The organism is uncultured Alistipes sp. (assembly GCF_963931675.1).
GTDB lineage: Bacteria > Bacteroidota > Bacteroidia > Bacteroidales > Rikenellaceae > Alistipes.
On record NZ_OZ007039.1, the window covers coordinates 2,620,730 to 2,674,528 of the forward strand.

Annotated in this window: 67 protein-coding genes and 1 tRNA gene (2 of these 68 only partly in view); 54 read left to right on the forward strand and 14 right to left on the reverse strand. The window is 56.6% G+C overall.

Annotated elements, in window-relative coordinates; all coding sequences use genetic code 11:
• From ABGT65_RS11020 to ABGT65_RS11185, 34 genes are all read left to right on the forward strand, one after another.
• Nucleotides 1–178, forward strand: the end of a protein-coding gene (locus tag ABGT65_RS11020) for a hypothetical protein (protein ID WP_346702152.1). It extends 713 nt beyond the left edge of the window; 178 of the gene's 891 nt are visible here — the last part of the coding sequence; its start codon lies beyond the left edge, outside the window; its stop codon occupies nt 176–178.
• Between the two features lie 101 nt (nt 179–279).
• The gene (locus tag ABGT65_RS11025; RefSeq protein WP_346702154.1) at nt 280–1,146 is read left to right on the forward strand and encodes a DNA adenine methylase; all 867 of its coding nucleotides are present in this window, start codon (nt 280–282) and stop codon (nt 1,144–1,146) included.
• Nucleotide 1,147: 1 nt separating this feature from the next.
• Nucleotides 1,148–1,669 (forward strand): hypothetical protein, encoded by a 522-nt coding sequence (locus ABGT65_RS11030; protein ID WP_346702156.1) that lies wholly within the window; start codon nt 1,148–1,150, stop codon nt 1,667–1,669.
• 81 nt (nt 1,670–1,750) lie between these two features.
• A complete protein-coding gene (locus tag ABGT65_RS11035) occupies nt 1,751–2,182 on the forward strand; it encodes a YopX family protein (RefSeq protein ID WP_346702158.1) in 432 nt (143 codons plus the stop codon).
• A gap of 3 nt (nt 2,183–2,185) precedes the next feature.
• Nucleotides 2,186–2,503, forward strand: coding sequence for an HNH endonuclease signature motif containing protein (locus ABGT65_RS11040; RefSeq protein ID WP_346702160.1), 318 nt, complete (start codon nt 2,186–2,188; stop codon nt 2,501–2,503).
• Nucleotides 2,500–3,435, forward strand: a complete 936-nt coding sequence (locus tag ABGT65_RS11045) for a tyrosine-type recombinase/integrase (RefSeq protein ID WP_346702161.1) — start codon at nt 2,500–2,502, stop codon at nt 3,433–3,435. The genes ABGT65_RS11040 and ABGT65_RS11045 overlap by 4 nt, the downstream gene beginning before the upstream one ends.
• A gap of 303 nt (nt 3,436–3,738) precedes the next feature.
• On the forward strand, nt 3,739–4,248 hold the full coding sequence (locus ABGT65_RS11050; RefSeq protein ID WP_346702163.1) for a phage terminase small subunit P27 family: 510 nt from the start codon (nt 3,739–3,741) through the stop codon (nt 4,246–4,248).
• Nucleotides 4,245–5,930, forward strand: coding sequence for a terminase TerL endonuclease subunit (locus ABGT65_RS11055; protein WP_346702165.1), 1,686 nt, complete (start codon nt 4,245–4,247; stop codon nt 5,928–5,930). The genes ABGT65_RS11050 and ABGT65_RS11055 overlap by 4 nt, the downstream gene beginning before the upstream one ends.
• 11 nt (nt 5,931–5,941) lie before the next feature.
• Nucleotides 5,942–6,184, forward strand: coding sequence for a hypothetical protein (locus ABGT65_RS11060; RefSeq protein ID WP_346702167.1), 243 nt, complete (start codon nt 5,942–5,944; stop codon nt 6,182–6,184).
• A gap of 111 nt (nt 6,185–6,295) precedes the next feature.
• Nucleotides 6,296–7,501: a phage portal protein gene (locus ABGT65_RS11065; RefSeq protein WP_346702169.1), complete on the forward strand. Its 1,206-nt coding sequence runs from the start codon at nt 6,296–6,298 to the stop codon at nt 7,499–7,501.
• Nucleotides 7,488–8,162 carry an HK97 family phage prohead protease gene (locus tag ABGT65_RS11070; protein ID WP_346702171.1) on the forward strand — a complete coding sequence of 225 codons (675 nt, stop codon included), beginning with the start codon at nt 7,488–7,490 and terminating at the stop codon, nt 8,160–8,162. Before ABGT65_RS11065 ends, ABGT65_RS11070 begins: the two co-directional genes overlap by 14 nt.
• Before the next feature lie 14 nt (nt 8,163–8,176).
• Nucleotides 8,177–9,397 (forward strand): phage major capsid protein, encoded by a 1,221-nt coding sequence (locus ABGT65_RS11075; protein WP_346702173.1) that lies wholly within the window; start codon nt 8,177–8,179, stop codon nt 9,395–9,397.
• A 12-nt stretch (nt 9,398–9,409) separates the two neighbouring features.
• A complete protein-coding gene (locus tag ABGT65_RS11080) occupies nt 9,410–10,027 on the forward strand; it encodes a hypothetical protein (protein WP_346702175.1) in 618 nt (205 codons plus the stop codon).
• Nucleotides 10,017–10,364 carry a head-tail adaptor protein gene (locus ABGT65_RS11085; RefSeq protein WP_346702177.1) on the forward strand — a complete coding sequence of 116 codons (348 nt, stop codon included), beginning with the start codon at nt 10,017–10,019 and terminating at the stop codon, nt 10,362–10,364. The genes ABGT65_RS11080 and ABGT65_RS11085 overlap by 11 nt, the downstream gene beginning before the upstream one ends.
• Entirely contained in the window at nt 10,348–10,866 is a 519-nt protein-coding gene (locus ABGT65_RS11090) for an HK97-gp10 family putative phage morphogenesis protein (protein WP_346702179.1), read from the forward strand. The genes ABGT65_RS11085 and ABGT65_RS11090 overlap by 17 nt, the downstream gene beginning before the upstream one ends.
• Nucleotides 10,863–11,207, forward strand: a complete 345-nt coding sequence (locus tag ABGT65_RS11095; protein ID WP_346702181.1) for a DUF3168 domain-containing protein — start codon at nt 10,863–10,865, stop codon at nt 11,205–11,207. Before ABGT65_RS11090 ends, ABGT65_RS11095 begins: the two co-directional genes overlap by 4 nt.
• Before the next feature lie 2 nt (nt 11,208–11,209).
• Complete coding sequence (locus ABGT65_RS11100) at nt 11,210–11,626, forward strand: hypothetical protein (protein WP_346702183.1); 417 nt, start codon at nt 11,210–11,212, stop codon at nt 11,624–11,626.
• 60 nt (nt 11,627–11,686) lie between these two features.
• Nucleotides 11,687–12,112, forward strand: coding sequence for a hypothetical protein (locus ABGT65_RS11105; RefSeq protein ID WP_346702185.1), 426 nt, complete (start codon nt 11,687–11,689; stop codon nt 12,110–12,112).
• Between the two features lie 8 nt (nt 12,113–12,120).
• The gene (locus ABGT65_RS11110; RefSeq protein ID WP_346702187.1) at nt 12,121–12,444 is read left to right on the forward strand and encodes a hypothetical protein; all 324 of its coding nucleotides are present in this window, start codon (nt 12,121–12,123) and stop codon (nt 12,442–12,444) included.
• Nucleotides 12,429–14,567, forward strand: coding sequence for a hypothetical protein (locus tag ABGT65_RS11115; protein WP_346702188.1), 2,139 nt, complete (start codon nt 12,429–12,431; stop codon nt 14,565–14,567). Before ABGT65_RS11110 ends, ABGT65_RS11115 begins: the two co-directional genes overlap by 16 nt.
• On the forward strand, nt 14,567–17,638 hold the full coding sequence (locus ABGT65_RS11120) for a hypothetical protein (RefSeq protein ID WP_346702190.1): 3,072 nt from the start codon (nt 14,567–14,569) through the stop codon (nt 17,636–17,638). Before ABGT65_RS11115 ends, ABGT65_RS11120 begins: the two co-directional genes overlap by 1 nt.
• On the forward strand, nt 17,622–18,644 hold the full coding sequence (locus ABGT65_RS11125) for a hypothetical protein (RefSeq protein WP_346702192.1): 1,023 nt from the start codon (nt 17,622–17,624) through the stop codon (nt 18,642–18,644). The genes ABGT65_RS11120 and ABGT65_RS11125 overlap by 17 nt, the downstream gene beginning before the upstream one ends.
• Before the next feature lie 10 nt (nt 18,645–18,654).
• A complete protein-coding gene (locus tag ABGT65_RS11130) occupies nt 18,655–19,167 on the forward strand; it encodes a hypothetical protein (protein ID WP_346702194.1) in 513 nt (170 codons plus the stop codon).
• Nucleotides 19,160–20,257 carry a hypothetical protein gene (locus ABGT65_RS11135; protein WP_346702195.1) on the forward strand — a complete coding sequence of 366 codons (1,098 nt, stop codon included), beginning with the start codon at nt 19,160–19,162 and terminating at the stop codon, nt 20,255–20,257. The genes ABGT65_RS11130 and ABGT65_RS11135 overlap by 8 nt, the downstream gene beginning before the upstream one ends.
• 15 nt (nt 20,258–20,272) lie before the next feature.
• Complete coding sequence (locus ABGT65_RS11140; RefSeq protein WP_346702196.1) at nt 20,273–20,683, forward strand: hypothetical protein; 411 nt, start codon at nt 20,273–20,275, stop codon at nt 20,681–20,683.
• The gene (locus ABGT65_RS11145) at nt 20,680–20,952 is read left to right on the forward strand and encodes a hypothetical protein (RefSeq protein ID WP_346702198.1); all 273 of its coding nucleotides are present in this window, start codon (nt 20,680–20,682) and stop codon (nt 20,950–20,952) included. The genes ABGT65_RS11140 and ABGT65_RS11145 overlap by 4 nt, the downstream gene beginning before the upstream one ends.
• Before the next feature lie 4 nt (nt 20,953–20,956).
• Complete coding sequence (locus ABGT65_RS11150) at nt 20,957–21,565, forward strand: hypothetical protein (RefSeq protein ID WP_346702200.1); 609 nt, start codon at nt 20,957–20,959, stop codon at nt 21,563–21,565.
• 13 nt (nt 21,566–21,578) lie between these two features.
• A complete protein-coding gene (locus tag ABGT65_RS11155) occupies nt 21,579–21,767 on the forward strand; it encodes a hypothetical protein (RefSeq protein WP_346702202.1) in 189 nt (62 codons plus the stop codon).
• On the forward strand, nt 21,764–22,366 hold the full coding sequence (locus ABGT65_RS11160) for an N-acetylmuramoyl-L-alanine amidase (protein ID WP_346702204.1): 603 nt from the start codon (nt 21,764–21,766) through the stop codon (nt 22,364–22,366). The genes ABGT65_RS11155 and ABGT65_RS11160 overlap by 4 nt, the downstream gene beginning before the upstream one ends.
• 1 nt (nt 22,367) lies before the next feature.
• Nucleotides 22,368–22,811, forward strand: coding sequence for a hypothetical protein (locus ABGT65_RS11165; RefSeq protein ID WP_346702205.1), 444 nt, complete (start codon nt 22,368–22,370; stop codon nt 22,809–22,811).
• A 140-nt stretch (nt 22,812–22,951) separates the two neighbouring features.
• Nucleotides 22,952–23,383, forward strand: a complete 432-nt coding sequence (locus tag ABGT65_RS11170; protein WP_346702207.1) for a DUF6808 domain-containing protein — start codon at nt 22,952–22,954, stop codon at nt 23,381–23,383.
• A gap of 178 nt (nt 23,384–23,561) precedes the next feature.
• Nucleotides 23,562–23,954, forward strand: coding sequence for a hypothetical protein (locus ABGT65_RS11175; protein WP_346702209.1), 393 nt, complete (start codon nt 23,562–23,564; stop codon nt 23,952–23,954).
• Nucleotides 23,955–23,958: 4 nt separating this feature from the next.
• Complete coding sequence (locus ABGT65_RS11180) at nt 23,959–24,333, forward strand: helix-turn-helix transcriptional regulator (protein WP_346702211.1); 375 nt, start codon at nt 23,959–23,961, stop codon at nt 24,331–24,333.
• Nucleotides 24,334–24,353: 20 nt separating this feature from the next.
• Nucleotides 24,354–24,758, forward strand: coding sequence for a hypothetical protein (locus ABGT65_RS11185; protein WP_346702213.1), 405 nt, complete (start codon nt 24,354–24,356; stop codon nt 24,756–24,758).
• Nucleotides 24,759–24,859: 101 nt separating this feature from the next.
• Here the strand turns inward: ABGT65_RS11185 and ABGT65_RS11190 are convergent, their stop codons facing one another.
• Both ABGT65_RS11190 and ABGT65_RS11195 read right to left on the reverse strand, forming a co-directional pair.
• The gene (locus ABGT65_RS11190; RefSeq protein WP_149873922.1) at nt 24,860–25,855 is read right to left on the reverse strand and encodes a transposase; all 996 of its coding nucleotides are present in this window, start codon (nt 25,853–25,855) and stop codon (nt 24,860–24,862) included.
• A 108-nt stretch (nt 25,856–25,963) separates the two neighbouring features.
• The gene (locus ABGT65_RS11195; RefSeq protein ID WP_346702215.1) at nt 25,964–27,154 is read right to left on the reverse strand and encodes a site-specific integrase; all 1,191 of its coding nucleotides are present in this window, start codon (nt 27,152–27,154) and stop codon (nt 25,964–25,966) included.
• A 428-nt stretch (nt 27,155–27,582) separates the two neighbouring features.
• On the opposite strand from ABGT65_RS11195, the gene ABGT65_RS11200 reads away from it, so the two are divergent.
• The 10 genes from ABGT65_RS11200 to ABGT65_RS11245 all read left to right on the forward strand — a co-directional run bounded on the left by ABGT65_RS11200 (nt 27,583) and on the right by ABGT65_RS11245 (nt 37,085).
• A complete protein-coding gene (locus ABGT65_RS11200) occupies nt 27,583–28,773 on the forward strand; it encodes a site-specific integrase (RefSeq protein WP_346702217.1) in 1,191 nt (396 codons plus the stop codon).
• A gap of 7 nt (nt 28,774–28,780) precedes the next feature.
• Nucleotides 28,781–29,611 carry a hypothetical protein gene (locus tag ABGT65_RS11205; RefSeq protein ID WP_346702219.1) on the forward strand — a complete coding sequence of 277 codons (831 nt, stop codon included), beginning with the start codon at nt 28,781–28,783 and terminating at the stop codon, nt 29,609–29,611.
• 171 nt (nt 29,612–29,782) lie between these two features.
• The gene (locus tag ABGT65_RS11210; RefSeq protein WP_346702221.1) at nt 29,783–30,136 is read left to right on the forward strand and encodes a DNA-binding protein; all 354 of its coding nucleotides are present in this window, start codon (nt 29,783–29,785) and stop codon (nt 30,134–30,136) included.
• 12 nt (nt 30,137–30,148) lie between these two features.
• Entirely contained in the window at nt 30,149–30,493 is a 345-nt protein-coding gene (locus ABGT65_RS11215; protein WP_346702223.1) for a hypothetical protein, read from the forward strand.
• A gap of 1 nt (nt 30,494) precedes the next feature.
• Entirely contained in the window at nt 30,495–31,193 is a 699-nt protein-coding gene (locus tag ABGT65_RS11220; protein WP_346702225.1) for a DUF4373 domain-containing protein, read from the forward strand.
• Nucleotides 31,159–32,571 (forward strand): replicative DNA helicase, encoded by a 1,413-nt coding sequence (dnaB, locus tag ABGT65_RS11225; protein ID WP_346702227.1) that lies wholly within the window; start codon nt 31,159–31,161, stop codon nt 32,569–32,571. Before ABGT65_RS11220 ends, dnaB begins: the two co-directional genes overlap by 35 nt.
• A 278-nt stretch (nt 32,572–32,849) precedes the next feature.
• Nucleotides 32,850–33,053, forward strand: coding sequence for a hypothetical protein (locus tag ABGT65_RS11230; RefSeq protein ID WP_346702229.1), 204 nt, complete (start codon nt 32,850–32,852; stop codon nt 33,051–33,053).
• Nucleotides 33,050–33,502: a hypothetical protein gene (locus ABGT65_RS11235; RefSeq protein ID WP_346702230.1), complete on the forward strand. Its 453-nt coding sequence runs from the start codon at nt 33,050–33,052 to the stop codon at nt 33,500–33,502. The genes ABGT65_RS11230 and ABGT65_RS11235 overlap by 4 nt, the downstream gene beginning before the upstream one ends.
• Before the next feature lie 23 nt (nt 33,503–33,525).
• Nucleotides 33,526–36,591, forward strand: coding sequence for a phage tail tape measure protein (locus tag ABGT65_RS11240; protein ID WP_346702232.1), 3,066 nt, complete (start codon nt 33,526–33,528; stop codon nt 36,589–36,591).
• A gap of 2 nt (nt 36,592–36,593) precedes the next feature.
• Nucleotides 36,594–37,085 carry a terminase small subunit gene (locus ABGT65_RS11245; RefSeq protein WP_346702234.1) on the forward strand — a complete coding sequence of 164 codons (492 nt, stop codon included), beginning with the start codon at nt 36,594–36,596 and terminating at the stop codon, nt 37,083–37,085.
• A 72-nt stretch (nt 37,086–37,157) separates the two neighbouring features.
• Here the strand turns inward: ABGT65_RS11245 and ABGT65_RS11250 are convergent, their stop codons facing one another.
• From ABGT65_RS11250 to ABGT65_RS11260, 3 genes are all read right to left on the reverse strand, one after another.
• Nucleotides 37,158–38,006, reverse strand: a complete 849-nt coding sequence (locus ABGT65_RS11250; protein WP_346702236.1) for a Bro-N domain-containing protein — start codon at nt 38,004–38,006, stop codon at nt 37,158–37,160.
• A gap of 66 nt (nt 38,007–38,072) precedes the next feature.
• A complete protein-coding gene (locus tag ABGT65_RS11255; protein ID WP_308501436.1) occupies nt 38,073–39,071 on the reverse strand; it encodes a virulence RhuM family protein in 999 nt (332 codons plus the stop codon).
• Nucleotides 39,072–39,073: 2 nt separating this feature from the next.
• Nucleotides 39,074–39,325, reverse strand: a complete 252-nt coding sequence (locus tag ABGT65_RS11260) for a helix-turn-helix transcriptional regulator (RefSeq protein ID WP_346702237.1) — start codon at nt 39,323–39,325, stop codon at nt 39,074–39,076.
• 156 nt (nt 39,326–39,481) lie between these two features.
• Between ABGT65_RS11260 and ABGT65_RS11265 the strand changes: the two genes are divergently transcribed.
• From ABGT65_RS11265 to ABGT65_RS11285, 5 genes are all read left to right on the forward strand, one after another.
• Complete coding sequence (locus ABGT65_RS11265; protein ID WP_346700037.1) at nt 39,482–39,775, forward strand: hypothetical protein; 294 nt, start codon at nt 39,482–39,484, stop codon at nt 39,773–39,775.
• Nucleotides 39,776–39,888: 113 nt separating this feature from the next.
• Complete coding sequence (locus ABGT65_RS11270; RefSeq protein WP_346702239.1) at nt 39,889–40,206, forward strand: SH3 beta-barrel fold-containing protein; 318 nt, start codon at nt 39,889–39,891, stop codon at nt 40,204–40,206.
• A 3-nt stretch (nt 40,207–40,209) separates the two neighbouring features.
• Complete coding sequence (locus ABGT65_RS11275) at nt 40,210–40,539, forward strand: hypothetical protein (protein WP_346702240.1); 330 nt, start codon at nt 40,210–40,212, stop codon at nt 40,537–40,539.
• 13 nt (nt 40,540–40,552) lie between these two features.
• Nucleotides 40,553–40,807, forward strand: a complete 255-nt coding sequence (locus tag ABGT65_RS11280) for a hypothetical protein (RefSeq protein ID WP_346702242.1) — start codon at nt 40,553–40,555, stop codon at nt 40,805–40,807.
• Complete coding sequence (locus tag ABGT65_RS11285; protein ID WP_346702244.1) at nt 40,804–40,983, forward strand: hypothetical protein; 180 nt, start codon at nt 40,804–40,806, stop codon at nt 40,981–40,983. Before ABGT65_RS11280 ends, ABGT65_RS11285 begins: the two co-directional genes overlap by 4 nt.
• 271 nt (nt 40,984–41,254) lie before the next feature.
• On the opposite strand, the gene ABGT65_RS11290 is transcribed toward ABGT65_RS11285, so the two are convergent.
• From ABGT65_RS11290 to ABGT65_RS11315, 6 genes are all read right to left on the reverse strand, one after another.
• A tRNA-Pro gene (locus tag ABGT65_RS11290) sits at nt 41,255–41,329 on the reverse strand.
• Nucleotides 41,330–41,551: 222 nt separating this feature from the next.
• Nucleotides 41,552–42,052 carry a hypothetical protein gene (locus tag ABGT65_RS11295; protein ID WP_346702246.1) on the reverse strand — a complete coding sequence of 167 codons (501 nt, stop codon included), beginning with the start codon at nt 42,050–42,052 and terminating at the stop codon, nt 41,552–41,554.
• Nucleotides 42,053–42,354: 302 nt separating this feature from the next.
• Complete coding sequence (locus ABGT65_RS11300; protein WP_346702247.1) at nt 42,355–42,984, reverse strand: HAD family phosphatase; 630 nt, start codon at nt 42,982–42,984, stop codon at nt 42,355–42,357.
• 37 nt (nt 42,985–43,021) lie between these two features.
• A complete protein-coding gene (locus tag ABGT65_RS11305) occupies nt 43,022–43,960 on the reverse strand; it encodes an SDR family NAD(P)-dependent oxidoreductase (protein ID WP_346702248.1) in 939 nt (312 codons plus the stop codon).
• Nucleotides 43,960–45,174: an NADH:flavin oxidoreductase gene (locus ABGT65_RS11310; protein WP_346702250.1), complete on the reverse strand. Its 1,215-nt coding sequence runs from the start codon at nt 45,172–45,174 to the stop codon at nt 43,960–43,962. Before ABGT65_RS11310 ends, ABGT65_RS11305 begins: the two co-directional genes overlap by 1 nt.
• 196 nt (nt 45,175–45,370) lie before the next feature.
• Complete coding sequence (locus ABGT65_RS11315; RefSeq protein ID WP_346702252.1) at nt 45,371–46,132, reverse strand: DUF1295 domain-containing protein; 762 nt, start codon at nt 46,130–46,132, stop codon at nt 45,371–45,373.
• A gap of 225 nt (nt 46,133–46,357) precedes the next feature.
• On the opposite strand from ABGT65_RS11315, the gene ABGT65_RS11320 reads away from it, so the two are divergent.
• From ABGT65_RS11320 to ABGT65_RS11330, 3 genes are all read left to right on the forward strand, one after another.
• Nucleotides 46,358–47,590, forward strand: a complete 1,233-nt coding sequence (locus ABGT65_RS11320) for a leucine-rich repeat domain-containing protein (protein ID WP_346702253.1) — start codon at nt 46,358–46,360, stop codon at nt 47,588–47,590.
• Nucleotides 47,591–47,789: 199 nt separating this feature from the next.
• The gene (locus ABGT65_RS11325) at nt 47,790–48,491 is read left to right on the forward strand and encodes a Sir2 family NAD-dependent protein deacetylase (RefSeq protein WP_346702255.1); all 702 of its coding nucleotides are present in this window, start codon (nt 47,790–47,792) and stop codon (nt 48,489–48,491) included.
• Nucleotides 48,492–48,509: 18 nt separating this feature from the next.
• Nucleotides 48,510–49,109 (forward strand): trimeric intracellular cation channel family protein, encoded by a 600-nt coding sequence (locus ABGT65_RS11330; protein ID WP_346702257.1) that lies wholly within the window; start codon nt 48,510–48,512, stop codon nt 49,107–49,109.
• A 227-nt stretch (nt 49,110–49,336) separates the two neighbouring features.
• Here ABGT65_RS11330 and meaB read toward each other — a convergent pair whose 3' ends face one another.
• From meaB to ABGT65_RS11345, 3 genes are all read right to left on the reverse strand, one after another.
• Entirely contained in the window at nt 49,337–50,464 is a 1,128-nt protein-coding gene (gene meaB, locus ABGT65_RS11335; protein WP_346702259.1) for a methylmalonyl Co-A mutase-associated GTPase MeaB, read from the reverse strand.
• Nucleotides 50,465–50,468: 4 nt separating this feature from the next.
• Nucleotides 50,469–50,933, reverse strand: coding sequence for a hypothetical protein (locus ABGT65_RS11340; RefSeq protein WP_346702261.1), 465 nt, complete (start codon nt 50,931–50,933; stop codon nt 50,469–50,471).
• A 91-nt stretch (nt 50,934–51,024) separates the two neighbouring features.
• Nucleotides 51,025–51,309, reverse strand: a complete 285-nt coding sequence (locus ABGT65_RS11345; protein WP_346702263.1) for a hypothetical protein — start codon at nt 51,307–51,309, stop codon at nt 51,025–51,027.
• Nucleotides 51,310–51,756: 447 nt separating this feature from the next.
• On the opposite strand from ABGT65_RS11345, the gene mce reads away from it, so the two are divergent.
• Nucleotides 51,757–52,167 (forward strand): methylmalonyl-CoA epimerase, encoded by a 411-nt coding sequence (mce, locus tag ABGT65_RS11350; protein ID WP_346702264.1) that lies wholly within the window; start codon nt 51,757–51,759, stop codon nt 52,165–52,167.
• Between the two features lie 79 nt (nt 52,168–52,246).
• Nucleotides 52,247–53,799, forward strand: partial view of an acyl-CoA carboxylase subunit beta gene (locus ABGT65_RS11355; RefSeq protein ID WP_346702266.1) — the 5' portion only. 13 nt of this gene lie beyond the right edge of the window; only the first 1,553 of its 1,566 coding nucleotides appear in the window; its start codon is at nt 52,247–52,249; its stop codon lies beyond the right edge, outside the window.

The following is a 53,799-nucleotide window of genomic DNA, read 5'->3' on the forward strand; positions in this document are numbered from 1 at the left end:
CGAACTGCAGACGCGCCGTCAGGCCGAGGCCGAATGCGGCCGGTTGTACACCTACCTGCAGATGGTGCAGATGCTCCCGACGAACGGCGGTCTCTACCGGGCGGAGGATTTCGAGGCGGTACAGACTCCGCAAGGGGTCCGCTGGCGGATCCGCACGCTGAATCAGATGGTGAATTGACAAATGGATCGGCAGGGCCTCCGCGCCGGCGGAGGATGCCAACGGCCTGTCGCAGCCGTTGTCCGGGTTCGACTCCCGGCGATCCGCAAAACAGAAACGATATGTCTGGTAACCGAAATAAAAAGATTGCTTTCAACTACTTCGGTGGAAAGTTTACATGGACCGAATACCTCTATGCGAACTTTCCCGTGGGTTTTACGCATTTGATCGATCTGTTCGCCGGGTCGATGGTAGTGTCGCTAAACTATCACGGGAATGTGATTCGCACGGCAAACGAGATCAACGGCGAAATCACCAATTTCTTCACGCAGCTTCGAGATCACGAAGAGGAACTCGTCAGGGCCTTGCGGCTGACCCCTTACTCGGAAGTAGAGTTTGACAATAGTTGGGTGGCAGAAGATGCAGAGATCTCCGATTTGGAAAAGGCTCGTCGATTCTACGTTCGCGTGCGGCAATCCTTCTTCGGACTGGGTGCGCAGCGTCAAAAGAAAGGCTGGCACATGGCGAAACAGCAGGTCCGGGCACAGGCTGGCGAGGGCGTGTCCCGCTGGAAAAATGCCGTCGAAAAATTGCATGAAGTAGCTGCAGAGATTCGCAACAATTTCCAAATTATGAACTGCGACTACATGACCGCGATTGATCGAATTGACTTCCCAGGGGCCTTCTTCTACTGCGATCCTCCGTATCCGCAAGAGTGTCGGAACTCTCGAAATGATTACCGCTATGAATTTTCGGTGGAAGATCATGAGCGCTTGGCGGATCGACTTCACCACATTGATGGGCTGGCTATGGTCAGCAGCTACGACTGCAATCTCACCAATCGATTGTATGCCGACTGGTACAAAGTCAAGTTTCCGTTCAAGAGGACCAATATCCGGAGCGGCATTGTAAACGGATCGGGTACTCTGATGCAGGAGTGCATTTGGATGAATTACGAGCCGCAAGCACAGACTCTGAAACTCTTTTGATATGAGAGATATTCACCACAAAAGTCGATGCCTGGGTCGAGATTTCACCTTCGAGGAGTGGGGCGCCTATCTGAAGGCGCATCCGGATGCCGGCGGCGAGATTGTGCACTCGAGTCCGTACGGGTTCGGGTTCAACCTCTTCGATGTCTGCCTGAATCCGAACCACCCCGTGTCCGTCGAGTCACGACACGGATGTTTCGAGGTCCACACGTCGCAGTCGGACAACGGACGATGGGAAGCCGGTTATTCCGTCCAGCTCGAGACTTCGCGATACCGTAGCCACCCGTGCGGGTTTGTCGATCGCGTGGAGACGGGATATCCTACGGAGAACGAGGCCATCCGCGGCGCTCTTCGCGAGATCCGCGAGGTGGCCGAGGAGGAGATCCGTCTGCTGGATCGCTACCGGGACCGACTGCCGGAGGGTGGCAGCTATTCGACGATGCGCACCTCGTTGACAGGAGTTGTCCGGCTGATCGACGACGAGATCCGCCGGTTCACCTTTGTCCAGCTGGCGCTGTTCTGACCGGAAGACCGTTCGGGGGAGCGCCAGATCATGCATTCATTGTCAAACTGGGGAAACAAACTTATCAAAAACAAAAGAGAGATGAAACGGGTGATATTGTTTCGAGGAAAAGAGATCAAGACGGGAAAGTGGATCGAGGGCGATCTGTTGCGTATGGGCGGCCATTCGTTCATATTCCCCGATCCTGCGCCGAAAGGATTCAATCAGTACGAAGTCGATCCGGAGACGGTCGGCCAGTTCACGGGCGTGAAGGACAAGAACGGGACGCGGATCTTCGAGGGGGACTTGATATCGGCCGATGATTATCCGTTTGTTAACGAGGATGGCCAGTGGAACTACGTTGCCGAGTTTGACTGGGACGAGGTGAACCTTGCTTTTGGAGCATTTTTCCGCCAACGCAAGGATTCCAATGTGTGGGGCATCAGTGAGGGGTGTCCGTGTGATCTGGAAGACGTCGATTTTGAGATTGTCGGCAACATTCATGACAATCTGGAAATGCTCAAAAACAAATAGCCTATGCCAACCATTCCGAAACCATCCCGGCGGGCCTATCTGCCGCCGCGTGAAACCCAGGGCCGACGCCTTCATGCGAACTCGGCCTTCTATCAGTCCTCGCGCTGGCGCCGCCTGCGTCAGGTCAAACTGAATGCCGACCCGCTCTGCGAGGAGTGCCGGAGCCGGGGTCTCGTCACGGAGGCCACGGTCGTCGACCACATCGTCCCGATCAACGAAGGTGGTGCCGCCCTCGACCTGCGCAACCTGCAGAGTCTGTGCGACGCCTGCCATAACCGGAAGTCGGGCCGCGAGGCCCACAAACGAACCGCCCGCCGATGAACACCAGCGCCACGATCCTCGAAGTGATCGACGAGTGGATGCAGAACCTCGACGTCATGGAGACTACGCGGACCAGCTACCGGACGAAGGTACAGCTCTGGTTCCGCTGGCTCGCGGCGCAGCGTGTCGATCCGCGATGCCCGGCCCGGCGCCACATCCTCGCCTGGAAGCAGGCGCTCGAGCAGCAGGGGAGGTCGGCCCTCACGGTCGACGGCTACGTCACGGCCGTGCGGATGTTCTACAAATACTGCGCGGCGCGGGGTTACTACTCCGACATCGGCGCCGGGATCCGCTCGTCGGTCCGTTACCGGGGCCACCGCAAGGGACGCCTCACCTCCGAGGAGGCGGCGCGGCTGCTCGATTCGGTAGAGACGTCCACCTTCAAGGGTAAGCGCGACCGGCTGATGCTGGCGATGATGTTGCTGCTGGCGCTGCGCACGTGCGAGGTCGAGCGGGTGAATGTCGACGACTTCGACCGCACGGAGGAGGGCGTGCCTGTCCTCTACATCCAGCGCAAGGGCCGCCACGAGAAAGTGGAGGCGCTGGCCCTGCCCGACATGATCGTCGAACTGCTCGAGGACTTCATCTCCATCCGCGACATCCGGCCGGGAGAAGCGCTCTTTGCGAGTGCCTATCCGAAGAACAGTCACCGGTTGAGGCGGACGTCGATCAGCCAGATCGTCCACCAGCGGCTGGCCGCGATCGGGATCCGTCGGCCGAACATCACGGCTCACTCGCTGCGTCACACGTGCGCCTGCCTGATGGTCGAGTCGGGAGTTGATCTCGAGACCGTGCGCGACATGCTCGGACACACGACCACCAACACCACGCGCATCTATGCCGAGGAGGTCCACGCCCGGATGCTGATCCGCAACACGCCGGCAAAGCTGGTCGAAAAGGCTATCGAATCGTCCCGTAGGCCGACCGGATGAGGTGTGTATATATAATTACTTCCGTGTCTTTTATGATACGAAATTCGGGCCCTTCTTACGGTTTTACGGGCATCCGGACAGCGCGGGGTTAACGCGCGAAGTGGCTGACCGTGAGCGGAGCAGCGGCTGACGGTTTCGGACCTGCCGACGGGGCGGAATCCCGTCCGGATTGCGATCCGGAGGCGATCGGACCACCTGCAGGGGATAGGGGGCCGAAATCACGGGAGGGTTGACGCTAACCAACCGCCACCCCAGTCACGAAGACACACATCCAAAATCTGAAAATAATTTGAGTAACACACGATGGGAAGAAATCCACTGCCTGATGAGGTCAAGGCGATGCGCGGCACGCTTCGGAAGTGCCGGACCTCGAAAACGGAGACGGAGGCCCCGGCGCGGGGCGTCTGCAAACCCGTAACCAAAGCCACGGCGCCCTCCTGGCTGGCCGACGACGCGCGGAAGATCTTCGACCGCACGGCCCGGATGCTGATCTCCTGGAAGGTGCTCACCAAACTCGACATCCCGCTGCTGGCGGCCTACGCGGCGGCCTATGCCAACCTGAAGACCGCCTATGCCGATATCGCCTCCGGGCCGGGCTACTTCATCGAGACGAAGACCCAGAACGGCGTGTCGGTCTCGATGCACCCTGCAGCGCGGCTCTTCAAGGATTCGCTCGACGTGGTGAACAAGGTCGGGGCGCAGTTCGGACTCTCGCCCGTGTCGCGCCGCCAGGTCGAGTCGGCCGATGCCAGGGAGCGCGCCGATGCGGCCAAAGTCACCGATCCGTTTGATCAGTTCATGGGCCAGTCATGAAGAAACAGTTGCATCCGGCCGAGCAGTATGCCGTGGATGTGCGCGACGGGCGCATCCAGGTGAGCCGCTATGTCCGTATGGCTGTCGAGCGTTACTTCCGCGATCGGGCCGAGGCCGTCGAGCGGGGCTGGTACTTTGACGAACGGGCCGCAGCCCGGCCGATCGACTTCATCCGCCACCTGCCGCACATCAAGGGTGAATGGGCCGGACGTCCGATCGAGCTGGAGCCCTGGCAGCAGTTCTTCCTGTGGAACCTCTTCGGGTTCCGCCGCGCGGCGACGGGCACGCGACGCTTCCGGGAGGCCTACCTCGAAGTGGCCCGTAAGAACGGCAAGACGACCCTGCTGGCGGGCATCGGCTGCTACATGCTCTTCGCCGACGGCGAGTCGGGGGCCGAGGTCTACTCCTGCGCCACGACGCGCGACCAGGCCCGTGAGTGCTTCGGGACGGCGCAGGAGATGGTCCGCCGCTGTTCGCTCTCGCGGCGGGCGAAGGTCTTCCGCTCGGCCGGCGGGTCGATCTCCTACGAGGCGACCGGTTCGGTCTTCAAGCCGCTGTCGTCGGATGCCAACACGCTCGACGGAAAGAACGCCTCCTGCACGATCGTCGACGAGTTCCACGCCCACAAGACCGACGAGGTCTACGCCGTCATGAAGTCGTCGATGGGCGCCCGCCGGCAGCCGCTGCTGTGCATCATCACGACAGCCGGTTTCAACCTCGCAGGTCCCTGCTTCACCTACCGGTCGAGCGCGATCAAGATGCTCGAGGGGATCTTCGAGGACGATGCGCTGCTGGCGATGATCTACACCCAGGACTCGCGCGAGGAGCTCTCGGATCCCGCGACGTGGGTGAAGTCGAACCCCTGCTTCGGGGCCTCGGTCAAGCCCGAGTTCCTCGAGGAGCAGTACCACACGATGCGCACGAAGCCCGAGCAGGAGAGCGCCATTCTGACGAAGAACTTCAACCTTTGGGTGCAGGCCTCGGACATCTGGATCGGCGACGACGTCTGGTGCGCCTGCCGCTCGGAGACGCCCGTCGAGTCGCTGGCGGGGTGCGAGTGCTACGCGGGTCTCGACCTCGGATCGGTGAACGACTTCTCGTCGCTGGTGCTGGCCTTCCACGAGAACGACCGCACGCAGCTGCTGCCCTTCTTCTGGATCCCTGAGGAGAAGTACCGCACGCGGCGCGAGATGCAGCGCGAGAATGCGAACATCGACGTCTGGGTGCGGCAGGGGCTGCTGCGTGTCACGCCGGGCAACGTCACCGACTACGATGTGATCCGCCGCGACATCGCCCAGCTGGCCGAGCGGTACGACATCCGCAAGATCGGCTACGACCGGTGGAACTCTTCGCAACTGGTCATCGACCTGCAGAACGACGGCCTGCCGATGGACGGTTTCCAGCAGTCGATCTCGAACATCTCGCCGCCGACCAAGGAGTTCGAACGGCTCGTCCGGTCGGGGGATTTGGAACATTACGGCCATCCGGTTCTGCGGTGGATGGTCTCGAATGTGGTGGTCTACCGCGACGCGAACGACAACCTCAAGCCGGTGAAGAACCGCAGCCCGGAGAAGATCGACGGCGTGGTGGCAGCGATTGAGGCCATCGGCGAGTGGATGAGCGCCCAGCGCACGCCGCCGGCCCGGTCGATCTACGAAGAACGGGGATTGCGAACCTTTTAACGAACGATATCATGGATCAGACAACGACGAATTACCAACTGGACGAGCCCACCCGGCGCTTCATCTCCGGGTCGCAGGGCTTCTACGAGCGCTACGTGAAGATGCTGGCCTACTACGAGACCAACGAACAGGCCTATGAGGCTACCGAACGGCAGTATGCCGAGGTGGTAGGGCGGAGGCGTTTTGCAAGTTTTCAGAGTTTCAAGACCGCCTACAGCCAATTCTGCCGCCGTCGGCGCCCCCGCTCAAAATAGCCTGCAGGGGCGATTTTGCAAAAAGTTAACGGCGTTAACCCTCGAAAGTTAACGCCGTTAACCTTTTTTTCGCTGTCCGTTGCTGAATTTTGTTACAGAAAATCGCAACAGATGGGATTCTTTCGCAACATAGTGGCACGCGCCGCCTCCTGGGCGGGTCTTCCGGTTATCGTCAGCCGGGGCGGCCTCTCCAATACGATGGGGAAGATGGAGGAGGTCGACGACGATCTCGCCCTGAAGATCTCGACCGTCTGGTCGTGCGTGCGGCTGATCTCGGACTGCTTCTCGACCCTCCCGGTTCATGTCAAGGAGCGCGTCGACGACCGCCGCCGAATCCTGCGGACCGACCACCCGGTGACGCGGCTGCTGACCAAGCCGAGCCCGAAGATGAACGGCGTCTCGCTGCGCGAGGCGCTGATGGTTTCGGCCCTGCTGCGGGGCAATGCCTACGCCTTCATCACCGCACGCGACCGTCATGAGTACCCGACGCGCCTGGACTTCGTCCTGCCGGAGAACGTCTCGCTGTGGGAGGGTGACGACGACATCTTCTACTCGATCCTCGGCAATTCGGCCCGGATCCCGAGCCGTGACGTCGTGCACATCAAGGGGCTTTCGGTCAACGGCCTGCTGGGCCTCTCGCCGATCCGCCACCACGCCCGCCTGCTCGAACTGGCGAACAACTCCGTCGAGTTCGCCCGCTCGTTCTACCGCAACGGCTGCCGCACGACCGGTGTCTTCAAAAACCCGAAGGCGTTGAGCGACGAAGCCTGGTCGCGGCTCTACAAGCAGCTCTCCGACTCCTATTTTGGGGCGCAGAATGCCGGGAAACCGCTGCTGCTTGAAGACGGCCTCGACTATTCGTCGATCACGATTCCGCCCGAGGATGCGCAGTTCATCGCCACCCGTCTGCAGTCGATCGACGAGATTGCGACCATCTTCGGCGTTCCGCCCCACATGGTCGGCGACTTGAGCCACTCGACCTACTCGAACAACGAGCAGCAGAACCTCGAGTTCTACAACGTGACCCTCTCGCCGTGGATCACCAAGGTCGAGGAGGAATTTAACGACAAGTTGTTCCTCGAAGAGGAGAAGGGGCGGCTCTACGTCGACATCGACGCCCGGGGGCTGCTGCGGGCCGACACGGCCTCGCGCACGAACTACTACCGCCAGATGTACAACATCGGGGCGATGTCGCCGAACGAGATCCGCGCAGCGGAGGATCTCGATGCCTACGAGGGCGGCGATACCTTCTTCCGTCCGCTGAATATGCAGGAGGCCAATTCATCGAACAATTCATCAAACAATGGACAAAAATAAAGACAAGGCAATCAACCGGCCGGTGATGCGCACGATGCGGATCGCCGACCTGCACGTCGAGCAGCGCGCCGACGGCCAGCCCTCCCGACGGATCGAGGGCCGCGCCGTGCCGTTCAACGAGTGGAGCAATCCGATTTGGGGCGAATGGATCGAGAAAATTGACCCCCACGCCTTCGACGGGTGCGACATGTCGGACGTCATCATGTGCACGGATCACGGCACGGGTTGTGCCGATGTGCTGGCCCGTTCGCGAAACGGAGAGGGAACCCTCGAAATCCGCATTGAAGACGACGGACTCCACTTCGCATTCGACGCTCCGAACACGACCCGCGGCAACGACCTGCTGGAGCTCGTCCGCCGAGGCGACATCTCCGAGTGCAGTTTCAAATTCAAGGTCGAAGAGAACATCTGGACCTGGCGCAACGAGGCGAACGGGTTGGAGTACGACCAGCGCGTGGTGACGAAGATCTCGAAATTGTACGATCTGTCGATCGTCGTCAATGGCGCCTATCCGACCACCTCGGCCGTGGCCGAACGTGCGGCAGCTGACGAACGGACGGCTGTCGAGGAGCTGCGTCGGGCGGCGGCGCAAGCCTCCGAAGAGGCCATGGAACTCGTTCGTGAGCGCGTTGCGCTGTGTGCGAAAATCGCAAACCATTAACCACCATACACATCATGAAGAAGACAATCAAAGAACTGAAAGAAGAGCGTGCAGCACTGGCGGCCAAGATGTCGCAGATGCTGGATGTGGCCGAGGAGCGTGAGGCCAAGGGCTTCACTCCCGAGGAGCGGGCCCAGTATGACGGCCTGAAAAGAGAGTACGAAGCCCTCGACGAGCGTATTGCGCTGCTCGAGGAGGACGAGGCGCGCGCGGCAGCTTCGGCACGCCGTATCAGCGGCAACGATGGCAAGACGCCCGCGGAGCGTGCCGCCCAGCATCAGGAGGAGCTGCGCTCGGCCTTCATCGATTATGTGCGAGGTGCTGCCACCAAGGGCGATGTCAAGCCCGAACTGCGTGCCGAACTGTTCACCGGCACGTCGGAGAATCAGATCATCATTCCGAAACTCGTGGCGGATCAGGTCGTGCACGCCCTCAAGTCGACCGGCACCTTCCTCGAGGCGGTCGATCTGGTGATTACCCAGAACGCGATCCCCTACACGAAGTCCACGCTCAACACCACCGACAAGGCGTTGAAGAAGTTGAACGAGGGCGATGCGAACACGACCGACAAGGTGCAGTTCAAGGGTGTGACGATCAGCGCCTACGACTACGTGACGCCGATCTTCCCGATCCACATTGCGCTGCTCGAAGGTACGAACGTCGATGTCGAGGCGACGATCGTCGAGGCTGTCGCCGAGTGCGTGCGCCGCGGTCTGCAGGAATTGGCGACCCGAACCGGTACCGGAACCAACGACATCAAGGCGATGCTCACGGCTGCCACCAAGGGCGCAACTGCCGCATCGGACACGGCTGTCACCTACGACGATCTGGTATCGCTTCAGGCTTCAGTCGACAATGCCTACGGCAACCCCGAGCGCGGTGCGTTCATGATGAACTCGGCAACGCTGGCCGCCATTCTGAAGATCGTCGACAAGAACGGCCGCCCGATCTTCATCACCGACGCGCAGACCGGTGTCATCTCGCGGATCCTCGGCCGTCGGGTCATCATCAACGAGTCGATGCCCGACATCGCCGCCAGCGCCAAGCCGATCGCGTTCGGCGACTTCAAGTACTACCATCTCCGCATGGTGCAGGGCATCCGTATGACGGTCTTCAAGGAGAAGTATGCCGACAAACTCGAAGTGGGCTTCATGGGCCACGTCCGCGCCGACGGCAACCTGGTCGATGCCGGAACGCATCCGGTGAAGTACCTCGAAATGGGTGCCGGTGCCTAAACCTCTGCGGCCATGATACTCAACAGAACGGAAAAGGTCTATCCGCGGCAGGTGATCGAGCGGATTGTCGGCGGGCAGATGCGGCTCGTCCCTGAAGACGGCGATCTCTACGAGAATGCCGTGCGGAACGTCTACGCGGCCTTCGACATTGCCGAGCAGTACACGAACCGGATCCTGGTGCGAAGCGTCGTGACGTTCGCTTTCGACCGCTTCGAGTCGCTGCTCGACCTGCCGACGGCCCCCGTGTTGAGTATCCGGTCGGTGAAGTATTACGACGCCGACGACCGCGAGCAGACGCTCGATCCGTCGTCCTACGAGCTCCTCGCCTCGGAACAGACCACCGCTCTCGAGATCTTCACGCTCCCGACCCTCTCCACCCGGCGCCAGCGGGCCCGGGTGCGGGTCGAGGCACTTTGCGGATACAGCGACTACCGCGATACGCTCACCCGCGAACCGGAAGACGTCGGGGGGATCATCCTCCCCGGGAACATCGAGGCGGCGGTGGCGCTCCGTGCCGGGACGCTCTGCGAGGTGGACGGCGATGCTGTGATCGGAAGGCTTGTGTCTGAACTTCCTTCGTCAGTAGAACGCTTGTTAGCTCCGTATCGTATATCTCCTTATGGCAGGTAAAATTAGAATCACGCTGCTGCGTCCCGCCACGACGCAGGACGCCGGCGGCGAGATCGTCGGCGAACCGACCCCGTGGCGCTCGTTCTGGGCCACGAAGACCGAGAGCGGCGGCCGCGAGAACCTCTTCGCCTCGCGCATCGTCCACGAAGGGTCAGCCGTGCTGACCATCCCCTACGTCAAGGGCGAGGACGGACGATCGCCGGCCGTGGATGCGCGGATGCTTGTCGAGATCGACGGGCGCCGCCGCCCGATCGAAAGCGTCTACGAGGAGGGATTCCGCAAGAAGCTGCACATTCTCATCACGTTGAACGACCTGGACTATGACGCAGGATATTAAGATAGAGGGCTATTCGGAGGCGATCCGGATCTTCGATCAGCTGACCGACCAGATGCAGCGCACGCTCGTGCGGCAGGCGCTGCGCAAGTCGGCCCAGCCGATGGTTGCGACGGCCCGGGCCCGGGCTCCGAAGCGCACCGGGCAGTTGAGCCGATCGATCGGCGTGGTGTCGCTGCGCAAGGATCGCGTCCCGACGGTCGTCCCGATGGCCGTGGGTCCGGTCTTCAGCGTGACGAAGAACGGCAAGGTCAACGCCTTCTACGCCCGTTTCGTGCACGACGGCACGAAGGACCGCCGGCCCCGCAACAAGAAGCTGCGGGCGCTCAAGTTCCCGGGCCGCGAGGGTGGGGTGGTCTACGCTGCGAAGACCCGCGGCATGAAGGCGCGACCCTTCCTGCACGATGCATTCGACCAGTCGGCCGACGCCTCGGTCAACGATTTCGGGGCGGATCTGACGTCGGCGATCGAGCGATTTGTCAACCGTAATTTCCGAAAGATATGACCTCGACTGAAACGCTTGTGCAACTGCTGTCGGCCGTTCTGCCGAAGGAGAAGATCTACCCGGATGTCGTTCCGGCGGAGGTTCAGCCTCCGTTCGTGGCCTACTCCGAGGAGTCGCAGCCCAACACGACCTACGACGGCAATGCGGGCGATACGGATACGACCGTCGTGACCGTCGTGGCCCAGACCAAGCGCGAGGCCCGGACGCTGGCCGACCGCATTGTCGGAGCTGTCGACGGACAACTCTCCGAAGGCTATGCCTTCTATTACCAGGGCCGCAAGTTCGTGATGTATGCGGACGAGCGCCTTTCCAGTTACGAATTAACCTTCAATATGCTTTGACTATGAAAACAGGAAAAGGGCGCAATCTCACGATGCTATGCGCCGACAAGAGCGTCTACCATGCGCAGACGCACACCTATACGATCTCTCCTGACTACGAAGAGTGGGAGACCAAGGATACCAAGGGCCCGGAGTATGAACTTAAGAAAGTGGCCTTCACGGCGTCGGTTGACGGTCTGGTGTGTGTGAAAGAGAGCGAGGGCGATCCGGTCAATGCCCACGACACGCCCGATATGATCGCCATGGCGATGCAGGGACAGACGGTGGATATCGTGGCCAAGCTGGCTATCGAGGGAACCACCGAAAAGTCCTACACCTGCAAGTGTGTGGTCGACACCTTTGAGGTGAGCGAGACGGTGGCGCAGAAGGCGACCTACAAGGCCTCGTTCAAGGGTTACGGCTTGGCTCCGGTGGAGTAACCGGCCGAATATGACAACTCCGGCGGAGGGTCCTCCTCCGCCGGTTAAACACGAAACAAGATGCTGCAGCAATTCACAACCAACGGCCGGACCTTTCCGGTCAACTTCGGGATCCGCACGCTGGCGACCACGGCCGACCAGCTGGGTCTCAAGCTCGACACGCTGGCCCGCGATGCGATCGTCCCCGATGTGCCGTTCGGACGGCTGATCGAGATCGTTGCGACCGTCACGGCCGAGGCCATGACCGACGGCGCCCGCAAGAGCGGCGAACCGAAACGCTATACGCCGGACGATGTGGTCGACCTGATCGACGAGGACCCGGCGCTGCTGCCCGTCCTGCTGACGATGTTCCGCCAGTCGCTCGGCAACGGCAGTCCGGTTTTTCCGACGGCGGCCCGGCCCGCAAACCCCGAGGTCGCCGCAGAACAGGCCGTGCCCGAGCGGAGGAGACCCCGGAAATCACCTACGCCCGACTCTATGCCGTAGCGGTCGGGATGCTGGGCATCGCCCCCGCGGACTTCGAATGGATGACCCTTGCGGAGTTCGAGGCGGCCGAACAGGGTTTCATGCGGCGGCGGGAGTACGACTTCCGCACGGCGATGAACATCCAGCGCTGGGGCAGTTTTGCCATCATGGCGTCAATGTGCGACATGAAGGGCCGGGGAATGGAGGAGGTGCTGCCTCTTCCGTGGGACAAGGCGTCCGGGCGTCGGTCGTCGTCGGGCGAGCGGAAAATCACAAAACGGGAAATGGCGCGGATGCGTGAGGAGGCGCTGCGCGATGTGCAAAAATTGGAGCAACAATGGCAAAAAAAATAGCGGAACTGCTGATTAAGATCGGCGCCGACACATACGGGGTCACGAAAATGACCGAGAAGGTCCGCAAGGACTTGAAAGGTTTGCAGAAAGACCTATCCAGTTTCGGAAAGAGCTGGTCGCTCTACGTAACGGCTCCAATTCTTGCTGCAGCGACTGTGTCGGCCAAGGCGGCCGACGTGCAGATCAAGAACGAGAAGCGGCTGCTCGTCGCTCTGCGGGGACGCGAGGACATCCAGCAGCGGCTCATCAAGCAAGCCGGGGAACTGCAGTCGCGCTCGCTGTTCGGCGACGAGGAGACGATCGGACAGCAGGCTTTTCTGGCATCGCTCGGACTGACCGAACAGCAGATCAACGACACGATCGAGGCGGCGGCGCAGCTCTCCTCGGCGACGGGCATGACGCTCGACAGCGCCGTGAAGAACCTGGCGAAGACCTACGGAGGTCTCTCCGGCGAGCTGGGCGAGAGCATCCCGAAATTGAAGGAACTGACTGTCGAGCAGATGAAGAACGGCGAGGCCGTGAAGTTCATCCTCGAAAATTACAAGGGTTTTGCCGAGGGGGCTTCCGAAACGGCGCTCGGCCCGGTCAAGCAGATGATGAACTCGATCGGGGATCTCGGTGAAGAGTTAGGTAAAGTCTTCATGCCTTATTTGCAGGAGTTAGCCCGCCTCGTAAAAGATTTCGTTCAATGGCTGGCAGCCTTGCCGCCTTCTGGGAAGGCGGCGATCGTGGTGATCGGAGGCCTTGCGGCGGCGATTGGGCCGTTGGCGCTCGGCCTGGGAACCATTATCAAACTGTTGCCGGCGATCAAAATCGGACTGGCGGCTCTGACCGGACCGATCGGTGTCATTACGCTGGCAATAGGTGCAGCCACGGCGGCATTTATCGGATTCAACGCTTCGTTGAAGCAGGCGTCTCTGGATCGGATTTCATATCGGGCCCAGAAATATATCAAGGATGGATGGTCGATTGAGGAACTTGAAAAACTCCGAGAGGAGACCATGCAGAAGAATCAGGAAGCCCTGGATCGATATAACAGGGCTTCGGCCCGGTTGAATCCCGGAAACGCCGAATCACTCGCCTCCTATGTCTTGATGTACGGAGAGAACCGTCGCAACAAGCAGGATGCGAATGCTGATTTGGGGTTTACGGCAGAAAAGGTCAAGGCGATCGATGAAGCGCTGATGTATCTGCGTTCGCTGCCTCCTGAAATATCGCTGCCGGAGGTCGCAACGGCGGAGGATGTCCGGAAGGTGGAGCAGGCCACGGGAATGATCGGGAAATTGAGCGCCGAAATCTCCAGACTCGAGGAGGCGAAGAAGAAGGCCTCGTCGACCTCGGAGATCCACAATCTGACCCTCTCGATTGCCGAATTGCGTGACGAGTTGGAACGACTTCAGTCGATCGGAAGCAGCGAATCGATCGCGGGTGACACGGGTAATCTCTTCGGGAAAGGTGTTACTCCGCTGAAGTTCGACCCGAATGCGATCAATCCGCCCGATGAGGAGTGGGAGACGGCCCGGCGTCGGTTTGCGGCCAGCCTCTCGGACTTCGTCTCCGAGGCACAAATCCAGGTGCTGAAAGTCCTGCCGGCGATCCGGAATCTGTTGTCCGGAGTCGGAACGGCCATCGGTGAAGGGTTGGGAAACATCCTGTCCGGGGACGGTACGTTTGAAGACCTGCTCGGCGGAATCGTTAAGGTGATGGGGCAGTTCCTGAAATCTTTGGGTCAGCAGATGATTCAGTTGGGCGTCGAGATGATGTTGATCAAATCGGCCCTTGCCGCCTCGTTCGCTACACCTTGGACGGCCATCGTCGCCGGTGTGGCCGCCATTGCGGCCGGGCAGGCGATGATCAACTCGTTCAACAAGCGGAACGAGGGCGGGATAGCTCTTGCCGAGGGAGGTCTGGCCTACGGCCCGACGATGGCTCTGGTGGGAGACAACCGCGGAGCGGGGAGCGACCCCGAGGTGATCGCCCCGCTGTCGAAGCTCCGCCAGTACGGGCTCGGGCGTCAGACGATCGAGTTCGTGGGTGGGACGTTCCGATTGAGCGGGTCGGACCTGGTGCTCGCGATCAGCCGCGAGCAGGCGAAAATCAACTATGTAAATGCTCTTGCGTGATGGCGGACTACGGACTGAAATACCTTTGCGAATACCGCTCGAAGATGCGCGGCCGCCTCCTCTATCGGATCGAGATCGAGGAACGCGATGCGGCGCCCCTGACGGATGATACCGCCCTGCGGATGCGACCCTATTCGGATGTCTTCACTTTGAAGTGGGGCAATTCGGACGACCCCGAATACACGGCCGTGAAGGGCAGTTCGCTGACGTTGAAGATTCTCTGCGTCGACGACATGGAGTATCTGTCGCTCTTCTCGGTCGATCCGTTGAAGTACCGCGTCACGATCTACGAGTACCGCACCGACACGTCCGGGACGGAACGGCGGCTGATGCTGTGGCGGGGATTCCTCTCGGCCAGCAGCTACAAGGAGACCTTCGCCCGACCTCCGTATGTGGTGACGCTATCGGCTACGGACGGATTCGCACTGCTCGATAGCATGCCGTTCCGCGATGCCTCGGGGGCAATGTTCTCGGGCCGCGCGTCGTTGTCGAGTCTTCTCACGAGCTGCATGGAAGCCCTCGGAATAGACCTCCCGGTTTCGGAATGGGTCTCGATTGACGGTGTAGGAGGCGCTGAGCGGACGTTGTCCGACGTCTATGTCGATCAGTCGCGAATCTACGACATTGATACGGATATTTCCTGGAAGAGTGTGTTGGAATTGGCCGTGAAGCCATTCCTCGGACAGATTTTCCAGGCCGGAGGTACGATTCATGTCCGGGGCATAGGATCTTTGATGGGAACATTCCGTCCGGCCTCGTTCCGGTCTAACGGGTGGCAGCTTGGGCTGGAACGCCCCCGGATCGTCTCGTTATGGGAGGACGGGTGTGATGTCAGGAACTCGGCGGAACTGGAGTTGTGTGCACCCTACCGGAACGTGGAGGTTTCGGCCGACAATTCAAGAGATGCAGATGCCAACCGGAAATATTATACTGCGGATTTCTGGGAAAATACGATATATCCAACGAAGTATTATTTCGAAGATCGTATTGTCTTCGGCAGTGATTCGGCTTTCTTTTTTCAAAGCATGACTTTGCCTGTCTTATATCCTGCCTCAAAAGCGGATGTGGAGATATCTATCAGTCTATATAACTTGCTGACCGAGTACAAAATTAAAGCATACGTTGTGGTGGACACTCGCATTGATGGGGTGCCGAAGAGATGGGATAATGATCAACAGGCATGGATAAATCGATATGGAGGGTATCCGTATGTGGAAATTGATGTGGCGCAAGGACCGGCTATATCTGAATACTACGAGGAAAAATACGTGTCGCCTTATACGCCGTCTTCGCAACTTCCGGGGCATGATTTCAAGATAACCGTTACCAATATTCCGTCAAACAGCGATGGATCTCCGTGTGACTTCACCCTATTTATCGGGGCGCAGGGTGCATCTGATTTTGGGGGAGGTCCCAATTCGCATTGGATTATGGTATCCAATATTGAGGTGAAAACGTCGGAAGGAGATGAGCGGGAAGATCTCTTTTCTAAAAGCATCGCCGTGACCGGTTCGAATGTGGACGATTGCAATGTCGACATCCCGATGCGAGACGGTGGATATCGGTTGAACATGGGGAATATCCTGGTTTGTCCGATATTGGGTAACGACGGCTTGCCTGTCGTCTCCTGGCTGGCGCCGACCGAGCGGGGCGACCTGCTCCACATGGCCGGCGAGGATATCCTGCGGTTGCGTTCGGCCGTCAGCCGGCAGATCTCCGGCGATCTGCGATGCCGCCGGGGCGTGGATCTCAATTCGCTTTTCGAGGACGGGAAGTTCGCCCACGCGATCTACTATCTGAACTCGCTCGAACTGCTCGCGGCGCGGCAGGTCTACAAGGTGCAACTGCGCGAACTGCAGAGCCTCTCCCGGATGCTTCCGGCCGGCGTGTTGACTCCGATCCGTACCTTCGACGAACCGATGGCGCTCGTCTGCTCGCTCTACGGGTCGCTCTTCTTCCGGACCGGGGCGGATCCCTACGGCGCGGCGATCTACAACACCGAGAACGGCGAACTGCTACGTCTGACCTACGCATCCGACAGCCTCGCGATTCGCAAGGGATTGAGCGCGGTGGTCATCCAGGTCGGGGCGACCGACCTCTATGCTGTGGACAACCTCGGCAACGTGCTGTCACACCTCGATGCAGGCCCGGCATCCGTGCTGAATTATGATACGGCGCTGTACGACGGCGATCGTCACTCGTGGGTCTCCTATACGGCCGACTCGGCCACGTCGAAGAGTGACGTCACGATCTTCACGCGCAACATGGAGCTCGAATCGAAGGACAGCATGGCGATCGTTGCGACGGGACTGATGCTAATCTCGAACGGCTACGTGCTGCAGGGCTCCGACGGCTCGTCCTGGTGGCACAACTACGAACTGCACCCGTCGTCGAAAATCGAGGCGTCGACCTACGATCTGCAGGCTGTTTCCGACTCGTTGATGGTGACTCAGGCGTCTGTAACAATCAGCCGAATCGCATTTGAGATTCGGCGGCGGTCGGGGCAGTTATTTGATGCGGAAACCGTATTGAAGAGCGTGTCCATTCCGAGGGTGCTTTCGGAAATCGGCAAGCGTTTCATGTGCAACTGTGCAATCGCGGTACTCGTGTATCCTGACGCTGCCATGCAGCGAGTTGTTCAGTGTGTCGATGTGAGGACGGACAAGTCGACGATATTCTCGTTCGACGGAGATGTGGATGTGGCGCTGTCTGGCGACTGTGTCTACATACTGAACGGAAACGAATTGTTCGGAGCCCGAATGGACGATGTGAGAAATATCGAATATTGGTTGTCCTTGGATGGAGATGACGCGGATATAACGATGGCGAATGTGTCTGCGGCTGGAGATGACAGCATTGCGGTCAGCGTCGACAGCAATGGCACTCCTTATATCGTGTCCAAGGATTATCGATTGAATGCGGAATTGATTGATCGGGGGTACGGGCTCGGTTGTGAGATTGTTGTCCCGGAAAACAATACGGGGGAGGCCTTATCGTATGATCCGGTTGTAATTGGGTTGCAAGAAGACCCGAATGTTTCAAGAAAAATAAAAGTTGAACAGCAATATTGAGGTGATGAATAGCTATCGAATCGGAAAAACATTGAAGGTCCGTTGGCCGATCCTGACGAACGGACAGCCTGATCCGTTGGATGGACGGGATCTCACACTGGAGATCTCGTCCGGGAACCGGGTGCGGACGACGCTGTCGTTCGTCGCCGACGGTAACGTCGCGGTGTTCTATTACCAGGGCCGCGATCAGCGGTTCACGGGGACCTACACCATCACGATGTGGGAGAATTACGCGAAAGAGGGGCAGACGGTCGTCGACCGGTGCGATGCCTTTGCGCTGGTGCCCAGCTCCTGCGAGGAGACCCGGACAACGGCCTCGGATATCGGTGAGGGAGAATTGGAAATCGAACCGACGGAGTTGGAGATCGGGGTCCCGGGGATGTCGGCCTACGAGCTCTACATCAAGCACAACCCCGATTCGGAACTGACCGAGGAGGAGTATGCCGAGGCGCCCGTCCAGGCGGCGGGGGCTGCGCTGGCAGCGGTCGCGCAGCTCGAAGAGACGGAAGCCTCGGTGAAGCAGGCCGAGCAGGGCCGGGAGACGTCGGAACGGGCCCGAGCCACGGCCGAGCAGGCGCGCGTCACGGCAGAACAGCAGCGGATCCTGGCCGAGCAGACGCGGGTGACGAATGAATCGGCCCGCCAGACGGCCGAAGCGGGACGCCGGGCGGCGGAGACGAAGCGCGAGGAGAATACGGCCGAGGCGATCCGGAACTGCAAGTCGGCGACCCAAGAAGCGGAGGACGAAGCCGCCCGGGTTCGGACACTGGCGGACAATCCCCCGAAGATTGTCGAGGTGGACGGGGCGCGTTATTGGGCCTTCTGGGATGAGGAGACTCAGCAGTACGTCACCTCCGATAATCGGGCGGATGGCGTTCCGCTGTACGCCTCGTTCTACGTCGACCCGGAGACGATGGACCTCTTCGCGGTCTATCCGAAGGGTTACGGAGACGGACCTGCGTTCTCGCTCGAAAACGGCGACCTTTCAGTAACGATCAACGAATAAAGACAAAGATATGGCAACAACGAATCTCGGCCGGGTCGGCCTTGTGAACAAAGGGGCGTACAGCTCCTCGGCGACATATACGAAGAACGACTTCGTGAGCGACGGTAACAACTCGCTCTACTTCTCGCTTCAGGACAACAACACGGGGCATGCCTTGAGCGAATCGGCGTGGTGGTTCAAGTTCTTCGACGGGACGGCGGCCAACACGGCGGCGGCAGCGCAGGCAGCAACGGATGCCGCAGCGGCGGCGGCTCTTGTCGAGCAGCAGGTGGAGGGCGCGACTCCTTCTCTCGACGTTGCGGAGAATACCTTGTATCTCTGCGGAGAACTGACGTCGCTGACGCTAACGAGCATACCGACGTCGACGAAACTCTCCATCATCCGCTTCACGTCGGGCGATACGGCCACGCAGTTTGCATACCCCGAAGGCACGAGCATCACGGGCTGGAGCCAGCCGCAGGCAAATACGAACTACAGCCTTTTCATCTGGGAGGGCGCGATAACCATGATCTACGATGAATAGCTTCTACGAATATTTCGCCGCACAACAGAAGATGGCCGCCTACCGGCAGGCCAAGCGGATGCAGCGCGGGGTGAAGTTGGGGGAGAACCAAGCACCTTCGATGGCGACGAAGTTTACAACAGCGCCGCTACAAATAGGAACGGGAGATTTCTCGGTGGAGTTCTATGGTAACTCATACGGGTCCGACGCGAATCTTGGTTATCCTTTTATCTCATACGCTGATGGTATCGCTTTGAATAGAAAATTCAGTGCTATTGCGCGACCAGGGACAAACGGCGTTGCGCTTCTGCCATTTGGAGAATCTACATTTAGGCCATCCTATGTGGTAGAGGATGCTGACGCTTTATTTCACATGGTCGTAACGAGATCAGGAACTGACGTCGCTCTGTATATTGATGGTAGTAAAGTGAATGATTTTGCCACGGATTCCATTGTTGATTTTGGTACTATGGATTTCCTGATAGCCAACAGCCAAAATGTAGGCTTCGTTCGTGTCTGGAACTACGCCCTCTCTGCAGACGACGTTACCGCACATTATAACAACGGCGACCCGATGGGGTATGTCGTGCCGAAGGCGATGCGGGACTTGTCTCCTATTCAAATAACTGGCGTAAATACATATACATGGACAGGCCCTGAAGATGTAACAGAGTTTCGTGTAACATCTTCCCCTCGATTGCAATACTTACACAAATATCGAGTGAATATAAGTGTGTCCGATTATCAATCAGGTACTCCATATTTATATGCAGGCTCTGTTGTTAACATTCCTGCTTCTAACGGGACGTATGACGTTGAGTTAGAAGTATCCGATGCTCAGTATATTTACGTTACAATGTACGGTGGGAGCCCTGGTTCTGATCGCCGCCTGACTCTCACCGTCAACAGCATCACTCCCGTCGGCCTTCTCGCGGAATACTTGCCGCAGAATCTGATGTACGGACGGGACGACAAGACGATCGCAACCTCCTGGCTCGACAGCGCGAAGCAGCTGCCGCTGTCGGACGAGTATATGGAGCCGCTCTTTCAGTCGATCGGCGGATACGACATGGCGGCCAACGGTGTGCCGGAAATACTCTACCACGAATAACCAAAAGCAATCACTATGCAATACGCGAAACTTGAAAACGGATATTTGATCCCGGCCCCCGGCGAGGTACGGCAGGGCGGGATGGTCATCATGAACCCAGGGCCGGAAATCCTCGGCCCGCTCGGATACAAGCCCGTGGAATATGCGGAGCGCCCGGAAGTCTCGACCCCGGGCAACGAACTTCGAGAGGCCTACACCGACGAAGGCGATCGCATCACGGTGACATGGGAGGAATTCTCCCCGGAACCGGCGCCGGAACCCTCATACGAGGAGCAGGTCGTCACCTTGATCCGCGAACGCTACTCGACCGATGACGAACTGGCAATCCTCCGCCAGCGGGAGACGAAACCGGAGGAGTTCAAAGCCTACGACGACTATTGCGAGGCGTGCAAAGCGAATGTGAAACAGAAACTCGGCATCGTATGAAACGAATCTTCGATAAGATCGTCGGCTGGTTGAACAGCATCCCGGCCGACAAGTACAGGCACTTCGCCGTAGGAACGGCCGTTGCGGCGGTTGTCCTGCTGGCTGTGGCGTTGTTCGTTCCCAAATGGCTGGCGCTGGCAGCGTCGGTCGTCACCGTAGCCGTGGCGGCTGTCGGCAAGGAGAAGGCCGACGCCAAGGCGGATCCCTGCGATATTGTGGCCACTCTCTGCGGAGGCGCCGTCGTGTGGATAACGTATTTAATCGGATAAAGATATGGAAGTGGATGCCGGACAAATTACGAGCGTAGCGAAAGGAATCAGTGATTTAGGAATGATGGCCGTGACGGCAGGAGTGTTTCTCCTGCTGTCTATGGGGCTGATGATTTCGTGCTTCGTATGGTTCAAATCGCTAATCAATGGTATCATAAACGACAACAGAGGCGCGATGCAGGAGTTGTTGGATGAAACTCGCGCGCAGAATGAGAAGTTGACAGATATATCGGAGGGACTTCGCCCTGAAACCCAGTTGCGAATCAAGAACACTGCCAATGTGTTCTTCGATCTGGCTGTCGAGAAGGTGTGCCGAATCATTAAGAAGGTTCGGGAGGAGAATCATATTGTCGACCACGAAGCGACAGCGGCAAAGATCAGAACGCTTTTGCACAACATCCACGAAGATCGGAATACGCGATTCGAAAGCTATACCTATCGAGGTCGGAAACTGTCCGAATATACGGATATCGCATGGGTTGAGAAGGTCGCCTCTGTTGTCGAGGATGAGATCTACAATTCGGCCGGGCCAAATAACGGGCGGGCATACACGAATGTGAAGGCCGCCTATGACGATATTAAACTCGATTTCTATAAAAGACTGAACCGTTAAACAAAATAAAGCTATGACAAGGACAACGAAGAAGATTATGATTATCGCGGCCGCCGCGGTGGCGCTGGTTATCGTGTTCAACCTGTTGCCGAACGGCATCCGCATCGCCTCGACGATCTCTGCAGGCGTCGGATTTGTGGCCGGAATCGTCGCCAAAGTGTGGTATGACCACGAAACACAAAAGAAGGAGATCGAGGTATGAAAATACTCCTGGATAACGGACACGGCGAGGATACGCCCGGCAAGTGCTCGCCCGTTTGGCCGGACGGGTCACGCCTGCGCGAGTATGAGTTTGCCCGGGACATCGTGCGCCGGATCTTCGATCGGCTGCACGCCCGAGGTGTCGTGGCGGAGATCATCGTCCCCGAGCGCCGGGATGTGCCGCTGTACGTGAGGGCCAACCGGGTGAACGGCATCTGCGACGTCGCCGGGAAGTCGAACTGCCTGCTGGTGTCGGTCCATGCCAACGCCGGAGGCGGTACCGGCTGGGAGGCCCACACCTATCTGGGCGATTCGATGTCGGACCGCTATTCGGCCATTTTCTACGAGAAGGCCGAGGAGGCGTTCGGCAGGGAGTGGAAGATCCGGAAGGGAAGCGCCGATCCCGCGGATCCCGATTGGGACAGCAACTTCGCGATCCTGCGCGACACGAAGTGCCCGGCGGTGCTGACCGAGAACTTCTTCATGGACACGGAGCGCGACTGCCTGTTCCTGCTCTCGGAGGAGGGCCGCGAGCGGATCGCCGCGATGCACGTCGATGCGATCATGGCCTGCATCGACTATCACCAAACCCAAAGCTGACATGAGACGGATCTACTACAACAACAGACTGGCAAAGATGCTTCTCGCAAAGAACTTCGACACCTCGATGCTCTTCGGGACGATCTGCACGAAGCACGCCGAGGCGGATCCGCTCTCCGAGCGGGTGAAGCGCCACGAGAGCATTCATTGCGAGCAGTACTGGGAGATGACGGTGGCGGCGTTCCTCGTGGCCGTGGTGCTGCAGATCGTGTTCGGCGGCGGCTGGTGGTTCGTGGCCGTGCCGTTCGTCTACTACGCGATCTACTTCCTGGAGGCGGCGATCACCTGGGCGATACGCCTCTGCACCCACGGATGGCGGGAGGCGTTCGACCGGGCCTATACGAACTCGATGTTCGAACAGGAGGCCCGGGACTGGGAGAGCGTCCCGGGTTATGTCGAATCGAGGCCGTTGTGGGCTGTCCTGCATTACTTCGGACGGATATGAGCCGCTGGGTAACAACTGCGATTGCTTTGGCCGCCACCTTCCTCGGAGGGTGGTGGCTGGGACAGCGCATGGTCCGGCCAGAGGTCGTCGAGCGGGTGCGGGTCGATACGGTGTTCTACGAACGGCCGAAGCCGTTCGCGGTGACGGAGCGCCCGGTGGCGGTGAATGTGCCGCGGATGCTGTTCGCTCCGTCCGACACGGTGGAGCGGACAATCGTCGTCGGCGACAGTGTCCAGATAACGGTCACGGAGCGCACGCTGGAGTACCGAGACTCGACCTATTACGCCCGGGTTGTCGGGCCGGTCGTGGGGCCGCTTGGGCCCCGGCTCGACTACTTCGAGACCTACAACAAGACGGTCGAGCGGGTGCAGCTCGTCCGCGAACCTTACGCCTGGGAGCTGGGCCCCGCACTGGGGACCTGGATGACCACGGACGGCTGTGGGGTGTGGGCTGGCGCCTACGCCCGGCGAACATTCGGTCGATTCAGCGTGTCGGCCTCGGCGGGATACGATCCCCGCAAAAAAAGCGCCTTCGGCCAGATCGAGGCCCGCATGGCGCTGTGGAGACGGTAACGCTCCAATTCGGAAATACTCCTTTCTAACATTTGGAATCCGGCAGGATTCATCGGGGATCCCCCGTGTTGTGTCATCTCTGTAATATCTCTGCGTGCATGTTTGTTCATAAATTTGCATTTTTATGAAAAAAGATGTATATTTGCAAGCAGATAAATTTAGCTTAAACTAAACCATTGTGGATGAAGCTGTCTTTTCTCGAGTTAAATTTGATCTTGTTAATAATGTAGAATACACTTTCTATAAACTGATGATTGATGGAGAATGTCCATTGGATAATTTTCTCCAAGAGGTAGAGGCTGACCTTGATTGTTCTGCCAATTTAAATCGCATCATAGCAATGATGGATATGTTTAGTAAGCATATTATGCTTCCGCAAACAAAATTTAGGCAGATAAAAGGTATGAATAGGAGTGATTTGTTTGAATTTAAATGTAATAATCTCCGGGTTTATGTCGTTTTGTGTGCCCCTGATGTTTTTGTAGTTTGTGGAGGCTTTAAGCGAAATCAGGAAAAGGATATAAAGCGACTTAAGCGGCAATTAAGAGATTTTGATGTTAGTAAATTATGATATTATGACACGCGCTGAATTATTGAGATCGCCAGAGTATTGGATTACCAAAGTGCAAATTGGGTTGTTTAGTTGCGCGGAGATGTTTATGAAGAAGACGAAAAAGAATAGGTCGCAATTGGCCCAACATTTGGGAGTCTCTAAAGGATATGTTTCTCAAGTATTAAATGGCGATTACGACCATAGGCTGTCTAAATTTATGGAGTTGTCGTTAGCGTTTGGCTATGTACCTCGTATTGAGTTTATCCCTATAGAACAGGTCTTAGAAGAGGATAGTCATTCATATGTTGGCACAACAATAGTGGAAGATAGTCTTGCTCTGGCTCATTATAATAATGCTATGAGCGATGCATATGAAATTTGTAAGCAAGTAGCTTAAGCCATATGATAGCGTTTAGAATGAATAAAATTACTATTGAGCAATTCGCGATATTGTCGACTGAACTGCAAAATAGTGGACCGATAAATTTAGAGTCTAATGTGAAGTTCTCGGCCTCAATAGAGACTCGGAATGTAGCGGTAAGAATGAGATTTACTTTTTCTCAATCAAACTCTCCTTTGTTAGTCCTTGAACTTGTTTGTTATTTTGAATTGGAAGAGGCAAGTTGGAAATCTTTGTATAAGGGAGGTGAGATTATTTTTCCGAAAGATTTCTTAGCGCATATGGCTGTACATACAGTGGGAACAGCTCGAGGTATTCTTTTTTGCAAAACCGAGAATACTCCTTTAAATTCATTGATATTGCCGCCATTAAATGTAGCGGATATGATAACAGAGGATTTTGTTATAAAAAAGGATAATTGAAAATAGGAGATGGTAATCTACCATCTCCTATTTTTTTGGTAATGATGCCAAAAGTGGTTGGTGTCGTATTGGATCAAATGACCAGAATTGTACGATTCTGGTCATTTGCGTTTCTTAATAATTCCATCATTGCTGTTCAGGAAAAGATACCACTTTACAAAGTCCTTAAAATGTTGTTCCGAGAGTCCACGATGGATTCTTAAATTATCCTTCAAGTGACCGAAGAACGACTCAATAGAATTTGAAGATTTAGGTACATTAGGGTATCGCGTGTATGAAAACAGATCGGGTATGGCACGCTTGATATGCGAGACACTTCGATGCAGCATCTTATGCGTAAACCACCATCTTCCCGACAGCTCATCTACGGTTTTTTCATTGATAAATGGTTCGTGTCGCCGATACCAGTCAATAAAAGCCCGTATCCATAACTGTGCCTCATCATGTGTTTGTACTCCATTTAACAAGTGCACCAGTTCGAGGAGTTCCTGTGCCGCTACGGTCTGTGGTTTGCGTGTAATCCACGTCTCTATCTCTCGCGCTACATGTACCGTACAACGCTGCAAGATCGCCTCCGGACACACTTCCCGCACCGCTTTTATGATATTGGGAGATCCATCACAGGTGACACTCTCAATTTGAATGCCGACATCGCGTATAGCCGTTAGGTCTGCTTTCAAATCCCGCAGCGTTTCACTCCTGGTTATGCGATAGAGGAGGGTCATCTTGATGTTGTGATCCCGATATACAACCAGACAAATCTTATTTGAGAAGTAGGTGCCGTCGATCAGAAGATTTACCTTCTCGCGTCGCTGTATCTGCCATAAAGGGCACTGGGGCAAGAGCCGATAGAAGTATCTTTTTAGGGTGCGTTCGCTGTATCCGCTCTCACTCGCAAGGTCACAAATACGCTGTTTACCGCGAACCCAACGCGCGAACCATATAAACTTGTTTTTATCGGAAATCCAGTCTCGACGATCCGTAAAATAGCTGCCACAATTCTTACAATAATAGCGGCTGCAACCGCTACGAGTACCCCATTTTATTGTCTCTAAAAAGCCACAATGAGGACAGCGTATTTTTCGTTTTTTTGACATAAAAATAGAGATTAGTAGAAACCCGTTTCTACTAATCTCTATTTTATCCTTATAACTACCAAATATTATGTCGGTTACATTTTATACCACCAACCACTTTTGGCATCATTACCATTTTTTTTGGATATAGTCAAGCACCGCCCGGTTTGCCCGGTCGACCTTCGTCCAGTCGTAGGAGATGTAGAACTTCCCGGCGATCGAGGTATCGACGTGGCCCAGCCCCTTGCTGATCTCCTTCTCCGAGATCCCGAGTTTGTCGGCCAGCGTCGCCCAGGTGTAGCGCGCCCAGTAGAAGGTCAGCCCCTCGATGTTCAACTCTTGGGCTATTGCGCGAATCGCTTTCTGGATCCGGTTGTTGAAGGTCTGGTAGGTCGCAGACTCCTCGGCGAAGCGGAGAACGTGATCCGTGCCGGCGTAGCGGGCGATGATCTCTGCAGCTTCCGGCTGGACGAGGATTGACACCGGGTTGATGTTCTTGCCCGAAGTTTTCGTTCGCACGAAGTGGGCACGGCCGTCGCGCAGCCGGTCGAGGTGGAACAGATCCACCAGGTTCATGCCGCACATGTAGAACGACAGCAGGAAGAGATCCCGCGCCGTCCGGCGGAAAGGGTATGGCGTCTCGTAGGCGATCAGTCGTTGGAGTTGCTCCTCCGTGAGCGCCTCCTTGTCTTTGTTGGCGGAGGCGATTTTGAATTTCCGGAAAGGATAGTATTCCAGTCCGATCAGATCCTCGTTGATGGCGCTGTTGAAGACGGCGCGAAGGTTTCGGAAGTGGATGGCTCTGGTGTTGATCCCGGCACCTTGTTTTTCGAGGTGCGCATCGAAAGCCTTCAGCCAGATGACGTTCACCTTCTCGAAAGTGATCTCCTTGCTGTCGAACGCTCGGATTGCTTTCAAGGTGTAGCGGTATACCTCGCGGCTTTTCTCGGTTCGACGAGATTCGGCGTAACGGCTGAAATAGGCGGTGAGACTCTCCTTGTCGGATCCTTTATGGCTTGACGTAAGCAACTTTTTGATCTCTGACACACTCTTCCCGGCCAGTCTCCCGTCAATATCCAGTTCGCGGAGCGAATTTGAGTATTTAAAGAACAGCGCTTCGATGCTCTCGTTGATCGCACGGGCATTCGGGCACTTCGGGACGACGGCCTTGTGTATTTCGCCGTTCCAGTGTTCGGGCAGCACGTTGATGCCGGTTCCGATGGTTGTAACTTTCCCTTTCGAAGAGAGGAGGAACTGGATAGGGAAGAGCCCGCGAGCGTTAGCCCGCCTGCGGTCGAGTTTTAAGGATATTGTAGCCATTTTGTGCAAGTTTTTTGCAAGTGGGACGGTCGTCACAATGCGATTCAATGCCGCCGCAATGCGTTATAAAGGTGGTTAATTTGGATAAGAAAAACAAGATATGGCGAAAATAAAAGCACTTACAGGATTGTAAGTGCTTGATTTTCATTTAGTCGGGGTAACAGGATTCGAACCTGTGACCCCCTGCTCCCAAAGCGTAATTTGCCGATTTTTGTCGGTTTTTGTCTGTTTTTCTTCTGTTTTGTAAATAGCTGTATTTCAGTTGTAAATATAGCTATTTTATTTCATTCTGTTTTTGTTTATTTCGCTGGAATTTGTAATTTTGTGTGCAAATTGTGTGCAAATTGTGTGCAAATCCTGGAATTTGCACACGCTAAATACCCCGTCAAATGTTCCAATATTCCAAAGATGGTATAACCGTTTCCGTCATGCTGGACACCCGCCGCACAAAGTCGGATGGAAAATGTCCCGTAAAAATCCGCGTTACCTACAAGCGGGCCCGGTGGTATTATTCCACGGGGAAAGACCTGACCCCGGAGGAGTGGGAAGCGATGCCGACGACCAGGGCCCGGGCGGTGGTATCGGTTCGCAAGGACATCGAAAGCAGCTATCAGATCGTGCGGTCTGCCGTCGAGGAACTGGCCGCCTCGGGCGGTTTCTCGCTGGATGCTCTCAACACCCGGCTGAAAGGAGCTGCCACGGATACGGTAAACACGGCATTCCGGGCTCGGATGGAGGCATTGAGAAAAGCCCAGCAGGTCGGCAATATGCTGATTTACGACAACGTGCTCAAAGGGCTGGAGCGGTTTGCGGGGCCTCGTATTCGTTTCGAATCCATTACGGTCTCCTGGTTGGAGAAATATGCGCTGTTCCTACGAAAGGAGGGCAAGGCGCAGACCACAATAGCCATTCATCTGCGGACGCTTCGGGCAATCCTCAACATAGCCAAGCAGCAGGGAGTTATCCGCGAGGCGCAATATCCGTTCGGTCGGGGGCCGGGGCGATATTGCATCCAGGCCGGAACGGGTCGCAAAATGGCCCTTACATTGGAGCAGATCGGGCAGATTGCCCGCTACGATGACGGACGGCAGACAACGGCACGCTATCGGGATTACTGGCTGTTCCTCTATCTGTGCAACGGAATCAATGTGGCCGACTTCGTGCGGCTGCGGTATCGGGATATTGTCAACGGGGAGATCTGTTTCATCCGGTCAAAGACCGAACACACGCTCCGCACGCTGCGCGATATTCGGGTAGTGCTGACCCCTCCGATGCAGGAGATCATTGACCGCTGGGGCAATCCGAAACGACCGGATGCCTTCATCTTTCCGATACTGACGGGCCGGGAGGATGCCATGATGACCAAGAACCGGACCAAGGATCTGACGCACTCGATCAACAAGCGGATGAAGGAGGTGGGCGAACAGCTCGGCATCGGGCCGATCTCGACCTATACGGCCCGGCACTCGTTCGCCACGGTGTTGAAGCGTGCCGGGGCGAACATCGCCTATATCTCCGAATCGCTGGGGCACAGCGACCTCAAAACCACGGAGAACTACCTGGCCAGTTTCGAACGCGAGGAGCGGGAAAAGAATGCACAAATATTAACGAAATTTTAGAAGGGGTATGCAAAACGGAGAGTATCTTAATATTGCGGACTTTACCACGAAAGAACAACCTAAAAATGCGGACGATTGTGTGTTTTTTCTGAAAACCGAGATAAAATATGCTTTAGATAATATTCGTTGGTGGTTTGAGTTGCCCAATGACGAAGCCTACAAAAAGAATCCTAATTTAAGGTTTGATTTACATCGAACGGGTGAGCCGATGTTCGCTTTCCCTGGATGTATAGGGGTCGCTGTGCTGTTTTTTTCGAACACAGCGCATAGTGATCCGTTCTTGCGTGAACATAGACAAATGTATTTAGATGGTTATTTGTCTGGGTGGAATGATTTTCAGTTGTATAGTGAACGATCGGTTCGATTTGGTTCACAACCCATACAAGATCGAAAAAGGGCATTATTCGATCAGTTTGTAGAATACAGAGCAAAGCATATCGGAAAAGGCTTTCAAGCAACCTTATTGCGACAGATGGGGCATGACGCAGGATTTATGTTTGCGTTGGCGCAGGAGCTTCGTGACATAGATAAAATTATGCCGGTAAGCCAAGAGACAAAGATAAAAAAGAAGTCGGGGAGGCCTAAAAAAGAAATATCAGATGTAATCCCTGATAGCAAAAATTATAATTTAGTAATAGAGCGGATCAGAGAAGTTGTTGCAAATAGCAACTACGACAAAGCGTTGGCCGTAGCTGATGAGATTAGACGACTCCAAAAAGAAAACATAATTATAGAGGATTTAGATACGAGTGTAAAGTGTCTGCATGATTTTTTAGCTGCAGAGATACCTGATTTACCTTGTTATAGAAACGTAGTGGATAATATTCGTTTACCATAATTGGATGAATGAAAAGAGAGAGAGGATACTGTAAAGTATCCTCTCTTTTTATTGATAATCAGGTGGAATAAATACCAATAAATTATTTGGTGATAATAAATTACAAGCATCATCCGGATCTTTGTAATGCGATCGCAAAGCTTTTAGGATATTTATTAAAAAACAACTATTATGGCAGATAAAATTATTCTGACATCGAGAGAGGAACTTGAAGGCTATATCTATGCAGCCGTTCGATCTATTGTTCCGGAGTTAGCTAAATACAAAGTTCCTGCCGAAGATGCCGCCGACGCATTAACTGTCGAAGCTGCGATCTGTTTTCTCGAAGGATTGGGTTATCCTACAACGCCAAGTAATCTTTACAATTTGGCCTACTACCGAAAGATCCCGTTCAAGAAAGTTCGTAGGCGATTAGTGTTTAGTCGTAGAGAATTGTCGATTTGGGTTCAGTCTCAAACACAGGATCCAAACATTATGAAGGAAAATTCGGCTTTGCATATTGCCGAAAGTGCCAACCGTAAATAAAAAGCCTGGGATATGAATGAAAAACGAAATGCCCCCGGCCCAAATAGAAGCGCGGGAGCAAAATTTAGCGTCGAATACAAAGGTAATACATACTTGCTCAAAAAACAAGAGTATGTTGTATTTTCTGTCTTGATTAGCGGTGGCCAATGGGCGACATATAATGTTGCAGAATCTTTGAGTATCCCGGATCCACGCTCAGTTATCAGATATTTGCGCAAGAAGGGCTTAAATGTCCGGGACCGCTGGGTGCGGGAGCGAGGTATGCGCTTTAAGAGATACTGGCTGGATAAAGAGAATGTGCACATACGTCGAATGCCGGAACTTTTCGATGAGGTTGCCGGCAGAAAGGAGGCATGACATGAACAAGGATTGCTACTACTTTACGCACGACAGCAACGCCAAGGATGACCCCAAATGCGTGCTTATGATTGAACAACTCGGGATGGAGGGATACGGCATCTATTGGATGCTGGTCGAAACCCTCCGCGACCAACCCGATTACACCTATCCCGTGGCCAATATCCCCGCTTTGGCACGTCGTTACAACACCTCGGCCGAGAAGGTGCGAACGGTGGTCTACAACTATGAACTTTTCACGGTAAAAGACGACCGGATCTTCTTTTCGGAGAGCCTGAATCGCCGGATGCAAGCCTTTAACGAGAAGCGTGCAAAACGCTCGGAAGCAGGACGTTTGGGAAACGCTTCCCGGTGGGGTGCATCGCAAACGGATCGCAATGCGATTGCAATGCAATCGCAAAGCCTCGCTATTAAAGTAAAGGAAAGTAAAGTAAAAGAGAAAGAGAGTATAGAGAAAGTCGCCACGAAACGCACGGCGTTTGTGGCTCCCTCGCTCCAAGAGGTTAGCGACTATATTTCCGAAAAAGGCTATGCCGTCGACGCCCGTCAGTTCGTGGATTTCTATGAATCGAAGGGCTGGATGGTAGGCTCGAACAAAATGAAGGACTGGCGGGCCGCCGTTCGGACGTGGACCCGTCGTCAGAACCCCTCAAACACACCAAGCCATGAAACGCAACGACCGTATGAACTCCTCGACTGATATTCCCGCGCAAGGGCTGCCGGAATCCCCGGAGCTGGAGCGTGCCGTGCTGGGGGCGCTCCTCCTCGAACCGGCTTACCTGCCCGATGTGCGGAGCCTGCTGACGGGAGAGACCTTTGCCGACCCGATGAACCGTCGCATTTACGAAACGATTCTCGCTCTCGATGATCGGGGCAAGAGTGTCGACCTGGCAAGCGTTGCCTCGGCGTTACGCACCTCGACGGGCAAAGAGCCCCAGGTGTCGGTGGCTTACCTGGTCGGATTGTCGAATGACGTAGGCACGGGGGTGAACTGCGTATCCTGGGCCCGTCAGTTGAAAGACACCGAGACCCGTCGCCGGTTGGTGGTGTTCAGCTACGAACTGGCGACCCGTGCAGCTACCGATCCCGACGGGGTGCTCGATTGGGCGACGGCGGAGATATCCACGATCGGCGACCTGGCTACTTCGACCAACGACCTGCGGCCCCTGGGGGAGATCCTCCGGGAATCGCTCCAGCAGCTCGAAAGCCGGTGTCGGGCCTACGCCTCCGGGCAGCCCGTGGGGGCCTCAACGGGCCTGCGGAGTCTCGATACCTATACGGGCGGCTGGCGTGGCGGGCAGTTGGTCGTTGTGGCCGGACGTCCCGGTATGGGCAAGAGCGTCGCCGCGCTGCACTTCATGGCCAGCGCCGCCCGGCAGGGTACACCGGTTTGCTTCTTCTCACTGGAAATGCGCGATACGCAGTTGTCCGACCGGTTGCTGATCGGCCGGAGCAATGTCGACGCCAATGCCTACCGGGCCGGGAGCATCACCTCCGAGGTATGGGAAACGCTGGAACGGGTTGAGGCCGAACTCGCGGCTTTGCCGATCCATATCAGCGACCGTCCGTCCACGTCGATGACACAGATACGGGCGCAATGCCGGAGAATGTACCGCCGGGGCAAGTGTGGGATGGTCGTGATCGACTACCTGCAACTGCTCGATGGTGACGACCGCCAGCAGAGCCGCGAGCGCGAGGTAGCCAATATGTCGCGTGCGGCCAAACAACTGGCCAAGGAGCTGGATATACCGGTCATCATCCTGGCGCAGCTCTCCCGCAAGGTTGAGGAACGGCCTGACAAAACGCCGCTGCTGTCTGACCTCCGCGAATCGGGAGCCATCGAGCAGGACGCCGATATGGTGCTGTTCATCATGCGCCCGGAGTATTACGGCATTCAGAGCATCGAGACGGGCCGTTACGGTACTATCTCCTCGCACGGTGTCGGACGGTTCATCATTGCCAAACAGCGGGACGGCCGCACTGGGGAGGTTTGCTTCCGGTTCAACCGGAGTGTCACGAGCCTCACCGATTACAACGGTCCGGATGAAACCCCGGATGCCGGATCCGATCCGTTCTAACTGGTTTGTGATTTTACCGCGTGAAATTGCCCGGGTGGAATAAGTACCCATAACACGAAAGAAAATAAAGCCATGAAAGAATACACCCACAAGAAACGGGTATTATACGGTCCATTGACGGACGAGTTTGCAAAATATGGAGACATATTCGAGAAAATCGCCCACAATGAGGCCAACGGATTCAATGCCGGGCGGTGGACACCGGGATAATAGAAAGGGCAACCCCGAAGGATCACCCCTGCCACCCGAACAAAGATAGTGATTTTTTTTCGGGAACCATGACACGAAAAGCAAAGAGCCACCCCGTAACGGCCGATTATACGGTATGGACGGTCGAGTTGAACCGTGAGGAGTTGATGATTATCATCGACGGGATTCGCAACCATCGGATCAATCGGGCCAAACTGACGCTCCAGAATATGAGGGCCCGGCGGGATCGAGGCTCAAAACAGACAAAACACGTAAAAAATAACACAAGATGAAACAGGAATTTTACCCCGAATCCAGCATTCGGGAACAGATCGAAGCCGGAGGCGCTGAAGATTGGCAGATCCAGATGGGCGGATACGTCGTATCGCTCTATTACACCAAATCCCCGAAGTCGGGCATCGCCCGAATAGTTCCTTTCCGAAGGGCTGACCGGTTGTCGGTGATTGTCTATCGACGGCTGCCGGACGGCACGAAAGAGGCTATTCGGCAAATCAAGGTCCCGGCCAGGAATGCAAACCTTTGGACGGATCATCGGAACAGCCTTCGAATCGTGGCGCATGACGGTCGGATGTGCATCTTCTTCGTAACGGCTTCCGGTGGTCCGGAGTTCCTCGGCGGGAAGTGGGGCCGTATTGCGTCGGATGATCCGATTTCCGATGAAGAACGGCAACGTGGTATAACCCGGGCGACCGAGCGCTGGGTGAGCATGAAAAACGAATAACAACTAAACCCATATAGATACGTATGGCACAGGACACGATCCACAAGATTATCGAGATCACGATCAAAAATTCCGATCTGATTGAAAAGATGCGCGAATCGCAGAATGCGATTGGTGCGCTTTCCAACGAAACGAAGCAGCTCAAACAAGATCTTGAAGAGTACAGAAAGAGCCTCAAAGAGGGGAAGATCACCCAGGAGCAGTTCGACCGCATGATGGTCCAGACGAAGAATGAGATCATCAAGAACGACCAGGCCGTCGTAAAATTCAAGTCGGACCTTCGGCAATATACGCGGGAGATGCAGTCGAATATCCAGCAGGACGCTGCAAAAACCGGATCGCTGAACCAGATGCGGGCCAGCGTTCGGCTGCTGACTTCGGAGTTCGAGGCATTGAGCGCCGCGGAGCGTTCGGGGAGCCGTGGGCAGGAGCTGGTCCGGCAGATCCGGAAAACAACCGATGAAATCAACCGCCAGGAGGCTGCTATCCGCAATTATCGCTCCACCGTTGGCAACTATGCCGGGGGTATTCAAAAAGCCTTCTTGAAAATCTCCGCTGCGTGGATGGTTATTCGAGGCGTATTCAACGCATTCAAAGGCAGTATCGAGAAGATCCGCGATTTTGAGCAGGCCAATGCCAATCTCGGAACGATCATCGGGGCCAATGCCGACGAGTTGAAGCGGCTGACCGATTCCGCGCTGGAACTGGGCCGCACGACCGAATATACCGCCTCGCAAGTGACGCAGTTGCAGACGGAGCTCGCCAAACTGGGATTCGGGACGCAATCCATCGAGACGATGCAGAAACCCGTCCTGCAATTCGCTACGGCGGTCGGGGCTTCGCTTCCCGATGCGGCGGCCCTTGCCGGTGCTACGCTGCGGAGTTTCGGGCTGAATGTCAGCGACACGGAGGATGTTCTCGCCACGCTGGCCGTTGCTACAAACCGTTCGGCGTTGTCGTTCAGTTACCTCAAAACCGCGATGTCCATTGTGTCGCCCGTGGCCAATACTTTCGGATTCAGCGTGCGGGATACTGCGGCGTTGCTGGGAACGCTCGCCGATGCGGGTTTCGATGCGTCGAGTGCAGCCACCGCGACCCGCAATATCCTGCTCAACCTGGCCGATGCCAACGGCAAGTTGGCCCAATCGCTCGGGGCTCCGGTGCGCACGCTGCCCGATCTGGTTTCCGGGCTGCAGCGACTTCGGGATCGGGGTATCGACCTGGCCGAAACCCTCGAACTGACTGACAAACGGAGCGTGGCGGCCTTCAATACCTTCCTCAACGGCTCTGACAATCTGCGTCGTCTGCGTGAAAATCTGGAGGACGTAAACGGGGAGCTGGGACGAATTGCAGAAGACCGGCTCAACACCGTGGAGGGTTCGATCAAACTGCTGCAAAGCGCCTGGGAGGGTTTCGTGCTGTCGTTCTACAACAGCCGCGGAACGATCAAGTCGGTGATTGATTTCATCACCAGCGGCATCGAAGGGATCAATAACCTGCTCGATCCCGATGCGCAGAAGAACAAACAAAAAGGCTTTTTTGTTGAGGACTTGATGAGCAGATATGCGTCTGGAGGCGATGATGCGCTGAATACAAGCATTAAGGCTGGGTTGAAGTTTTGGAGCGATCGTTACGAAACTACGCGGCAGCGCTATTCCGGAAGTGGAGGTCTTTTCGGGAAGCAGGATTTCAAGATTGCCGAAACGATGTACAAGGCATTTATTGAGGCCGGGAATGAGGCGATTGACCGGGTGAAGCAGTTGAAGCAGGAGCAGGCCGACGCTGTTAAACAAGCCGAAGCGGATGCCAAAGCAAGTGCCGCCGCAGCCGCAAAGGCCCGATCCGAAGCGGCCGCCAAAGCCCAACAGGCCGATGAGAAGGCGGCCGCCGCGCAGATCAAGAATGCCCAACAGGCCGCCGACGAGGTGCTGCGCATGACCCAGCAGATGCGGGACAAGACGCGGGAAAATGAATTGCTTACCCTCAAAGAAAATCACGACAAGGATATTTCGGAGACCCGAAACCGCCTTGCAGAGATCTCCGAGTTGGAGAAGACAGCCGGAGTGCAACAGCGGCAGGCGTTGGTCATGGAGCGGGAAGCGCTGAATAAGAAGTTGCTTTTGCTGGACGAGAAATATCAGAAGGACCGGCAGGAGATTGATCAGAAATACAGCCGAAAGGAGTTGGAGAATGCCGTCAAGAGCAAGTCCGACGAGTATCGGACACGTATTTTACAGGCGCAGATAGATGCAGGTGCAGGACAGGAGGGCGAGATTGCGGCCGCGAAAGAGGTGCTATCCATCTTGAAGGAGCAGTTAGAGTATATAGAACTCAATGCGGACGCATTCAGAGATTCCGGCAAGTCCGAGGCCGATATTTTGGCTATGAGGCTCGATCTTTTGAAGCAGATCGAGAAGGTGAACGACGATATAAACCGCAAGACGCAAACAGCAATATCAGATGAGACGGCGCTTGCGTATAAAACCGCAAGTACTGCCGCGAGAGCTGCTGGATCTCTTTCGGCGATGTTTGATGCGCTGGGCGGAGAGGGTGAACGGTATGCCGAGTTTGCAAAGGCATTGGGGGTTATGCAGGTTGTGATTACGGAGGGTATCGCTATTGCGAAGGCCGTACAGGGTGGCGCAGAGTATCCTTTCCCTATCAATGTGCTTACGGTTGCTGCAAGCGTTGCGGCCATTACGGCTGCCATAGCTTCTGCCGTAAATTCGGTAAAATCCACCGAAGTGCCGAAATATGCCTCTGGTGGCCTTATCTCTGGCCCCGGCACCGGTACGTCGGACAGCATTCCGGCGATGTTGTCCAATGGTGAAGCGGTCATGACGGCTGCAGCGGTGAACGAGTGGGGCGCGATGCTCTCGGCCATGAACGTGTCCAGCGGTGGAAACGCGATCAATGTTTCCAACCTGCCCCAGCGAGGCGATGGAATGCGAGGGATGGAGCGCATGATGGAGCGCGTCATGATGAATATGCCGGCACCCGTGGTTTCGGTGGTTGACATCAACAAAGGTCAGCGGAAAGTCAAGGTGCAGGACAATATCAGCAAACTGGGACGTAAAAAGTACAAATGACTATGAACAGGAAAGAACAAAAGACAGAGGGAGCCCACCGCAAGATCGGGCGCCCTCGGAAATTCACTCCCGAGCGTTTCTGGGCGGTCTTCGAGGAGTACAGGAGATGGGCCAAGTCGACGCCGATCTATGTCAGCAAGGTGTCGGCCGGACAGACCATATCGGTCCCGTGTGAACGTCCGCTGACCCTTACGGGCTTTTGCCGGTTCGCGGAAATAAGCAGGGAGAGTTTCTATAACTACGAAGCAAAACCGGAATTTTCGGAGCTGCTGACCTTCATTCGAGAGACTATCGAGGCCGACCAACTCGATGGCGCTTTGGTCGGGGTATATGATTCGAGCATTGTTGCGCGGGTTCTACGCCTGGCCGACCGCAAGGACATCACGACCAACGGCCAGAACCTTCAGCCGCCTGGTCCGGTTGTTACCGTGACGATTGACGAGGCCGCCGCCTCTATCATCCAGTCTATCGGGAAACAGACAATCCGGGAATAACAGAAACAGCCACCTCAACGGGCGGCTGTTCTTGTTTTTATGTTATCCGACGGATAGCGGAGTGAGATAAGGCTACTTCTTTTCTTCTTCAATTTGGGCCGTCTCTTTCCCTGCCAATACTTGCTTGGCATTGATTGGAGAGATAACCGAATGCCCCAACTGGGATTCCAGTTGATTGCGGGCCGCCTTTGCTACACTGCCCCCGCTTTTCGCCACTCTTGCGTTCTGTTGGAAGCCTTTGGGCTGTTGCTGCTTCGAGATCTCCGTTGCGGCAGCTTCGGCGAGGGTGTTGAGGGCCAATTCAATGTTCGTCATGTTGTCCCGCAGATTCTCTTTTTTCAGCCCTTTGTATTGCTTGTAGGCTTTGGTCGTACGTCCTGCCCACTCCATCGTGATGATGTCGGTAAGTGTGGCATATTGCTGCCCCTCAACGCCTCGGCGCTGCCATTCGTCGGTCAGCTCCTTGCGCACCTCCATACTCTTCAATCGCTGGTTGATCCAGTTGTCGGAGTATCCCAGGCGCTTGTAGTCGGTCATCGCCTGCCGGATAGACAACTCCGGATCCTGCATCTGGTCGAGGCGGTCGCTGGCCACCTGCGCCATCCAACGCTTGAACGGCTCGGCCTTCGGGGAGGGGATCGACTGGATCAACCGGAAAAGCTGCTCGGTATCTGCTACATCCGTGAGTCGCATTTTTCCGTCAGAGGCGGGCATTTTCAAGGCGTGACAATTTGTCACGGTTTCATTTCCCTCTGCTTTGAGCCGTTGTTTGAGCTTGCGCCAGTAGGCGGCAGCATCAGTGCTCTCCGTCAGTACGGCCACGACGTCGACAATGGCGAAATACCAGGTTTCCGTTTCGTCGTCCCAGATGGTACGCACTTTCCGCTCTTCGAATAGCTGTATGGCTTGTTTCTGTGTCATAGGTGGTGTGGTTGAGGTTATTCTCCCTTCTCTATTCTGATCGGCTTGCCGCAATGCAGGCAGGCCTTATTTCCGGTGTTTGATCTCCGCTTCCAGCTCCTTCAACTGCTCCATATCCTCCCGGTCGGCTTCGATGGCGTCTCTGCGTTTTCTGCGGGCATTGAACTCTTCATAAACCCGGTAGGCGAAAGCGTCTTTTTGCTCCTTGCCAACGGAACCGGCATTGGATAAAAGGGGCTGATCGTTGGATACCAGGATTTTGTCGACATTCTCCCTCCAAAATCCCATCGTAAGGTCTTTCCGGTTTTTGGCTCGGAATTCGGCTGTTTCCAGGAAGATCACGACCAACCGATTCAAAGAATCGAGTTCGTCGTGCGTCAGGTAGTTTTTGGCGATAATAACGTCCTGCTTGCGGACTACGGCGCCCTTCCAGGAGGTAAGTCCCATATTGGGGGCGTCTGCATCGGCACGCTGCATCACGATCTCCGCGGATGTGTGCCCCGTTATGGCATAGAGGAGTTTATTTTGTGTTTCGGCATAGAACATCTGCGTAGCCTTGTCCGTTGGATCGTAGTCGCTGCTCAATGCAAACAGATCGCGCACCTTCTGATAGAATCGCTTTTCCGAGGCCCGTATATCCCGAATGCGATCCAATAACTCGTCGAAGTAGTCGGGCCGTCCGTCCGGGTTTTTCAGACGTTCGTCGTCGATAACGAACCCTTTGCGGAGGTATTCGGCGAGATTGCGGTTTGCCCATTGGCGGAATTGCACACCACGGATGGAACGGACGCGAAAACCTATCGCCAAAATCATTTCCAACGAGTAGAATTTGACTTGATAGGGTTTGCCATCTGCAGCAGTTGTCAAATAATAGTTGACAACTGATTTTTCTATCAATTCCTTCTCTTTTAGTATATTACCTATATGTGCGCTAATGTTCTGTTTGGAGGTGGCAAAAAGTTCGGCAATCTGCGCTTGATTGAGCCAAACCGAGCCGTCGCGTGCCAACAGGGAAACGCGGCTTTTCCCATCCACCGAATTGTATAGGATCAACTCTTGTTCCATGATTATTCCTTTTCTCTGATCTCCAATACTGCTCCGCAATGCGGGCAGGTGATCGTGTCCGTCGGCTGCGGGGCGAACAGCTCCGGAACCGTTACCCCCAGGGCAGCGGCAATCTTGCGGAGCGTGGTTATTGTTGTGTTCCCATTGATTGCTTTTGATAAACCAACACGGGAAATACCTATTTGTCCTGCTAAATCTGTCTGCGTCATGCCTCGTTCTTTGAGGATTTCCGCTATTCTGAACTCATTATCCATAATGTAAACATTTTGTTTGTGGAGACAAATATATGAATTAAACTTGTTGTTTGCAAAATTATATTTAGTGATAATAAAAAGTTGTCAAAATATTTGCAAGTATGAATAATTATTGTTTACTTTGCATTGTCAAAAGAAAACAAAATGTTTACAACCATGACACCCGCCACCCGTACCGAGATTCAGCACTTCGCCAAGCAGATCGCCGATTACGTCACCTTCAGATGCGACGGCGAAAGCGAAGGTTTCGAGATCATCCACAACGGATATATTGCCTTTGTCAACTACGAGGCCGAATATCGTGCCGTCCGGGGCGGTGACTGCTACTGCGGGATGTGGGAAATGGTCCCCGAACTGGTCAGCGAGCAGACGACCGTCGAGGCCGTATGGGATGAAGAGGGCAACGAATATCCCGAACTTGCCGACGCTTTGCAGGTGCTGTTGAACTAACAAATAAATCGGCTCTCTTACCTTCCTCGGATAGGTGCTGTCACACCACGCGACGAAGCCCCCGGCGGTAATCCGGCCGCCGGGGTCACAGAGAGCCCCAAATGAAAATAACCATGAAACGAAACGATTTATCGGACATCATGCGTCGTGCCTGGGCGCTGTTCCGCATAACGGGCAAAACCTTTTCCGTATGTCTTTCGACGGCGTGGAGCCTTTACCGTCTTACCCTTCGGATGCGGGCCGGTATCGTTCGGTTTGCCTACGAAAAGGCCGACGGCACGCTGCGCCGGGCCTGCGGAACGTTGCGGGACATCGCGGCCACGATCAGGGGCACCGGACGTCCGGACGATGGTCGCACGGTCAAGTATTACGACATCGAGGCTGCCGGTTGGCGGTCGTTCAAAGTGGAAAACCTTGTAACGATATATTGAGCTATGGAAAAGAAAGTAATCAGAATCGAAGCGGAACCGACCCGGGAGGATGCCAACCGGATCATCGCCGAGCGTCGGGAGGCGGTCCGGGCTTATGTCCTGGAGAAACTCAAAGAGACCAAGACGGCCACGCCTGCCTCCGATTTACTCTTTGGGCTGTTTCCGATCCAGGAGGGCAACCCCTACCGGGAGATCGTGAATATCTCGGCCTACGTTTCGGCCGCAATGTCGGAGGCGTGGCGGCTGTTTTTCGAGGTGGAACACCTGCGCCGCGAGTTGGCCGAGTTGAAAGGCCGCGAGATCGAGGATGTAAAATGTACGGTAGTTGAATAATCCAGATAAAGCTATGACAATCGAAGATTTGAAAAACGCAAAGTTGAGCCCCGTGACGGCCGAATATTTGGGGGCGTATATCAAACTCTCTGACATATATGGAGAAGTTGAAGATCTTGTTGAAACGAACTATTGTCCCGAATGTGTCAATAAAGCCCTCGAAAATTTTGAGAAAGCAATGAATTGCGCAATGGAAGAGGTGATGAAGTTTGCGGCCCACTCTATGAATGAACGGTTGTGCACTCTCGACAATCACACGGAAATATGATCTACGAACTGACCATCGACGGCTACCTGCTGGGTGTGTTCTCCTCCGAAGCCGAGGCCATCCGGCGAGCCCGGTATTTGCCGAGGGACCGATATACTCTCCGGGAGTGGGCGATGGACGGCGAATTTTCGACGTTCGACCCTGCGGTGAACAGATGCTACACTTTCGACAACTGACGCAAGAACGGCAAACCTTTTGGCGACCGGGATCCTCTGCGGGGCCCCGGTTGTTTTTTGTGCTTGAAGCACGAGGCAAGCACGAAAACCCCAGCGAGTTTTTCGACGTCTTCGCGCGTGCGCGCGCGATTCATTCAGTGAATAGGGCTCCGATTTCATTGTTCTGCGGGGTGCAGGTACTTGCAAAATCCGGGAAGTTGTGTGTAAATTGTGTGTAAATGGGGAAAATAAAAGGAGTTACAAATCGCTGTAACTCCTTGATTTTCAGTTGTCGGGGTAACAGGATTCGAACCTGTGACCCCCTGCTCCCAAAGCAGGTGCGCTAACCGGACTGCGCTACACCCCGAAGCCTGTGCCGAAACGGCTCCTTCGGCGACAAGTGGTGCAAAGATAGCGGCTTTTTCCCGTTCCGGCAAATTTTGTGCGTGAAATTCATCGGAAAGCCTTCGCCGACGGACGGTTTGCGTGGCTGTAAGGTGGCTGAAGCTCCTCCACGGTCAGCCGGGGAGTCATGACGCTGCGCAAAGAATCCGTACCTCCAACACGTCTGCCTGAATAGACCGGGAGCTCAACCAACCACATAAACATAGGTTATATCGCCCAGGATCTCGGCATATGAGGGCTTCCACGGGAGAAAGATACTTACCGTCTCCTTTCGATCCCGATTTTTCAGCTCGGGAATTTGCTCTTCGTATTTGGCGGCAGCAAAAGCATAGTCAAGAGGCACTTGGACACGAATGACATATTTCCGACGTTGCTCCTCCGGTAATGCCATCAGTTGTTTATAGGGGATAACATATAGGGATATGGCACATATGACCCTGTCATACAGTCGAAACCGGACCGCAGTAATGGGTATCTCGAATTCCTTGAAAAACTCTTTTAGGGGCCGTCCTTCCGGGTAGACAGGAGATGTATTTCTCCCCCAGTTGGCCTCCATATAGGCGGTTGTGTCGCCCCAGAAGAGCCGCCAGGGCCGGTATATGGTGCGGACCGGCTGCTGGGCCGGGCAAACCGAGGCCAGGAGTACCCCGGCAAGCAGAACCGGAAGTAAGGTTTTTGCTTTCATGACACGTATTTTGGATGTTTTCAGATGTCTGTTCATAGTATATGGATACCCCCTTGCGCAGCGGGTTATGGATGCCCTCCCCCCTTGCGCAGCGGGTTTCGGCTTGCACCTTCCCTCACGCAGCGGCCCTTTCCCTCACGCAGCGGCCCCTTCCCTCGTGCAGCGGCCTCTCCATTCACGCAGCGGCCCCTTCCCTCGTGCAGCGGCCTCTCCATTCACGCAGCGGCCCCTTCCCTCGTGCAGCGGCCTCTCCACTCACGCAACAGACCCTTCCCTCGCGCGCCTCTCCTCTTCGTGGGCGGTTAGGGCCGTCCCACGCTGTCGAGCAGGTGGCCGAAATCCTCGCCCGGAGCGGGCTTGTAGACTGCAAAACCGAGCGTCTGTGCCGTATCGACATTCTTCTGTCCGTCGTCGATGAAGAGCGTGCGCTCGGGCACCATCCCGCTGTCGGCGATCATCTTGCGGAAGATCGCCTCCGAGGGCTTCAACTCGCGCATCTCGTACGAGAGGTAGATCTTGTCGAAATAGTCCTCCATCGACTTGCCGTCGGCCTTGAACATCCGCCGGATATGTCCCATCGCCGCGGGGTTGTTGTTCGAGAGGACGTAGGTGCGGATGCCGCGCTGGCGCAGGCGGTCGATCTGGCGGAGCTTTGCCACGGGAATCCCGAGGTGGAACGCGCCGTATGCGTTGTCGATCTCCTCGTCGGTGACCGACGGGGTCCCGGCCAGCTGCCGCATCCGGTCGCAGGCTTCGTGGAACGAGATGAGGCCGTGTTCGAGCAGGCCGATCATCTCGGCGGGGTAGTAGGGTTGGATGATTTCGGCTACGGCATCCATTCCGAGTCTGCGGAATGCGGTGCGGCAGCGTTCGATGTCGAGGTCCACGAGGACGCCTCCGAGGTCGAAGACCACATTTTCGATCTGTTCCATAGTCAAGGGTGAGGTTGTTGTCCGGAGTTCCGGGTATCTATTTCTGAAATTTCATCGTGAATCGCCTTACGGGGCGCAGCACCCACATCGGGAGTATCTTGCAGAAGGGGATCCATGCGCGGTTCCACCAGTCGGGGACGATCGAGCGGCGTCCGCGCCACAGGGCCCGCAACCCTTTTCGGGCGCAGCGGTCGGCGGAGATCAGCACGCCCAGACGCAATCCGATCCGCTGCCAGTAGGGGGTCAGGCCGTAGAGGTCTGTGGCCACGCCGGCCGGCGATACGGCCGTGACGCGGATTCCCTGTTCGCGGACCTCTTTGGCAAAGGCCACGGAGAAGGTGCGCAGATAGGCTTTCGAGGCGGCGTAGAGGGCCAGTCCCGGGAAGGGCATCCACTGCGAGTAGGAGGACATGTTGAGGATGTACCCTCCGTCTCCGCGGCGGGCCATGTCGGCGGCATAGAGGCGGCAGAGCTGCGTGTTGGTCAGGTCGTGCAGCAGGATAATGCGTTCGATACGCTCCCCGGGTGTCCGGAGGATGTCGCGGAAGGAGAACATCCCGGCGTTGTTGATCAGGACGTCGATCTCCAGGCCGTCGGCCTGCGTGCGGTCGTGCAATTCGCGGGCCGCCTCCGTGCGGGCCAGGTCGCACTCCACGATTCGGATGTCGCACCACGGGTGTAGTTCTCCGATTTCGGACTTCACCGTTTCGAGGGGCTGGCGGTTCTCTCCCACGAGTACGAGGTTGTACCCCAGGGCTGCGAGTCGCCGGGCATAACAGTGTCCGATTCCCGATCCGGCGCCGCTGACCAGCGCCCACGCCGTTCCGGGCGCGACTTCGCCGCGGCGCATCCGGCGGTGTGCTTTTTGGCCGGGCCGGGCGACCTCGCCGACCTCCGCTTCGCGTCGCCCGGCGGCGGCCCCTTCCGCGGCGGCCATACCCGCCGTGTGTTCCTCCTGAATATCCACCGGTTTCATCAGGGCAGTCGTTTGAGTTCCTCGACGATCTTGCGCGGGAGGTCGGGACAATGCTTGCAGCACTTCATGTCGACGGAGTACATCCGGGCGATGCAGTAGTTGCGGTGGTCGCACTCGCTGCGGGTCGCCCCGTCGCCCTCGCGGAGCTTGTTGACGAAAGCCGGGTCGTTGACCAGCGCGCGGGCCATCTGCACGAGTTCGAATCCGGAGCCGAGGGCGCGTTCGATTCCTTCGCGGCTGACGAGCCCGCCGACGTAGATGAGCGTGCCCTTCAGTGCTTCGCGGAATTTTTTGGCATCTTCGAGGAAGTAGCACTCGCTGAAGGGGAACTGCTTGATCATGAAGGGCCCGCACCAGCGGATGAAGTAGCGGAGCCAGAGGGGCGAGTAGTAACTCATGGTGTAGAGGGGGATCAGCCCGCGCATGACGGCCATCGGGGCTTTGGAGACGAACCCGCCGGAGAGGACGATTCCGTCGACGCCGAACGACTCGATGACCTTTGCGATTTCGATGCTTTCGGGGATCTGAATTCCGCGCTTGAACCCGTCGTACATGTTGTGTTTGACGGTAATGGCCATGTTGCAGGCGCGTGCGGCCTCGACAGCCTCCCCGAGACACATCCGCATGAATCGCATCCGGTTTTCGAGCGAACCGCCGTACTCGTCATGCCGGTGGTTGGTGTAGGGCGAGAGGAACTGCGAGATGAGATAACCGTGCCCGGCGTGGACCTCCACGGAGTCGAATCCGGCGTCGTGGGCGGTATGTACTGCGCGTCCGAACTCCTTGGCGACCTGTTCGATTTCGCTGCGGCGCATCCCGCGCACGGGGGTGTAGGCGTAGAGGTTCACGCCCGACGATGCGCCGATGGGCATCTGTCCGGCGGTGGTCCAGTGGGTCATGTTTCCGCAGTGCCCGATCTGAATGGCTGCGGCGGCGCCTTCGCGGTGGATGGCGCCGGTGATGTCGCGCAGCCCGGGGACGATCTCGGGCCGAAGCCAGAGCTGCTTGTTGAAGGAGAGCCCGCTTCGGCAGACGGCGGCATAGGCAAGGGTTGTCATTCCGATTCCGCCGCGAGCCACGGCGACGTGGTAATCCTTGAGCTGCTGCGTGGGGCCGAAATCCTTGCCCATGGACTCGAACGCCGCGGAACGGATCGTGCGGTTGCGCAGCGTGACGGGGCCGAGCTTGTAGGGCGTGAAAAGTTTGGATTCCATATTTTTCGAGAATTTTTCGTGATTTTTTCAAGTGTTTTCGGAAGAGACCTGCGTGATTTTCGGATCCGTCGTGGTTTTCCGGGGTTGCTTTCTCGGGGTTTTCGGGTCCTTCGGGTCCTTCGGGATGTTTCGGGGTCGCTCCCTCAGGGCTTCGGAATTTTCTGTGGTCTTTGAAAATTTTCGGGCGGGACGCGGATCAGTAGATAAAGGGTATGATCCGCTTCCGCCGAAGTCTTGAAAACTCCTCGCCGAACTCCTGTTCGTAACGGCGCCGGAGCGATGCGGCGCGGGGTGCGAGGTTGGCGAAGGTCCACCAGGCGAAGACCACCCCGGCCCACGACCAGGAGGCTACGGCGAAGCCGACCCATTCGAGCAGCTCGCCGAAATAGTTGGCCGAGGAGACGTAGCGGAACATGCCGCCGCGGGGGATGTAGTGGCGCGTGTCGCCGGGTTTGCGGAGGTGGCGGATAATCCGGTCGGAGTGGAGGTTGATGGCCATTCCGGCGATGAAGAGGGCGCCGCCGATGTAGATGTAGGGCTGTGCGAACCAGTTGTTGTAGTAGCCGTCGGGGGATACCCAGAAGATCCAGCCGCCCTGCATCAGGGCGTTGAGGGTGTTGAAAACCATGCCCATGAGGACGATTCCGAGGGGCATCCGGGAGTTCCCGCGCAGGAGCAGCGGGAAGATGAACGAGCGTTGGAAGTAGTGAGCCTGGAATAGCAGGAACAGGGCGAGGGGGCCGGCCTGCCACATGCGGTCTGACGCGGCCCAGAGGATGCACATGAAGATGAAGACGGGAGATTCCATGAGTACCCATCCGATTTTGTTGGGGATCGGGGGGCCGTAGCGTCGGTCGAAGAGGTATCCGTACCCGGCTTCGAAGAAGTGGAGGGCGATGAAAACCACGAGGGCCAGGGAGGCCATGACGATGAGGAAGATGTCGAATGTTTCGCGCATGACGGGCAGGGATTCGGTAAAAACGCGATAAAGGTAGCAAAATTTTCGGGTTCGGACAAGACCCGAAACGGCCTGTGATTGTCCGATTTTTCCCGGTTTCGGACGACGGCTTCTCCGTGCGGGGCCGTTGCCTGTCCGGAAACACCCGGCCGGGTTGTTTTTTTGCTCTTTCGGAAAAAATGCGTATCTTTACCGGTCATCAAGTATCACCTAACCTGTCCATACATGAAACCGTTTTACCTGCTGATGCTCACTGCTGCCCTTGCCTGTGCCGGATGCTGCAAGGACAAGTCGGACAACCCCCCCCCTCAAAAATTGACCGTTGAACAGACCGACTGCACGCTCGGCGCCTTCGAGGAGCGGACCGCAACGGTCTCGCTGAGCGCCTCCGCCGACTGGACCGTCTCCGTTGTGTATGACGGTGCCGATTCGGAAGCCGATGCCGCGTGGCTGGCTGTCACGCCGGCAAACGGCGCGGCCGGTGAACAGAGACTCACGCTGTCGGCCGACAACAACTTCCGGAATGCACCCCGCACGGCCCGCCTGGATCTTGCCTGCGGGGGGCAAACCGTGCAGGTGGCGGTCACCCAGAGTGCCTCGGGCTTCGACGACACAACGGACCTTACGGACTTCTTCGATCCGCAGTTCGCGCAGGACTTGCAGTTGTTTGGGATAATCCCCGATGCCGAACAAATTCTTTTCAAGGATGTCGCCTATATAACCACGCTCCAAATCAATTGTCGCACCAGTACTTCGACCTCCTTGCAGGGTATTGAATTTTTCAAATCGTTGGAGATTCTGGAGTGCGAAAGCCCTCTGTTGACATCGCTGGATGTGAGTGCGAACACGGCGCTGAAGGAGTTGTACTGCCGCGACAATTTGTTTTCGTCGCTGGATGTGAGTGCGAACACGGCGCTGGAGGTGTTGTCCTGCGGTGGTGGTACGTTGGCATCGCTGGATGTGAGTGGCTGCACGGCGCTGAAGGAGTTGTACTGCGGGGACAATCAGTTGACATCGCTGGATGTGAGCGGCTGCACGGCGCTGACACGTTTGGATTGCTACGGCAATTCGTTGACGTCGCTGGATATGAGTCGGAATACGGCGTTGAATAAGTTGCACTGCTACAACAATCAGTTGACGTCGCTGGATGTGAGCGGTTGCACGGCGTTGGTGACGTTGAACTGCAGGGACAATCAGTTGGCGTCGCTGGATGTGAGTGCAAATAGGGCGTTGCTGTACTTGTTCTGCTACAACAATCGGTTGACGTCGCTGGATGTGAGTGCAAATACGGCGTTGCTGCGTTTTTACTGCTATGACAATCCCGGCGACGGGGAGTCGAAGTTCCCGGTAACGGCCTGGTTCGACAATGAGACCGTGCCGGAGGGCTTGGATGTCGATAAGTTGGAATGGACGTACAACGGCAAGACCATCACTGTCGACTACCAAAAAGCGGAGTAATACATTGCACCATAAACAACGGACCTCTCCTTTCGCGGCAGGTCCGTTTTTGCATCCGGCGCGTCGTCGGCCGTGCGGGAGAGGATCCCCATCTCGGAAAAGGGCTCTTTGAGGAGGCTTTTTTCGTTTCGGAGGGAAAATACCCGCGCGATTTGTGGAAAAGTCCGTATCTTTGGGGCATCATCAAAAACGCTTAGCCATGAAGAAACTCGTGGTCTTTACCGGCGCTGGGATGAGCGCCGACAGCGGCCTGGCGACGTTCCGCGATTCGGACGGTCTGTGGGCCAACTACCGGATCGAGGATGTCTGCACGCCGGAGGCCCTGGCGCGGAACCGGGCGCTGGTCATCGAATTCTACAACAAACGGCGCCGCGAGATGCTTGCGGCACGTCCCAACGCGGGCCATGAAGCCATTGCGGCCCTGGAGCGGGACTTCGCGGTGGAGGTCGTGACGCAGAACGTCGACGACCTGCACGAACGGGCGGGCTCGACGCGCGTGACGCACCTGCACGGCGAACTGCGCAAACTGCGTTCGATGCGCAACCCCGACCTTATTGTTCCGATCGAGGGGTGGGAGCAGGCGTTGGACGCCACGGCGCCGGACGGTTCGCTGCTGCGCCCGCATATCGTCTTCTTCGGCGAATCGGTCCCGATGTTCGAGCGGGCGGCGGAGATCGCCGCGCGGGCCGAGATCATGGTCGTGGTGGGGACGTCGTTGGCGGTCTATCCGGCGGCTTCGCTGGTGCGCTACGCGCAGCCGGGGGTTCCGATCTACCTTGTGGATCCCGGACACCCCGATACGACGGGTATCCGCAACCCGCTGACCGTCATTTCGAAACGCGCTGCCGAAGGCGTGCCCGAACTGGCCGCGCTGCTGCGCCGGACTTATCTGAACCAGTAGTTTGCTCCTCCGGAAACGATGTCTGTCTATTTTGTCTTGGAAATGCTCGGGACGCTGGCCTTTGCGATCAGCGGCATCCGGCTTGCCTCGGCCAAGCGGTTCGACTGGTTCGGGGCCTACGTCGTGGGCTTTACGACGGCCATCGGGGGCGGAACGCTGCGCGACCTGATGCTGTCGCAAACCCCCTTCTGGATGCTGGACAGCGTCTACCTCATCGTCACGGCCATCGCTCTGGGGATCGTCATCCTTTTCGGCCGCTACCTCATCCGGCTGAACAATACGTTCTTCATCTTCGACGCCATCGGACTGGGGCTGTTCACGGTCGTGGGCATCGAGAAGACCCTTGCGGCGGATTTCCCCTTCTGGGTGGCCGTCATCATGGGTACGATGACCGGTGCGGCCGGCGGCGTGCTTCGTGACATCCTCATCAACGAGGAGCCGCTCATTTTCCGCAAGGAGATCTATGCGCTGGCGTGTGTCTTCGGCGGAGTGGTCTTCTGGATCTGCCGCGAGGCAGGCATGTCGGGAGCTTCGTTGCAGATCGTAACGGCCGTGGCGGTGATCGCGGCGCGGGTCGTGTCGGTGCGCTTCGGGATGAAACTCCCGACCCTCAAGTAGGGTGCGGGAGCGCGATTTCATATATGATTAAAAACGGTCGGGAGCGGGTAAAGCCGTCGGAAACCGTACAAAGGTCCCTCCGCCCCTAAAACCCGGTTCTTAACCGGGTTGGGAGCGGGTAAAGCCGTCGGAAACCGCACAAAGGTTCCTCCGCCTCTAAAACCCGGTTCTTAACCGGGTCGGGAGCGGGTAAAGCCGTCGGAAACCGTACAAAGATCCCTCCGCCCCTAAAACCGGCTTTTTAAGCCGGCCTTGAAATAGAGGTCGAGGAGCTCTTTGGCGGCGATGAACGACGAGATCCTGTCGTCGAGGACCTGCTGCTCGTACTCGGCAATCTTGCTTTCGACGGCCGGGTCGCGGTAGAAACTGCTCCGCAGCGCTTCGTTGATCGTCTCGTACATCCAGTATTTGTTCTGGCGGTTGCGGTTGTGCTGGAAATACCCGTTGCGCTGAATGTGGTCGAGGTACTCCTCGACGCCCTTCCAGACCTCCTCCAACCCGGCCTTCGTCACGGCCGACGAGGTGTAGACTTTGGGCCGCCAGCCCGATTCCGGCACGGGGAAGAGCCGCAGGGCCCCCTGGAACTGCGTGCGGGCCAACTCGGCCTTGTGGACATTCTCGCCGTCGGCCTTCGTGATGACCATCAGGTCGGCCATCTCCATGATGCCGCGCTTGATGCCCTGCAATTCGTCGCCGGCGCCCGAGATCTGCAACAGCATGAAGAGGTCGACCATCGAGTGTACGGCGGTTTCGGACTGCCCGACACCCACGGTCTCGATGAAGATGACGTCGAAACCGGCGGCTTCGCACAGTACGATGGTCTCGCGGGTCTTGCGCGCGACGCCTCCGAGCGATCCGGCCGAGGGCGAGGGGCGCACGAAGACTGCGGGGTTGTTGCAGATGCTCTCCATGCGGGTCTTGTCACCGAGGATCGAGCCGCCGCTCCGCTCCGACGAGGGGTCGATGGCCAGCACGGCGAGCTTGTGGCGCAGAGAGGTGACCATGTTGCCGATGGCTTCGATGAAGGTCGACTTCCCGGCTCCCGGGACGCCCGTGATGCCGATGCGCACTGACCGCCCGGCGTGGGGCAGACAGCGTTCGATGATCTCCTGGGCCTGGGCGTAGTGGTTGGGGTTGGAGGATTCGACGAGCGTAATGGCCTGCGAGAGGGTGGTGATGTTTCCGGCGAGAATGCCCCCGACGTATTCGTCGGTCGAGAGCATGCGCTTCTTGTGCCGCTTGAAATAGGGGCTGATGATCGGCTGGTCTTCAACGCCTTCCGTCACGTTCAGCGCCGTGTAGTGGTGTGTGTCCGCGTATTCGCGTTCGTAGTGGTCTATCTTGGTAAAGGACATATGATCAATCGATTGCTTGTTCGATGAGTTTTTCGTTGAATTGGAGGCTGTTTCCCATCCAGAGGGCGCGGTTGCGGGTGTCGATCAGCACGCCGAAGGGCACGTAGGTGACGCCGAAGGCCGAGAAACCCCGGTCGGCATGAATCGTAGCCGAGACCCGTTCCGAGAGGTAGGGCCGTAGCATCGGGGCGATGCGTGCGGTGTCCTCGCGCGTAACGACGATCACCCGCAGGGGGGATTTTGGTTTGGAGGCGAGGGCCCTCAGCCGTTTGAGCGAGGTGATGCACGCGGGATTCGACGAGTGGAAGAACTCGAGATAGGTGACCGCCGCCGGAGCCGGATGGCGGTTGTCGATCCACCCCGCGGCCTTGAGCTCGGGGACCTTTTCGCCGAGGATGATGTTCTGGGCCTCCGCGCCGGAGGGTGCCAGGATCCACGCCGACAGCAGGATAAGCAACGCTTTCTTCATATCCGAGAGTGCTGGTTTGTCCGCTAAAGATAACACCTTTTGGCGGAAGGCGCAAATTTTCGGGCGAAAAGCGTTCGGCGGCGGGAGCGGGTCAGAGGCGTATGGCGGGGCCGCAGAGGAGCCATTCGAGGTCGATCTGCGGATAGCGGGCGTGGATTCTCCGCACGAGTTCGATGTCGAAGGGGAGCAAGCCGTGGCGGACCTTCATGAAGGTGTTGAAATCGCAGCCGATGTGGCGGATGAAATCCAGGTGGGAGAGCCCCGACGCGCGCAGGACGAAATTGAGCCGTTCGTAGTCGTAGTAGAAGTTGTGGCTTCGCTGGTTGCAGGGAAAAATCCTTCTGTCATTCCTTCTGTCATCCTTTCTGTCATCCATGGTCTTGAGGTTTTAGTGCGCCGACAAAAGACGAACGCGGACTACTGTTATTTGCCAATTGGAAAGGCTCTGGGAGGCCCTGAATCTGACAAACACACATAGCCCGCGCCGTATAGACGAAGGAACAACGTCCATGCCATACGACGCGAGCGCCGCAGGGCAGGATGTGTTTGACCTGATTCGGAGAATTTCCCAGATTTTCCAATCGGTCAATAAATCCGCTCGTGCGGATCTTCTGCAAAGATAGGAAAAAAACGGATTCGGACAATCTTTTCCCCGGAAAATCCCCTCCCGAACACTTTTCATCCCTCCCGAATGCCGTTTTCGACCAAAAAAAGTCTGTTGAATTTTGGGGATTCCCAAAGATTCGCCTATCTTTGTGTTCGCAAAATAACAACGTCCGAAATACCACAAAAACAATCAACCAAACTCAAATTCCATTTTGCTATGAAAGTTTCTCATATCGAGCATCTTGGCGTCGCTGTGAAGAGCCTTGATGAAGCCATTCCCTACTGGGAGAACGTTCTGGGGCTGAAATGCTATGCCATCGAAGAGGTTGCCGACCAGAAGGTCCGCACGGCGTTCTTCATGCTGGGTCAGACGAAAATCGAGCTGCTGGAACCCACCTCGGAGGATTCGACCATCGCCAAGTACATCGAGAACCGCGGTGTCGGCATCCATCACATGGCCCTCGCGTGCGAGAACATCGAGGAACAGCTGGCCGACGCCGAGGCCCGGGGCATCCGCCTGATCGACAAGACGCCGCGCAAGGGCGCCGAGGGGCTGACGATCGCCTTCCTGCACCCGAAATCGACCCAGGGCATCCTGACCGAACTCTGCGAGAACAAGAACAAATAGTAAATCACCAACGATTCCGCTCCGGGCGGAATCGTTCCGTGTGTGCGGAACATCTCCCGGGGCGGACAATATCAACATTATGAGCCAAATTCAAGAAAAGATCAAGCAACTGATCGACAACCGCGAAACGGCCCGTATGGGCGGCGGCCAGAAAGCGATCGACAAACAGCACGACAAGGGCAAGTACACGGCCCGCGAGCGTATCCAGATGCTTCTCGACGAGGGTTCGTTCGAGGAGTTCGACATGTTCGTGACACACCGCTGCTACGATTTCGGCATGGAGAAGAAGCACTTTTTCGGCGACGGCGTGGTGACGGGTTACGGTACGATCGGCGGACGCCTGGTCTATGTCTTCGCCCAGGACTTCACCGTTACGGCCGGTTCGCTCTCGCTCTCGATGTCGGACAAGATCTGCAAGGTCATGGACATGGCCCTGCGCAACGGTGCCCCCTGCATCGGCATGAACGACTCGGGCGGCGCCCGCATCCAGGAGGGTGTCAACGCGCTGGCCGGTTATGCGAACATCTTCCAGCGCAACGTGATGTCGTCGGGTGTCATTCCGCAGATCTCGGCCATTTTCGGGCCCTGTGCCGGAGGTGCGGTCTATTCGCCCGCGCTGACCGACTTCATCATCATGAAGAAGGAGACGTCGAACATGTTCCTCACGGGCCCGAAGGTGGTGAAGACCGTCACGGGCGAGGACGTCACGCAGGAGCAGCTGGGCGGTGCCACGATGCACACCACCAAGTCGGGAGTTGCCCAGTTCGCCGTCGATACCGAGGAGGAGGGTATCGAACTGATCAAGAAACTGATCTCCTACATGCCTCAGAACAACATGGAGGATGCTCCGCTGACGGTCTGCACGGACAAGATCACGCGCCTGGAGGATTCGCTCAACGACATCATCCCCGACAGCGCGAACAAGCCCTATGACATGGCCGAGGTGATCCGCGCGATCGTCGACGACGGCGAGTACCTGGAGTCGGCGGCCGGTTACGCCAAGAACATCATCACGTGCTTTGCGCGCTTCAACGGGCAGTCGGTGGGCATCATCGCCAACCAGCCGAAATTCATGGCCGGTGTGCTCGATATCAATGCCAGCCGCAAGGCGGCCCGTTTCGTCCGTTTCTGCGACGCGTTCAACATTCCGCTCGTGACGCTCGTCGACGTTCCGGGCTTCCTGCCGGGCACGACCCAGGAGTACGGCGGCGTGATCACGCACGGCGCGAAGCTGCTGTTCGCCTACTGCGAGGCTACGGTTCCGAAGATCACCGTGACGCTGCGCAAGGCCTACGGAGGCGCCTACATCGTGATGTCGTCGAAGCACATCCGCGGCGACATCAACTACGCCTGGCCGACGGCCGAGATTGCCGTGATGGGTGCGAGCGGAGCCGTCGAGGTGCTCTACGGCAAGGAGCTCAAGGAGCTGGCCGACAAACCCGAAGAGAAGGCCGCGTTCATCGCCGAGAAGGAGAAGGAGTACAACGACAAGTTCTCGAATCCCTACAATGCGGCGCGCTACGGCTATATCGACGATGTGATCGAACCGCGCAACACACGGTTCCGCATCATCCGTGCCCTGCAGTCGCTGGCCACGAAGCGCCTGCAGAATCCGCCCAAGAAGCATTCGAA

Excerpts from the sequence above, each read along its gene's own strand:
- ABGT65_RS11025 (WP_346702154.1), top strand. The coding sequence starts at position 280 with ATGTCTGGTAACCGAAATAAAAAGATTGCTTTCAACTACTTCGGTGGA.
- ABGT65_RS11030 (WP_346702156.1), top strand. The coding sequence starts at position 1,148 with ATGAGAGATATTCACCACAAAAGTCGATGCCTGGGTCGAGATTTCACC.
- ABGT65_RS11035 (WP_346702158.1), top strand. The coding sequence starts at position 1,751 with ATGAAACGGGTGATATTGTTTCGAGGAAAAGAGATCAAGACGGGAAAG.
- ABGT65_RS11040 (WP_346702160.1), top strand. The coding sequence starts at position 2,186 with ATGCCAACCATTCCGAAACCATCCCGGCGGGCCTATCTGCCGCCGCGT.
- ABGT65_RS11045 (WP_346702161.1), top strand. The coding sequence starts at position 2,500 with ATGAACACCAGCGCCACGATCCTCGAAGTGATCGACGAGTGGATGCAG.
- ABGT65_RS11050 (WP_346702163.1), top strand. The coding sequence starts at position 3,739 with ATGGGAAGAAATCCACTGCCTGATGAGGTCAAGGCGATGCGCGGCACG.
- ABGT65_RS11055 (WP_346702165.1), top strand. The coding sequence starts at position 4,245 with ATGAAGAAACAGTTGCATCCGGCCGAGCAGTATGCCGTGGATGTGCGC.
- ABGT65_RS11060 (WP_346702167.1), top strand. The coding sequence starts at position 5,942 with ATGGATCAGACAACGACGAATTACCAACTGGACGAGCCCACCCGGCGC.
- ABGT65_RS11065 (WP_346702169.1), top strand. The coding sequence starts at position 6,296 with ATGGGATTCTTTCGCAACATAGTGGCACGCGCCGCCTCCTGGGCGGGT.
- ABGT65_RS11070 (WP_346702171.1), top strand. The coding sequence starts at position 7,488 with ATGGACAAAAATAAAGACAAGGCAATCAACCGGCCGGTGATGCGCACG.
- ABGT65_RS11075 (WP_346702173.1), top strand. The coding sequence starts at position 8,177 with ATGAAGAAGACAATCAAAGAACTGAAAGAAGAGCGTGCAGCACTGGCG.
- ABGT65_RS11080 (WP_346702175.1), top strand. The coding sequence starts at position 9,410 with ATGATACTCAACAGAACGGAAAAGGTCTATCCGCGGCAGGTGATCGAG.
- ABGT65_RS11085 (WP_346702177.1), top strand. The coding sequence starts at position 10,017 with ATGGCAGGTAAAATTAGAATCACGCTGCTGCGTCCCGCCACGACGCAG.
- ABGT65_RS11090 (WP_346702179.1), top strand. The coding sequence starts at position 10,348 with ATGACGCAGGATATTAAGATAGAGGGCTATTCGGAGGCGATCCGGATC.
- ABGT65_RS11095 (WP_346702181.1), top strand. The coding sequence starts at position 10,863 with ATGACCTCGACTGAAACGCTTGTGCAACTGCTGTCGGCCGTTCTGCCG.
- ABGT65_RS11100 (WP_346702183.1), top strand. The coding sequence starts at position 11,210 with ATGAAAACAGGAAAAGGGCGCAATCTCACGATGCTATGCGCCGACAAG.
- ABGT65_RS11105 (WP_346702185.1), top strand. The coding sequence starts at position 11,687 with ATGCTGCAGCAATTCACAACCAACGGCCGGACCTTTCCGGTCAACTTC.
- ABGT65_RS11110 (WP_346702187.1), top strand. The coding sequence starts at position 12,121 with ATGCTGGGCATCGCCCCCGCGGACTTCGAATGGATGACCCTTGCGGAG.
- ABGT65_RS11115 (WP_346702188.1), top strand. The coding sequence starts at position 12,429 with ATGGCAAAAAAAATAGCGGAACTGCTGATTAAGATCGGCGCCGACACA.
- ABGT65_RS11120 (WP_346702190.1), top strand. The coding sequence starts at position 14,567 with ATGGCGGACTACGGACTGAAATACCTTTGCGAATACCGCTCGAAGATG.
- ABGT65_RS11130 (WP_346702194.1), top strand. The coding sequence starts at position 18,655 with ATGGCAACAACGAATCTCGGCCGGGTCGGCCTTGTGAACAAAGGGGCG.
- ABGT65_RS11135 (WP_346702195.1), top strand. The coding sequence starts at position 19,160 with ATGAATAGCTTCTACGAATATTTCGCCGCACAACAGAAGATGGCCGCC.
- ABGT65_RS11140 (WP_346702196.1), top strand. The coding sequence starts at position 20,273 with ATGCAATACGCGAAACTTGAAAACGGATATTTGATCCCGGCCCCCGGC.
- ABGT65_RS11145 (WP_346702198.1), top strand. The coding sequence starts at position 20,680 with ATGAAACGAATCTTCGATAAGATCGTCGGCTGGTTGAACAGCATCCCG.
- ABGT65_RS11150 (WP_346702200.1), top strand. The coding sequence starts at position 20,957 with ATGGAAGTGGATGCCGGACAAATTACGAGCGTAGCGAAAGGAATCAGT.
- ABGT65_RS11155 (WP_346702202.1), top strand. The coding sequence starts at position 21,579 with ATGACAAGGACAACGAAGAAGATTATGATTATCGCGGCCGCCGCGGTG.
- ABGT65_RS11160 (WP_346702204.1), top strand. The coding sequence starts at position 21,764 with ATGAAAATACTCCTGGATAACGGACACGGCGAGGATACGCCCGGCAAG.
- ABGT65_RS11165 (WP_346702205.1), top strand. The coding sequence starts at position 22,368 with ATGAGACGGATCTACTACAACAACAGACTGGCAAAGATGCTTCTCGCA.
- ABGT65_RS11180 (WP_346702211.1), top strand. The coding sequence starts at position 23,959 with ATGACACGCGCTGAATTATTGAGATCGCCAGAGTATTGGATTACCAAA.
- ABGT65_RS11185 (WP_346702213.1), top strand. The coding sequence starts at position 24,354 with ATGAATAAAATTACTATTGAGCAATTCGCGATATTGTCGACTGAACTG.
- ABGT65_RS11190 (WP_149873922.1), bottom strand. The coding sequence starts at position 25,855 with ATGTCAAAAAAACGAAAAATACGCTGTCCTCATTGTGGCTTTTTAGAG.
- ABGT65_RS11195 (WP_346702215.1), bottom strand. The coding sequence starts at position 27,154 with ATGGCTACAATATCCTTAAAACTCGACCGCAGGCGGGCTAACGCTCGC.
- ABGT65_RS11200 (WP_346702217.1), top strand. The coding sequence starts at position 27,583 with ATGCTGGACACCCGCCGCACAAAGTCGGATGGAAAATGTCCCGTAAAA.
- ABGT65_RS11205 (WP_346702219.1), top strand. The coding sequence starts at position 28,781 with ATGCAAAACGGAGAGTATCTTAATATTGCGGACTTTACCACGAAAGAA.
- ABGT65_RS11210 (WP_346702221.1), top strand. The coding sequence starts at position 29,783 with ATGGCAGATAAAATTATTCTGACATCGAGAGAGGAACTTGAAGGCTAT.
- ABGT65_RS11215 (WP_346702223.1), top strand. The coding sequence starts at position 30,149 with ATGAATGAAAAACGAAATGCCCCCGGCCCAAATAGAAGCGCGGGAGCA.
- ABGT65_RS11220 (WP_346702225.1), top strand. The coding sequence starts at position 30,495 with ATGAACAAGGATTGCTACTACTTTACGCACGACAGCAACGCCAAGGAT.
- dnaB (WP_346702227.1), top strand. The coding sequence starts at position 31,159 with ATGAAACGCAACGACCGTATGAACTCCTCGACTGATATTCCCGCGCAA.
- ABGT65_RS11230 (WP_346702229.1), top strand. The coding sequence starts at position 32,850 with ATGACACGAAAAGCAAAGAGCCACCCCGTAACGGCCGATTATACGGTA.
- ABGT65_RS11235 (WP_346702230.1), top strand. The coding sequence starts at position 33,050 with ATGAAACAGGAATTTTACCCCGAATCCAGCATTCGGGAACAGATCGAA.
- ABGT65_RS11240 (WP_346702232.1), top strand. The coding sequence starts at position 33,526 with ATGGCACAGGACACGATCCACAAGATTATCGAGATCACGATCAAAAAT.
- ABGT65_RS11245 (WP_346702234.1), top strand. The coding sequence starts at position 36,594 with ATGAACAGGAAAGAACAAAAGACAGAGGGAGCCCACCGCAAGATCGGG.
- ABGT65_RS11250 (WP_346702236.1), bottom strand. The coding sequence starts at position 38,006 with ATGACACAGAAACAAGCCATACAGCTATTCGAAGAGCGGAAAGTGCGT.
- ABGT65_RS11255 (WP_308501436.1), bottom strand. The coding sequence starts at position 39,071 with ATGGAACAAGAGTTGATCCTATACAATTCGGTGGATGGGAAAAGCCGC.
- ABGT65_RS11260 (WP_346702237.1), bottom strand. The coding sequence starts at position 39,325 with ATGGATAATGAGTTCAGAATAGCGGAAATCCTCAAAGAACGAGGCATG.
- ABGT65_RS11265 (WP_346700037.1), top strand. The coding sequence starts at position 39,482 with ATGACACCCGCCACCCGTACCGAGATTCAGCACTTCGCCAAGCAGATC.
- ABGT65_RS11270 (WP_346702239.1), top strand. The coding sequence starts at position 39,889 with ATGAAACGAAACGATTTATCGGACATCATGCGTCGTGCCTGGGCGCTG.
- ABGT65_RS11275 (WP_346702240.1), top strand. The coding sequence starts at position 40,210 with ATGGAAAAGAAAGTAATCAGAATCGAAGCGGAACCGACCCGGGAGGAT.
- ABGT65_RS11280 (WP_346702242.1), top strand. The coding sequence starts at position 40,553 with ATGACAATCGAAGATTTGAAAAACGCAAAGTTGAGCCCCGTGACGGCC.
- ABGT65_RS11285 (WP_346702244.1), top strand. The coding sequence starts at position 40,804 with ATGATCTACGAACTGACCATCGACGGCTACCTGCTGGGTGTGTTCTCC.
- ABGT65_RS11295 (WP_346702246.1), bottom strand. The coding sequence starts at position 42,052 with ATGAAAGCAAAAACCTTACTTCCGGTTCTGCTTGCCGGGGTACTCCTG.
- ABGT65_RS11300 (WP_346702247.1), bottom strand. The coding sequence starts at position 42,984 with ATGGAACAGATCGAAAATGTGGTCTTCGACCTCGGAGGCGTCCTCGTG.
- ABGT65_RS11305 (WP_346702248.1), bottom strand. The coding sequence starts at position 43,960 with ATGAAACCGGTGGATATTCAGGAGGAACACACGGCGGGTATGGCCGCC.
- ABGT65_RS11310 (WP_346702250.1), bottom strand. The coding sequence starts at position 45,174 with ATGGAATCCAAACTTTTCACGCCCTACAAGCTCGGCCCCGTCACGCTG.
- ABGT65_RS11315 (WP_346702252.1), bottom strand. The coding sequence starts at position 46,132 with ATGCGCGAAACATTCGACATCTTCCTCATCGTCATGGCCTCCCTGGCC.
- ABGT65_RS11320 (WP_346702253.1), top strand. The coding sequence starts at position 46,358 with ATGAAACCGTTTTACCTGCTGATGCTCACTGCTGCCCTTGCCTGTGCC.
- ABGT65_RS11325 (WP_346702255.1), top strand. The coding sequence starts at position 47,790 with ATGAAGAAACTCGTGGTCTTTACCGGCGCTGGGATGAGCGCCGACAGC.
- ABGT65_RS11330 (WP_346702257.1), top strand. The coding sequence starts at position 48,510 with ATGTCTGTCTATTTTGTCTTGGAAATGCTCGGGACGCTGGCCTTTGCG.
- meaB (WP_346702259.1), bottom strand. The coding sequence starts at position 50,464 with ATGTCCTTTACCAAGATAGACCACTACGAACGCGAATACGCGGACACA.
- ABGT65_RS11340 (WP_346702261.1), bottom strand. The coding sequence starts at position 50,933 with ATGAAGAAAGCGTTGCTTATCCTGCTGTCGGCGTGGATCCTGGCACCC.
- ABGT65_RS11345 (WP_346702263.1), bottom strand. The coding sequence starts at position 51,309 with ATGGATGACAGAAAGGATGACAGAAGGAATGACAGAAGGATTTTTCCC.
- mce (WP_346702264.1), top strand. The coding sequence starts at position 51,757 with ATGAAAGTTTCTCATATCGAGCATCTTGGCGTCGCTGTGAAGAGCCTT.